At 67.2% G+C, this 55,201-nt stretch carries 59 protein-coding genes (2 of these 59 only partly in view); 46 read left to right on the top strand and 13 right to left on the bottom strand.

Going from position 1 to position 55,201, the window contains the following annotated elements; genetic code table 11:
* The 14 genes from AC3A6P_RS28935 to AC3A6P_RS28870 form a co-directional block, all read left to right on the top strand.
* A protein-coding gene (locus AC3A6P_RS28935) for a sugar ABC transporter substrate-binding protein (protein ID WP_487695761.1) crosses the window boundary here: on the top strand, positions 1-802 show its 3' portion. It extends 194 nt beyond the left edge of the window; 802 of the gene's 996 nt are visible here — the last part of the coding sequence; its start codon lies off the left edge, out of view; the stop codon is at positions 800-802.
* Between the two features lie 48 nt (positions 803-850).
* Positions 851-2,383 (top strand): sugar ABC transporter ATP-binding protein, encoded by a 1,533-nt coding sequence (locus tag AC3A6P_RS28930; protein WP_487695759.1) that lies wholly within the window; start codon positions 851-853, stop codon positions 2,381-2,383.
* Positions 2,376-3,638 (top strand): ABC transporter permease, encoded by a 1,263-nt coding sequence (locus AC3A6P_RS28925; protein WP_487695757.1) that lies wholly within the window; start codon positions 2,376-2,378, stop codon positions 3,636-3,638. The genes AC3A6P_RS28930 and AC3A6P_RS28925 overlap by 8 nt, the downstream gene beginning before the upstream one ends.
* A complete protein-coding gene (locus AC3A6P_RS28920) occupies positions 3,635-3,991 on the top strand; it encodes an L-rhamnose mutarotase (protein WP_487695756.1) in 357 nt (118 codons plus the stop codon). The genes AC3A6P_RS28925 and AC3A6P_RS28920 overlap by 4 nt, the downstream gene beginning before the upstream one ends.
* Complete coding sequence (locus tag AC3A6P_RS28915) at positions 3,984-4,853, top strand: amidohydrolase family protein (RefSeq protein WP_487695755.1); 870 nt, start codon at positions 3,984-3,986, stop codon at positions 4,851-4,853. The genes AC3A6P_RS28920 and AC3A6P_RS28915 overlap by 8 nt, the downstream gene beginning before the upstream one ends.
* Positions 4,850-5,938: a Gfo/Idh/MocA family protein gene (locus AC3A6P_RS28910; protein WP_487695753.1), complete on the top strand. Its 1,089-nt coding sequence runs from the start codon at positions 4,850-4,852 to the stop codon at positions 5,936-5,938. Before AC3A6P_RS28915 ends, AC3A6P_RS28910 begins: the two co-directional genes overlap by 4 nt.
* Positions 5,935-6,723, top strand: a complete 789-nt coding sequence (locus AC3A6P_RS28905) for an SDR family NAD(P)-dependent oxidoreductase (RefSeq protein ID WP_487695751.1) — start codon at positions 5,935-5,937, stop codon at positions 6,721-6,723. Before AC3A6P_RS28910 ends, AC3A6P_RS28905 begins: the two co-directional genes overlap by 4 nt.
* The gene (locus AC3A6P_RS28900) at positions 6,723-8,105 is read left to right on the top strand and encodes a class-II fumarase/aspartase family protein (RefSeq protein WP_487695750.1); all 1,383 of its coding nucleotides are present in this window, start codon (positions 6,723-6,725) and stop codon (positions 8,103-8,105) included. Before AC3A6P_RS28905 ends, AC3A6P_RS28900 begins: the two co-directional genes overlap by 1 nt.
* Positions 8,102-9,058, top strand: a complete 957-nt coding sequence (locus AC3A6P_RS28895; protein ID WP_487695749.1) for a thiamine pyrophosphate-dependent dehydrogenase E1 component subunit alpha — start codon at positions 8,102-8,104, stop codon at positions 9,056-9,058. Before AC3A6P_RS28900 ends, AC3A6P_RS28895 begins: the two co-directional genes overlap by 4 nt.
* A 10-nt stretch (positions 9,059-9,068) precedes the next feature.
* On the top strand, positions 9,069-10,061 hold the full coding sequence (locus tag AC3A6P_RS28890; protein ID WP_487695747.1) for an alpha-ketoacid dehydrogenase subunit beta: 993 nt from the start codon (positions 9,069-9,071) through the stop codon (positions 10,059-10,061).
* 2 nt (positions 10,062-10,063) lie between these two features.
* Positions 10,064-10,540, top strand: a complete 477-nt coding sequence (locus tag AC3A6P_RS28885) for a VOC family protein (protein ID WP_487695746.1) — start codon at positions 10,064-10,066, stop codon at positions 10,538-10,540.
* A 4-nt stretch (positions 10,541-10,544) separates the two neighbouring features.
* Positions 10,545-11,543, top strand: a complete 999-nt coding sequence (locus AC3A6P_RS28880; RefSeq protein WP_487695744.1) for a LacI family DNA-binding transcriptional regulator — start codon at positions 10,545-10,547, stop codon at positions 11,541-11,543.
* Complete coding sequence (locus AC3A6P_RS28875) at positions 11,540-11,824, top strand: muconolactone Delta-isomerase family protein (protein WP_487695743.1); 285 nt, start codon at positions 11,540-11,542, stop codon at positions 11,822-11,824. Before AC3A6P_RS28880 ends, AC3A6P_RS28875 begins: the two co-directional genes overlap by 4 nt.
* A 70-nt stretch (positions 11,825-11,894) precedes the next feature.
* Positions 11,895-12,533: a dTMP kinase gene (locus AC3A6P_RS28870; RefSeq protein WP_487695741.1), complete on the top strand. Its 639-nt coding sequence runs from the start codon at positions 11,895-11,897 to the stop codon at positions 12,531-12,533.
* Here the strand turns inward: AC3A6P_RS28870 and AC3A6P_RS28865 are convergent.
* A complete protein-coding gene (locus AC3A6P_RS28865; protein WP_487695739.1) occupies positions 12,530-13,099 on the bottom strand; it encodes a TetR/AcrR family transcriptional regulator in 570 nt (189 codons plus the stop codon). The two genes, AC3A6P_RS28870 and AC3A6P_RS28865, sit on opposite strands and share 4 nt — an antisense overlap.
* On the bottom strand, positions 13,096-13,902 hold the full coding sequence (locus AC3A6P_RS28860) for an alpha/beta hydrolase (RefSeq protein WP_487695737.1): 807 nt from the start codon (positions 13,900-13,902) through the stop codon (positions 13,096-13,098). Before AC3A6P_RS28860 ends, AC3A6P_RS28865 begins: the two co-directional genes overlap by 4 nt.
* Before the next feature lie 188 nt (positions 13,903-14,090).
* Between AC3A6P_RS28860 and mtrA the strand changes: the two genes are divergently transcribed.
* The 11 genes from mtrA (at position 14,091) to secA (ending at position 27,283) form a co-directional block, all read left to right on the top strand.
* On the top strand, positions 14,091-14,777 hold the full coding sequence (gene mtrA / locus AC3A6P_RS28855) for a two-component system response regulator MtrA (protein ID WP_197380550.1): 687 nt from the start codon (positions 14,091-14,093) through the stop codon (positions 14,775-14,777).
* Between the two features lie 49 nt (positions 14,778-14,826).
* Positions 14,827-16,497, top strand: coding sequence for an MtrAB system histidine kinase MtrB (mtrB, locus tag AC3A6P_RS28850; RefSeq protein WP_487695735.1), 1,671 nt, complete (start codon positions 14,827-14,829; stop codon positions 16,495-16,497).
* Between the two features lie 17 nt (positions 16,498-16,514).
* Positions 16,515-18,257 carry an MtrAB system accessory lipoprotein LpqB gene (lpqB, locus tag AC3A6P_RS28845; protein WP_487695799.1) on the top strand — a complete coding sequence of 581 codons (1,743 nt, stop codon included), beginning with the start codon at positions 16,515-16,517 and terminating at the stop codon, positions 18,255-18,257.
* Between the two features lie 139 nt (positions 18,258-18,396).
* Positions 18,397-18,708, top strand: coding sequence for a WXG100 family type VII secretion target (locus tag AC3A6P_RS28840; protein WP_487695733.1), 312 nt, complete (start codon positions 18,397-18,399; stop codon positions 18,706-18,708).
* Positions 18,701-18,994 carry a WXG100 family type VII secretion target gene (locus AC3A6P_RS28835; RefSeq protein ID WP_487695731.1) on the top strand — a complete coding sequence of 98 codons (294 nt, stop codon included), beginning with the start codon at positions 18,701-18,703 and terminating at the stop codon, positions 18,992-18,994. The genes AC3A6P_RS28840 and AC3A6P_RS28835 overlap by 8 nt, the downstream gene beginning before the upstream one ends.
* A gap of 3 nt (positions 18,995-18,997) precedes the next feature.
* Positions 18,998-21,622, top strand: coding sequence for an ADP-ribosyltransferase (locus AC3A6P_RS28830; RefSeq protein ID WP_487695729.1), 2,625 nt, complete (start codon positions 18,998-19,000; stop codon positions 21,620-21,622).
* Positions 21,619-22,191 (top strand): hypothetical protein, encoded by a 573-nt coding sequence (locus tag AC3A6P_RS28825; RefSeq protein WP_487695728.1) that lies wholly within the window; start codon positions 21,619-21,621, stop codon positions 22,189-22,191. The genes AC3A6P_RS28830 and AC3A6P_RS28825 overlap by 4 nt, the downstream gene beginning before the upstream one ends.
* Positions 22,188-22,643: a hypothetical protein gene (locus AC3A6P_RS28820; protein WP_487695726.1), complete on the top strand. Its 456-nt coding sequence runs from the start codon at positions 22,188-22,190 to the stop codon at positions 22,641-22,643. Before AC3A6P_RS28825 ends, AC3A6P_RS28820 begins: the two co-directional genes overlap by 4 nt.
* A gap of 52 nt (positions 22,644-22,695) precedes the next feature.
* Positions 22,696-23,334 carry a ComF family protein gene (locus tag AC3A6P_RS28815; RefSeq protein ID WP_487695725.1) on the top strand — a complete coding sequence of 213 codons (639 nt, stop codon included), beginning with the start codon at positions 22,696-22,698 and terminating at the stop codon, positions 23,332-23,334.
* Positions 23,335-23,651: 317 nt separating this feature from the next.
* Positions 23,652-24,326: a ribosome hibernation-promoting factor, HPF/YfiA family gene (gene hpf, locus AC3A6P_RS28810; protein WP_487695723.1), complete on the top strand. Its 675-nt coding sequence runs from the start codon at positions 23,652-23,654 to the stop codon at positions 24,324-24,326.
* A gap of 149 nt (positions 24,327-24,475) precedes the next feature.
* The gene (secA, locus tag AC3A6P_RS28805) at positions 24,476-27,283 is read left to right on the top strand and encodes a preprotein translocase subunit SecA (RefSeq protein WP_487695721.1); all 2,808 of its coding nucleotides are present in this window, start codon (positions 24,476-24,478) and stop codon (positions 27,281-27,283) included.
* Between the two features lie 14 nt (positions 27,284-27,297).
* Here secA and AC3A6P_RS28800 read toward each other — a convergent pair whose 3' ends face one another.
* Positions 27,298-27,789 carry an Rv3235 family protein gene (locus AC3A6P_RS28800; protein WP_487695719.1) on the bottom strand — a complete coding sequence of 164 codons (492 nt, stop codon included), beginning with the start codon at positions 27,787-27,789 and terminating at the stop codon, positions 27,298-27,300.
* Between the two features lie 175 nt (positions 27,790-27,964).
* Here AC3A6P_RS28800 and AC3A6P_RS28795 point away from each other — a divergent pair, with 175 nt between their 5' ends.
* The 6 genes from AC3A6P_RS28795 (at position 27,965) to AC3A6P_RS28770 (ending at position 35,273) form a co-directional block, all read left to right on the top strand.
* The gene (locus AC3A6P_RS28795) at positions 27,965-29,377 is read left to right on the top strand and encodes a WS/DGAT/MGAT family O-acyltransferase (RefSeq protein ID WP_487695718.1); all 1,413 of its coding nucleotides are present in this window, start codon (positions 27,965-27,967) and stop codon (positions 29,375-29,377) included.
* A gap of 56 nt (positions 29,378-29,433) precedes the next feature.
* Positions 29,434-31,191, top strand: coding sequence for a BCCT family transporter (locus AC3A6P_RS28790; protein ID WP_487695716.1), 1,758 nt, complete (start codon positions 29,434-29,436; stop codon positions 31,189-31,191).
* Between the two features lie 16 nt (positions 31,192-31,207).
* Positions 31,208-32,026, top strand: coding sequence for a polyphosphate kinase 2 (gene ppk2 / locus AC3A6P_RS28785; protein WP_487695714.1), 819 nt, complete (start codon positions 31,208-31,210; stop codon positions 32,024-32,026).
* A gap of 172 nt (positions 32,027-32,198) precedes the next feature.
* Positions 32,199-32,708, top strand: a complete 510-nt coding sequence (locus tag AC3A6P_RS28780) for a DUF6912 family protein (RefSeq protein WP_487695712.1) — start codon at positions 32,199-32,201, stop codon at positions 32,706-32,708.
* 68 nt (positions 32,709-32,776) lie between these two features.
* The gene (locus AC3A6P_RS28775) at positions 32,777-33,913 is read left to right on the top strand and encodes a ferredoxin reductase (protein WP_487695711.1); all 1,137 of its coding nucleotides are present in this window, start codon (positions 32,777-32,779) and stop codon (positions 33,911-33,913) included.
* A 70-nt stretch (positions 33,914-33,983) separates the two neighbouring features.
* Positions 33,984-35,273, top strand: a complete 1,290-nt coding sequence (locus tag AC3A6P_RS28770) for a fatty acid desaturase family protein (protein WP_487695709.1) — start codon at positions 33,984-33,986, stop codon at positions 35,271-35,273.
* On the opposite strand, the gene rsgA is transcribed toward AC3A6P_RS28770, so the two are convergent.
* Together rsgA and aroA are read right to left on the bottom strand one after the other, a co-directional pair.
* Positions 35,270-36,268 (bottom strand): ribosome small subunit-dependent GTPase A, encoded by a 999-nt coding sequence (rsgA, locus tag AC3A6P_RS28765; protein ID WP_487695708.1) that lies wholly within the window; start codon positions 36,266-36,268, stop codon positions 35,270-35,272. The two genes, AC3A6P_RS28770 and rsgA, sit on opposite strands and share 4 nt — an antisense overlap.
* Positions 36,269-36,284: 16 nt before the next feature.
* On the bottom strand, positions 36,285-37,541 hold the full coding sequence (gene aroA / locus AC3A6P_RS28760) for a 3-phosphoshikimate 1-carboxyvinyltransferase (protein WP_487695797.1): 1,257 nt from the start codon (positions 37,539-37,541) through the stop codon (positions 36,285-36,287).
* Positions 37,542-37,631: 90 nt separating this feature from the next.
* On the opposite strand from aroA, the gene AC3A6P_RS28755 reads away from it, so the two are divergent.
* Genes AC3A6P_RS28755 through AC3A6P_RS28745 form a run of 3 tightly spaced genes read left to right on the top strand, consistent with a single transcriptional unit; the run spans position 37,632 to position 40,445 of the window.
* Positions 37,632-38,417, top strand: coding sequence for an SOS response-associated peptidase (locus AC3A6P_RS28755; protein WP_487695706.1), 786 nt, complete (start codon positions 37,632-37,634; stop codon positions 38,415-38,417).
* A gap of 34 nt (positions 38,418-38,451) precedes the next feature.
* Positions 38,452-39,606, top strand: a complete 1,155-nt coding sequence (locus tag AC3A6P_RS28750; protein WP_487695704.1) for an acyl-CoA dehydrogenase family protein — start codon at positions 38,452-38,454, stop codon at positions 39,604-39,606.
* On the top strand, positions 39,606-40,445 hold the full coding sequence (locus AC3A6P_RS28745) for an HTD2 family dehydratase (RefSeq protein ID WP_487695703.1): 840 nt from the start codon (positions 39,606-39,608) through the stop codon (positions 40,443-40,445). The genes AC3A6P_RS28750 and AC3A6P_RS28745 overlap by 1 nt, the downstream gene beginning before the upstream one ends.
* 1 nt (position 40,446) lies before the next feature.
* Here AC3A6P_RS28745 and AC3A6P_RS28740 read toward each other — a convergent pair whose 3' ends face one another.
* The gene (locus AC3A6P_RS28740; protein WP_487695701.1) at positions 40,447-41,223 is read right to left on the bottom strand and encodes a class I SAM-dependent methyltransferase; all 777 of its coding nucleotides are present in this window, start codon (positions 41,221-41,223) and stop codon (positions 40,447-40,449) included.
* A gap of 18 nt (positions 41,224-41,241) precedes the next feature.
* Complete coding sequence (locus tag AC3A6P_RS28735; RefSeq protein WP_487695699.1) at positions 41,242-41,958, bottom strand: GntR family transcriptional regulator; 717 nt, start codon at positions 41,956-41,958, stop codon at positions 41,242-41,244.
* A gap of 169 nt (positions 41,959-42,127) precedes the next feature.
* Between AC3A6P_RS28735 and AC3A6P_RS28730 the strand changes: the two genes are divergently transcribed.
* From AC3A6P_RS28730 to AC3A6P_RS28705, 6 genes are read left to right on the top strand one after another with little or no spacing between them, the layout of a single operon-like run.
* Positions 42,128-43,123 carry a BMP family protein gene (locus AC3A6P_RS28730; RefSeq protein ID WP_487695698.1) on the top strand — a complete coding sequence of 332 codons (996 nt, stop codon included), beginning with the start codon at positions 42,128-42,130 and terminating at the stop codon, positions 43,121-43,123.
* Positions 43,124-43,135: 12 nt separating this feature from the next.
* The gene (locus AC3A6P_RS28725; RefSeq protein ID WP_487695696.1) at positions 43,136-44,686 is read left to right on the top strand and encodes an ABC transporter ATP-binding protein; all 1,551 of its coding nucleotides are present in this window, start codon (positions 43,136-43,138) and stop codon (positions 44,684-44,686) included.
* The gene (locus AC3A6P_RS28720; protein ID WP_487695694.1) at positions 44,683-45,768 is read left to right on the top strand and encodes an ABC transporter permease; all 1,086 of its coding nucleotides are present in this window, start codon (positions 44,683-44,685) and stop codon (positions 45,766-45,768) included. The genes AC3A6P_RS28725 and AC3A6P_RS28720 overlap by 4 nt, the downstream gene beginning before the upstream one ends.
* On the top strand, positions 45,765-46,691 hold the full coding sequence (locus AC3A6P_RS28715) for an ABC transporter permease (RefSeq protein WP_487695693.1): 927 nt from the start codon (positions 45,765-45,767) through the stop codon (positions 46,689-46,691). The genes AC3A6P_RS28720 and AC3A6P_RS28715 overlap by 4 nt, the downstream gene beginning before the upstream one ends.
* A 22-nt stretch (positions 46,692-46,713) precedes the next feature.
* Positions 46,714-47,697: an ornithine cyclodeaminase family protein gene (locus AC3A6P_RS28710; protein ID WP_487695692.1), complete on the top strand. Its 984-nt coding sequence runs from the start codon at positions 46,714-46,716 to the stop codon at positions 47,695-47,697.
* Entirely contained in the window at positions 47,694-48,158 is a 465-nt protein-coding gene (locus AC3A6P_RS28705; protein WP_487695690.1) for a nucleoside deaminase, read from the top strand. The genes AC3A6P_RS28710 and AC3A6P_RS28705 overlap by 4 nt, the downstream gene beginning before the upstream one ends.
* On the opposite strand, the gene AC3A6P_RS28700 is transcribed toward AC3A6P_RS28705, so the two are convergent.
* Positions 48,133-48,624, bottom strand: a complete 492-nt coding sequence (locus AC3A6P_RS28700; RefSeq protein WP_487695688.1) for an aminoacyl-tRNA deacylase — start codon at positions 48,622-48,624, stop codon at positions 48,133-48,135. The two genes, AC3A6P_RS28705 and AC3A6P_RS28700, sit on opposite strands and share 26 nt — an antisense overlap.
* Before the next feature lie 241 nt (positions 48,625-48,865).
* Here AC3A6P_RS28700 and AC3A6P_RS28695 point away from each other — a divergent pair, with 241 nt between their 5' ends.
* Together AC3A6P_RS28695 and rsrA are read left to right on the top strand one after the other, a co-directional pair.
* Positions 48,866-49,531 (top strand): sigma-70 family RNA polymerase sigma factor, encoded by a 666-nt coding sequence (locus AC3A6P_RS28695; protein WP_487695686.1) that lies wholly within the window; start codon positions 48,866-48,868, stop codon positions 49,529-49,531.
* Positions 49,528-49,824 carry a mycothiol system anti-sigma-R factor gene (rsrA, locus tag AC3A6P_RS28690; RefSeq protein ID WP_487695684.1) on the top strand — a complete coding sequence of 99 codons (297 nt, stop codon included), beginning with the start codon at positions 49,528-49,530 and terminating at the stop codon, positions 49,822-49,824. The genes AC3A6P_RS28695 and rsrA overlap by 4 nt, the downstream gene beginning before the upstream one ends.
* Here rsrA and AC3A6P_RS28685 read toward each other — a convergent pair whose 3' ends face one another.
* Positions 49,825-49,899, bottom strand: coding sequence for a 50S ribosomal protein bL37 (locus AC3A6P_RS28685; protein WP_085976515.1), 75 nt, complete (start codon positions 49,897-49,899; stop codon positions 49,825-49,827). It abuts the gene before it with no gap.
* Between the two features lie 161 nt (positions 49,900-50,060).
* Between AC3A6P_RS28685 and AC3A6P_RS28680 the strand changes: the two genes are divergently transcribed.
* The gene (locus AC3A6P_RS28680) at positions 50,061-50,276 is read left to right on the top strand and encodes a biotin/lipoyl-binding carrier protein (RefSeq protein WP_083740725.1); all 216 of its coding nucleotides are present in this window, start codon (positions 50,061-50,063) and stop codon (positions 50,274-50,276) included.
* 7 nt (positions 50,277-50,283) lie between these two features.
* The gene (locus tag AC3A6P_RS28675) at positions 50,284-51,771 is read left to right on the top strand and encodes a sensor histidine kinase (protein ID WP_487695683.1); all 1,488 of its coding nucleotides are present in this window, start codon (positions 50,284-50,286) and stop codon (positions 51,769-51,771) included.
* Between the two features lie 81 nt (positions 51,772-51,852).
* Here the strand turns inward: AC3A6P_RS28675 and whiB1 are convergent, their stop codons facing one another.
* Both whiB1 and AC3A6P_RS28665 read right to left on the bottom strand, forming a co-directional pair.
* A complete protein-coding gene (gene whiB1, locus AC3A6P_RS28670) occupies positions 51,853-52,107 on the bottom strand; it encodes a transcriptional regulator WhiB1 (RefSeq protein ID WP_068915926.1) in 255 nt (84 codons plus the stop codon).
* Positions 52,108-52,390: 283 nt separating this feature from the next.
* Entirely contained in the window at positions 52,391-53,350 is a 960-nt protein-coding gene (locus AC3A6P_RS28665) for a diacylglycerol/lipid kinase family protein (protein WP_487695681.1), read from the bottom strand.
* 82 nt (positions 53,351-53,432) lie between these two features.
* Here AC3A6P_RS28665 and aroQ point away from each other — a divergent pair, with 82 nt between their 5' ends.
* Together aroQ and AC3A6P_RS28655 are read left to right on the top strand one after the other, a co-directional pair.
* Entirely contained in the window at positions 53,433-53,882 is a 450-nt protein-coding gene (aroQ, locus tag AC3A6P_RS28660) for a type II 3-dehydroquinate dehydratase (protein WP_487695680.1), read from the top strand.
* Entirely contained in the window at positions 53,879-54,262 is a 384-nt protein-coding gene (locus AC3A6P_RS28655; protein WP_487695678.1) for a hypothetical protein, read from the top strand. The genes aroQ and AC3A6P_RS28655 overlap by 4 nt, the downstream gene beginning before the upstream one ends.
* Before the next feature lie 9 nt (positions 54,263-54,271).
* Here AC3A6P_RS28655 and AC3A6P_RS28650 read toward each other — a convergent pair whose 3' ends face one another.
* The gene (locus AC3A6P_RS28650; RefSeq protein ID WP_487695676.1) at positions 54,272-54,763 is read right to left on the bottom strand and encodes an N-acetyltransferase family protein; all 492 of its coding nucleotides are present in this window, start codon (positions 54,761-54,763) and stop codon (positions 54,272-54,274) included.
* A protein-coding gene (locus tag AC3A6P_RS28645) for an isochorismate synthase (protein WP_487695674.1) crosses the window boundary here: on the bottom strand, positions 54,756-55,201 show its 3' portion. 664 nt of this gene lie beyond the right edge of the window; the window shows 446 of its 1,110 coding nt (coding positions 665-1,110); its start codon lies beyond the right edge, outside the window; the stop codon is at positions 54,756-54,758. Before AC3A6P_RS28645 ends, AC3A6P_RS28650 begins: the two co-directional genes overlap by 8 nt.

Raw genomic sequence — 55,201 nt, 5'->3', positions numbered from 1 at the left:
CGACGAGCTCGGCGTGAAGGTCGTACAGCTCGACGCCCAGGGCGAGACCGAGAAGCAGGCCAACGACGTCCAGGACCTCATCGGCCAGAAGCCCGACGGTGTGCTGCTGCTACCCGTCGACTCGGGTGTTGCCACCGGCCTGGTCGATCAACTCGCCGCGGCGAACATCCCGACCATCGCAGTGGCCTCGCAGGTCGGCGACCCCAGCGAGCGCGAGCTCGAAGACGTCTACCCGGCACTGGACGCACTGGTGACACAGCAGGAGCTCAACTCCGGCGCCACCGCGGGTGAGCTTGCGCTGCAGGCTTTCCCACAGGGTGGCAAGCTGGCAGTCGTCGAGGGCGCGGCCGGTTTCGCCGAGGTGGAGCTGCGCTTCGCCAGGTTCCTGGACCCGGCCAAGGCCGCGGGCGTGACGTTCGATGTGGTGGCCAAGCAGCCCGGTGACTGGACCACGGAAGCCTCACAGTCGGCCTGCCAGAACATGCTGGCCGCGCACCCCGATATCGACCTGTTCTACGCCGAAAGTGACGACATGGGCGTCGGCTGCGCCGAGGCGGTCAAGTCGGCCGGCTCGAAAGCCAAGGTCATCGGCATCGGCGGCGCGAAGCTCGGCATCGAGGGTGTCAAGGCGGGCACGTTGTACGGCACGGTCTGCTACAAGCCGTTCGACCTCGGCGAGCTGGCCATGCAGACCATGTACGACCGCCTCACCGGCGAGACCACCGACAAAGCGGAATTCGTCACCTACGAGACACCGGCGATCACGGCCGACAACGTGGCCGACTGCGACCCGCAGTGGTAGCCGCGCCCTGATCGTCGGTACCGAACAAAAAGCGAAGGACGCCCCAGCATGCACAACACCGAGAACCGACCGCCGATCCTGGAACTCGTCGACATCACGAAGACGTTCCCGAACGGCACCACCGCCCTGCGTGGGGTGAGCCTGCGCGTGGCACGGGGGTCGGTGCACGGCCTGGTCGGCGCCAACGGCGCCGGTAAGTCGACGCTCATCAAGTGTGTGTGCGGCGTCCAGCCGCCGTCGACAGGCGAGATGCGTTGGGACGGAAAGGCCCGCACGTGGCGCGACCCGGGTGATGCGCAGCGGTCCGGGCTCGCCACCATCCATCAGCACGTCCCGCTCGTCCCGACCATCTCCGCCCTGGAGAACGTCTTCCTCGGCGAACGTGGGCCGTGGCGCGCCACCGCCGACATGCGCACCCGGTTCGCCGAGCTCGTCGATCGCCTGGGCTACGAGATCGATCCCGATGCGACGGTCAGCACACTGCCGATCGGCACCCGTCAGATGATCGCGATCCTGCAGGCACTGGCGCTGGGTGCCGAGCTCGTGATCATGGACGAGCCGACGGCATCACTGTCGGAGTCCGAACGCCGTATCGTGCTCGACGCGGTGCAGCGCCTCGCCGCCGCGGGCACCACGTTCCTGTTCATCTCCCACTTCCTCGACGAGATCCTCGAGATCACCGACCACGTGACCGTCCTGCGTGACGGCCGCGCGATCCTCGACGAGTTGACCACCGACCTCACCGAGGACAGCCTGATCCAGGCGATCGCCGGCCGCGAGCTGCTCGCGCTGCAGAAAGGTGGGGTGCCCGGCGGCGGTATCGGCGACGTGGTGCTCGAGGTCCGAAACCTGAACGCCGCCAACGGCATCAGCGGTATCTCATTCGACGTGCGCGCCGGAGAGGTGGTCGGCCTCGCCGGATTGCTCGGCTCCGGCCGATCCGAGATCCTCAACGGGATCTTCCGCAGCGACGCCTCCGCGACAGGCGAGGTGCGGGTCGACGGCGCCCTGATAGCCCGCTCACCGCGGGCGTCGGTCAAGGCCGGGATCGCCTACGTCCCCGAGGACCGGATCAACCAGGGTCTGCACATGGATCAGCCGATCTGGAAGAACATCAGCCTCACCGACCTCGGCCGGCTCTCACTGCGCCGCTTCCTCCCGCAGGAGCGCCGGGAACGTGCCCGCGCGCAGCAGGCGATCAACGACCTGGGCATCGTCGCCTCGGGGGTCGATGCGCTGCCGAGTGAGCTGTCCGGCGGTAACGCGCAGAAGGTCGTGTTCGCCAAATGGCTGTACGCGCACACGCGGGTCTGGCTGCTCGACGAGCCCACGGCGGGTGTCGACGTGGGCGCCAAGGCCGACCTGTTGGGCATCGTGGGCAAGCTCGCGACGGAGGGGCGCGGTGTTGTGTTGGCGTGCAGTGACTTCGAGGAGCTGCTGTCGGTCGCGACGCGCATCCTCGTGGTCCGGGGTGGGCGCATCGTCGCCGACATCCCCGCCCACCACACGAACGAAGAGGAACTCATCATGCTGGCTCACGGACTCGAGTCCGATGTCACCCGAAAGGCTGTTCATGTCTGACACCTCATCTCCCGCGCGAATCGCGCTACCAGGCTGGCTGCACCCCAGCAATGCCGGCGTGGTGTACGCATTCGCGGTCCTGATCGTGGTGTTGAGCTTCGCCACCGCCAGCCAGGGTCAGCCTTCGTACCTCTCGCCGAACAACATCTCGAACATCCTGGACCAGGCGGCGCTGCTCGGCATCATCGCGGTGACCACCACCATCGTGCTCATCACCGGCAACTTCGACCTCTCGGTGGGCTCCGTGGCTGCACTGGGGGCGGCGATCTGCCTGTCGATGCTCGACACCATCGGCTTCTGGCCCGCGTTCGCGCTGGCCCTGATCGGTGGCGCGGCTATCGGTCTCTTCAACGGTGTGGTGGTGCAGTACATCGGCATCAACGCGTTCATCGTGACGCTCGGAACGCTTACCGCGGTGCGCGGCCTCGTCCTCATCATCACGGACGGCCGCACCGTCACCGCCGCCGAGGGCGCAGCCCGAGACAGTCTGCGCGCCATGGACTCCGGCCGCTTCATCACTCCCAACCTCTACCTGGTCTTCGGCCTGGTGCTGCTGGTCATCGGTGCGTTCAAGATCTGGTCCGCACGCCGGGCCGGACAGAACTGGCGCCGCCCCGGCGTCGTGGTGTTCGCCGGCCTCGGTGTTGTGCTCACCGCGATGTCGTTGGTTCCGGGCGTCATCTTCACCGTCGAACTCACCCAGCGCGTCATGTACCTCATCGTCATCGTCCTGATCGCGGCGTTGGTGCTGCGCTACACCACGGTCGGTCGCCGCCTCTACGCCACCGGCGGCAACCCCGAAGCCGCACGCCTATCGGGTATCGCCGTCGACCGCTACCGCGTGCTCGCGTTTGTCCTCAACGGCACGGCCGCCGCGTTTGTCGGTGTCGTCTACGCCGCCCGTCTCGGTTCGATCAACCCGACCGGCCTCACCGGCCTCGAACTCACCGCCCTGGCCGCGGCGATCCTGGGCGGGACGTCACTTTTCGGTGGCCTCGGCAACGTGATGAAATCCCTTGTCGGCGCGCTCATCCTGATCACGCTGGCCAACGGCTTCAACATCCTCAACCTGGGCGCCAACTACCAGGGCCTCATCGAGGGTGTCGTGCTGATCGTCGCCGCCGGCATGTACACCGTCGCGCTGCGCCGCCAGCAGCGCACACGGATCCGGACCATCAACGAGGTCCCCTCTGAGCCAGTCGATCCGAAGTCGACCACCGAACTCGCTGCCGCGGGCAGCGCGCCGCGGTCATGAGCGCGGGTCTGCGGGTGACCGCACTGCACAGCACGCTGATCCCGGGCCAGGAACTGGCCTACGTCGAGGCACACCAGCGCGTCCCGTCCGAGCTGTTGGTGAGCCTGACGTCGGCCGGCGTGCGGGACTGGGCGATCTGGCGGAACGGTGGCGATCTGTTCCACCTCATCGACACCGACGACTACGCCGCCGTGGAAGCGGCCTTGGCCGATGACCCCGCCAACACGCGTTGGCAGCAGCAGATGCTCGCGTTCGTCAATGGGTGGGTCGAGCTCGACGAGGTACCGGCTTTCAGTGAGCTCTCACTCGTATGGTCGTTGCATGCGCAAAGGAACGGCGTGCCGAGTGAATGAGACCTTCCGCGTCATCGATGCGCACCAGCACTTCTGGGATCTCGACAGAGTTGACTACCCCTGGCTCACCGCCGAACTCGGGCCGATTCACCGTACGTTTGATGTCGTCGATGTCGAGCCGCAGGTGGCAGCCAGCCCTGTCGACGACGTGATCCTGGTCCAGGCGGCCGGTTCCTACGCCGACACCGACGCGATGATCGCCATCGCCGACCGGTGGGAGCGCGTGGTGGGTATCGTCGCATGGCTGCCTTTGGATGACCCGGCCGAGGCCGCGCAGGCTCTCGAGCGCTACCAACAGGACAGCCGCATCGTCGGTATCCGGCATCAGATCCACGACGAACCCGACCCCGACTGGATCCTGCGGGACGAGGTCTTCGAGGGGCTACGGCTCGTGGAACAGGCCGGCCTGGCCTACGACGTCGTCGCCGTGCTGCCGCGCCATCTCGAGCATGTGCCACGCCTGGCCGCAGCCTTCCCGAACCTACGGATCGTGATCGACCACCTGGCGAAACCTGCCGTTGCCGAAAAAGGCTGGGAGCCGTGGGCATCGCTGCTGAGTGCGGCCGCCGCGGCACCCAACGTGACGGCGAAGATCTCCGGCCTGGACACCGCGGCCGGAACCGGTTACGCCGCAAGTGATCTGGAGCCCTACATTCAGCACGCGCTGGACCAGTTCGGGGCCGACCGCCTGATGTTCGGCAGCGACTGGCCCGTCAGCACGCTCGCGGGCGGCTACGCCCGCTGGTGGGATGTGTCAGCCGAGGTGCTCGACCCGCTCACGGTGGACGACCGCTCGGCGATCTATGCGGGCACCGCCGCCCGCGTGTATGCCCTCGAATCCCAGGAAGGTGGCGCATCGTGAACGGCGTCCAGCAATTGACCGCCCTCGTCGATGCCGTCGACATCCATGTGCCGGAGGAGCATCACCGGGGTATCGCGATCGTGGGTGCCGGCGCCATCGTCGAGAACGCGCACCTGCCGGCCTACCGCGCCGCCGGTCTGGAGGTCATCGGCATCTTCGACCTCGACGGTGTGCGCGCGAAGACGGTGGCGGAGATGTTCGACCTCCCGCGGGTCTACTCGTCGCTCGAAGAGCTGCTGGCCGACCCGCAGGTCGACGTCGTCGACATCGCGGTGATCGCCCACGCGCAACCCGACATCGTGCGGGCGGCGATCGCTGCCGGCAAGGACATGTTGTGCCAGAAGCCTTTTGCTCCTGACCTCGACACCGCCGACGAACTCCTCGCCCGGGCGGCCCGGCACGGCCGCAAGATCGCGGTGAACCAGCAGATGCGCTTCGATGAAGGCATCAGCGTCGCCCGTGCGGCTCTGCAAGCGGGTTGGATCGGCGAGGCCACCACCATGAGCTTCAACGTCGACATCGCCACCGACTGGGCGGCGTGGCCCTGGCTCGTGGTGTCCGAGAGGCTCGAAATCAGTTACCACTCAATCCATTACCTCGACGCTATCCGCTCGATCCTGGGTGATCCGGTGAAGGTGTTCTGTGCCGGCAGTCGTAGGCCGGGACAGATCGCGACGGGGGAGACGCGCACCATGTCCACCCTGATCTACGCCGACGGCCGCACCGCAACCCTGCACGTCAATCACGAGAACCTGGGTGGCGACCACCGCGCGGAGTTTCGCCTCGACGGGTCGCAGGGAGCGGTGCGCGGCACCCTCGGGCTGCTGTACGACTACCCGCGCGGCCGCCCTGATACGGCCGAGATCTTCAGCCGCACACTGCCGACGGATGGCTGGCTGCCTTACCCGGTGACCCGGCGTTGGATCCCCGACGCGTTCATCGGGCCCATGGCCGGACTACTGCGCTGGATCTCCACGGGCGAGCAAGCTCCGACGGCCGCGGTGGACAACGTCAAGACGCTGGCTCTGGTCGAGGCGCTGTACACCTCGATGGAAACCGGTGAGGCCCAGGTGCCGCGCACATGACCACACCTGTTTTCGACTTCGCCGACAAGGTCGTGCTCGTCACCGGTGGCGCCGGTGGTCTCGGGCTGGCCTGCGCGCGGATCTTCGCCGAACACGGTGCGACGGTGGCGCTCGCCGATCTGCCGTCGGCCCGGCTCGACGCCGCCGTGGCCAGTCTGTCCGAGTCGGGCAAGGCGGTCGCCGTGGCCGTGGACCTGTCGGATCTGGCCGTGTGCGGCGCGGTCCCTGCACTGGCCTGCGAAGCCGTCGGTGCCGTGTCACTCGATGTCCTGGTCAACGCGGTCGGCGTCATGCGCACTCAACCGATCGCCGACCTCACGCCCGAACAGTGGGCGCGGACATTGACGATCAATCTCAACGGGGTCTTCGCCACCACGCAGGCTGCGGTCGAGCGGATGCGGCCCGGGTCGAGTGTCATCAACCTGTCGTCCGTCGCGGGCCGCTCGGGTCGGCCCAACGCAGCCGACTACGCCGCCAGCAAGGCCGCCCTGCTGTCCTTCACGAAGTCGGCGGCGCTGGCCTACGGTCCTGCCGTCCGCGTCAACGCCGTCTGCCCCGGGGTGTTCCTCACCGACATGTGGGCGGGCATCATCGCCGACCGCGATGCCGAGTTCGGGGCCGGCGCGGGGCAGCGCTACCTGGACGACATCGCCGACAAGACCGCCCTGGGGCGGGTCGGGCAACCCGCCGAACTCGCGGGGGTCGTGGCCTTCCTGGCCAGTGATCTCGCCGCCTTCATCACCGGACAGGCGATCAACGTCGACGGTGGATTGGAAATGAACTGATGACGCAGAACGCGACACCCTTCGACCTCCTGCAACACCTCTACGGTGACGCCGAGATGGCCGAATTGTTCTCCGCCGACCGCACGGTCCAGTCGTGGAAGGCCGTCGAGGGCGCCCTGGCCCACGCGCAGGGCACGCTCGGGATCATCCCCGAGCACAAGACGTCCGCGATCCAAGCGGTGTGCGCCGATCCCGACAGCATCGACCACGAATCGCTGTGGCAGAGCGCTCGCACGGTCGGCTACCCCATCCTGGGCCTGGTGCGCCAGATCGACGCGGCCCTGGCGGAAGAAGACCGCGGCAGCGTCCACCTCGGCGCCACCACGCAGGACATCATGGACAGCGGATTGGCATTGCAGCTCGACGAGGCACTGGCGCTGCTCGAGCAGCGGCTCGCCGACTTCGGTTCCGGTCTGGCAGCTCTGGTCACCGAGCACACCATGACGGTGATGCCCGGACGCACCCACGGCCAGCAGGCCGTCCCGACGACGTTGGGCGCCAAGTTGGCGGTGTTCCTCGCAGAGGTCACGCGGCACCGGCTCCGGCTGCTGGCGGCGCGCGACGACGTCCGCTGCGTCTCCCTGTTCGGTGCCGGCGGCACGTCGGCCGCCCTGGGCGACGACGCCGCCCAGATCCGCACCCTGGTGGCCGAGCGGCTGGGACTGGTCGACACCGTGATCCCGTGGCACGTGGCGCGGGACTCGATCCTGCACGCCGCCGACATCGCCGCGGGTGCTGCGGCGACCACGACGCGCCTGGCCCGCGAGATCGCCGACCTGTCCCGCACCGAGATCGGCGAACTGGGTGAGGCCAAGGGCCACCACCGCGGGGCCTCCTCGACCATGCCGCAGAAGGCCAACCCGATCTACTGCGAGTCGATCATCGGTCTGTCCGTCGCCGCCCGCTCGGCCGCGGCGGGCGTCTCCCGGGCCGCCGAGGCCGGCCACGAACGGTCGACGGGTGAGTGGCAGGTCGAGTGGACGCTGCTGCCGGCGTTGTTCGTCAACGTCAGTTCGGCGCTGAAGCTGAGCGTCGAGCTCACCCGCGAACTAGCCGTCTACCCGGAGCGGATGCGCGAAAACCTCGCTGTGGACGGCGGATTGATCATGAGCGAAGCCGTGATGATCTCGCTGGCCCCCCACCTGGGTCGCGAGGATGCCCATGATGTGGTCTACGAGCTGGCACTGAAATCCCGGGCGACGAAGACGTCGTTCACCGAGGTCCTGAGCGGTTGGCTGGCCGAGCATCCGGAGATCCCGCTCATCGAGATCGAGGCCGGCGAGCAGTCTGTCGGTCAGGCCACCCAGATCTGCAGCGCCGCAGTCGAGGCCTGGACCGCCTCGCTCACCAGCAACCCTCGTCCGTGGAAGGAAACCCGATGAACACCCGCATCACCGAGGGACTCGACGACCTGCACGCCATGTGGCGCATCAGGGCGCTCGAGGAGAAGATCCGCGACCTGCGCTACAGCGAGGACATTGTGGGCTCGGTCCATCTGGCGATCGGTCAGGAGAGCATCGCCGTCGCCGCGTGCAGTCAGCTGCGGGAGCGGGACGCGTTGTACGCCACCTACCGCGGCCACGGCTGGGCCGTCGCCCGAGGTGTACCGCCCCGCGAGATCTTCGGTGAACTCATGGGCCGCACGTCCGGGGTCAACGGTGGCCGCGGCGGGTCAGCTCATTTCTCCGCACCGCAGTACGGCTTTCACGGGGAGAACTCGATCGTCGGCGCCGGCGCACCCATCGCCACCGGTGCCGCACTGGCCGGCAAGTTCGACGGGTCCGGTCGCGTCGCCGTGACGGTCTTCGGCGACGGCGCCATGAACCAGGGTGCAGTGGCCGAAGCGATGAACTTCGCCGCCGCACTCAAGATCGGCGTCCTGTTCATCTGCGAGAACAACCGGTATTCCGAGCTGACTCCGATCAACGACATGGTGGCCAATCCCGATCTATCGCAGCGGGCGACGGCGCTCGGCATCCCGGCCGTGCGGATCGACGGCAATGACCTGGCTCAGGTCCGCACCGCGGTGAAACTGTCGCTGGAGGCGGCCATTTCGGGTCGCGGCCCGTCGTTCATCGAGGCGCACACCCAGCGCATCGTCGGCCACTACATCGGCGACGCCGAGCAGTACCGGCCCGCCGGTGAACTCGAGGCCGACGCCCAGGTGGAACCCATCGCCCGGCTGCGCCGCGAACTGGCCTCCGCCGGTGCGACCGAAGCCCAGCTGGACCGCTGTGAGCAACGCGCGCGCGAAGAGATGGACACCGCCGCCGCCGCGGCCCTGGCCGATCCGCTGGTCGCACCCGAAACCGCAGGGGAGCACCTCTATGCCTAAGGAGGCGAAAATGCCCGACACCGTGAAACTCAACTTCGGCGGCGCCGTCAACGCCGCGCTGGCCCGCGCACTCGAAGAGATGCCCGAAACATTGCTCTACGGTGAGGATCTCGCCAAACCCGGCGGCGTCTTCGGTGTCACCCGGGGACTGCAGAAGCGCTTTGGTGACCGGGTGTTCGACACCCCCATCAGCGAGACCGCGATGCTCGGTGCGGCCGTGGGTGCGGCGTCGTTCGGTCGCCGTCCCATCGTCGAGATCATGTGGATCGACTTCTCGCTGGTGGCGTTCGACCAGATCGCCAACCAGGCCGCCAATGTCCGGTATGTCTCGGCGGGCCGCACCTCGGCGCCGCTGACCATCCGCACCCAGCAGGGCAACAGTCCCGGCGCCTGCGCCCAGCATTCGCAGAACCTGGAGGCGCTGCTGCTGCACATTCCGGGTATCCGGGTTTGCATGCCGACCACGCCGCAGGACGCCTATGACCTGGTCTTGTCGGCGGTCGCGTGCGACGACCCGACGATCGTGATCGAGAACCGCACGCTGTACGCGGGCGCCAAGGAGGAGGTGGCCGTCAACGGCCCCATTCAGTCCATCGGCGGTCACCGTAAGCGGCGCGACGGATCCGACGTCACGATAGTGACGTGGGGGACCATGACCACCAAGGTCCTCAAGGCGGTCGACCTCGTCGGCATCGACGGGATCAGCGCCGACGTCATCGAGGCGGTGTGGCTCAACCCGTTGGACGACACCGCGATCTTCGAGAGCGTCGCCAAGACGGGGCGGCTGATCGTGGTGCACGAAGCGGCCCGCACCGGCGGCTTCGGCGCCGAGGTCATCACCCGAGTAGTCGAGTCGGGCGCGCAGCTGACGGGTGCGCCGATCCGTCTGGGCCTCAAGGACTCTCGACTGCCGTCCGCGCCGCACCTGGCCGCTCGGCTCCTCCCGCAGGTCGACGACATCGTCGCGGCACTGCGCCAGTCGGTGGGCGCTGCGCCATGCTAGGAGTGTGGCATTTCAGTTTCACCGTCGCCGATATGGACAAGTCGGTGCAGTTCTACCAGGGGGTCCTCGGGCTCGACCTGATTCACCGTCAGGACCAGGACAACGCCTACACCCGCCGGCTCGTCGGTTACGACGACGCGAGCCTGCGGGTGGCGCAGTTCGCGGTCCCGGGTCAGCCGCGGGGCCTGTCCAGCCATGACCTCGAGCTCGTCGAGTACGTCGTTCCGCGCGGTGAGCCGTTCGGCCCCGAACGGCACCGCCCCGGTGCGTCGCACATGGCGTTCGTGGTCGAGGATGCGATTGCCGAGCACGCGCGCCTGACCGCGCTGGGCGTCGAATTCATCTCCCCGCCACAGGAAATCACCGCAGGGGCGAACAAAGGCGGATACACCTGCTACTTTTTGGATCCCGACCAGATCACCCTCGAGCTGGTCCAACCTCCTCGCCGGGAGAACGAACCTGACGCCACGGAGAACTGACGACATGGGCTCGCGAGCCCGCGTGACCCTGGCCGACGTGGCCAAGGCCGCCGGCGTGGACGTCTCGCTGGTTTCCCGGGTGCTGCGCGGCGAGTCGGTGCGGCTGCGTGAGGAGACGCGTGACCGGATCCGGCACCACGCCGACACCCTGGGTTATCGTCCCAACGCGATCGCGCGCAGCCTGCGCAGCTCGCACGCCGGCGCCTACGGCCTGATCATCCCGGATTTCACCAACCCCGTGTTCGCGCAGATCATCGCGGGAGCCGAGACGGCCGCCGCGCGCCGCAACAGCGTCATGATGACGGCCAGTGGCGCCGGCTGGGAGCGCGCGCACTGGTATGAGGCGCTTGATGGTGGCCGCGTTGACGGGCTTCTCATCGCGGGTGGTTCGGCGATCGACCTGGCCAATCTGCGGGTGCCCTACATCCTGGTCAACCGGACGTTCAGCGGTGTCGAGCGTTATGTGGTGCTCGATGACCGCAAAGCGGGGCAGATGGCCGTCGAGCACCTGGTCGCGCTCGGCCATCACGACGTCGTGTTCCTCGATGGCCCCACGACCGCTGACACCGCGACCCGGCGCCGCGAGGGTTATCGCGCCGCCCTCACTTCGGCCGGGTTGCCCCTGCGCCGCGAACTCGAAGTCCAGGGCGATTACACCGCTTCCGGTGGTCGTGACGCGTTGCGCGCGGGCATCGAGGCCGGTCTGGAGTTCACCGCCGTCGTCGCCGCCAACCTCCCGAGCGCACTCGGTGCGCTCGAGGCCCTGCGCGATGCGGGGCGCAGTGTCCCGCACGACGCGTCCGTCGTTGCAATCCACGACGCGGAGATCGCCGACTTCGTGAACCCGCGGCTGACCACCGTGCGCATGCCGCTCACCGAACTGGGTGCGCGTGCGATCGAGTTGATCGCCACCGCGTCGGCCACCGACACCATCACCGAGGTGGTGGCCGAGCCGATGGATCTCGTGGTCCGCGAGTCCACCGGACCGGCACCGGCCCGATGAGCGAGTTCCTGGTCGAGATCGCCGTCGACGTGCCGGACGACCATCCCGCGGACGACCTGGCGACCCGTCGCGCGGCCGAGGATGTCCGCGCCGCCGAGCTCGCCTCCGCCGGGCACCTCGTGCGGTTGTGGCGCCCGGACGGTCCGGGGTGGCGCAATCTCGGGCTGTGGCGCGCCGACGACGAGGACCACCTGCGCGCGGTCATCGCAACGCTCCCGATGCACGTGTTCATGACGCTGACTGTGCGCCCGCTCGGGACTCACCCCAGCGACCCGGGGTGAGTCTCAGCTGAAACCGTTGTCTGAGTTCTGCATCAACGCGGTGCACCGCTCCAGCGGCTAGGCTCGCGCCGTGCTCCTCACAATCGAAGGCGTCGACGGCGCCGGGAAACGCACGCTGTCCGTTGCGTTGCAAGACGCGTTCGGCGCAGCCGGTAAAACCGTGGCGACGCTGGCCTTCCCGCGGTACGGCCAGTCAGTGACGGCCGATGTCGCCGCCGAAGCGCTGCACGGCGATCACGGTGACCTGGCGGAGTCGGTGTATGCGATGGCGATGCTGTTCGCCCTCGACCGCGCCGGCGCCGTCGAGGAGCTGACTGCGCTGCGGGCCGCGCACGACGTGGTGATCCTGGACCGCTACGTGGCCTCCAACGCCGCCTACAGCGCGGCGAGGCTGCATCAGGACGCCACCGGAGAGGTGGTCGACTGGGTGTACCGGCTCGAGTATCAGCGGCTGCAGCTGCCGAACCCGGATTTTCAACTGCTGCTTGATGTTCCGATCGAACTGGCGGGGGAGCGGGCCCGCTCGCGCGCCGAGTTGGACCCGAGTCGTGCCCGCGACGCCTACGAGCGCGACGACGGGCTCCAGCGGCGGACCGGCGCGGTGTACGGCCAGTTGGCCGAAGCCGGCTGGGGTGGGAGCTGGTTGGTGGTCGGCCCTGACGACGACCCGCGCGCCGTGGCCGCCGGGATCGTCCGCAACCTCGGTTAGTGGTCCACAATGCCGCGGACCAACAAGTCGAGCAGGTGCTCGAAAGATGCTCCTGCATCGGGTGTTTGGCCGATCCCAGCGTGTTCGATGGCGACGGCTCCGTGGATGGCGCTCCAGACCGACTCCGCGGTTTCGACCGGGTCCGCGGGGTTGAGCGCGGTGACGAGCTCGACCAGAACACCGAACACGGCGCGCCCGTGCCCGGCCACCGCCGACGACTGGTCACTGAGCGGGCTGCCGGTGGCGAAGATCAGCGTGTAACGAGCGGGATGTTCGAGTGCAAACGCGCGATAGCCGCGGCACGCGAGCCGGAACCGCTCGACCGGCTCCACCTCGGCGTTGATGTCGATCGCGGCCGCGAGTTCGTCCAACGCCCGGGTGGCCAGGGCGGCCAGCAGACCCTCCTTGTTGTCGAACCGGTTGTAGACACCCATCGGCGCGACGCCGGCTTCCTTGGCGACGGCACGGACGGTCACCCCGTCCGTGCCGTCGCGGTCAAGGACGGTCTCGGCCGCCTGGAGAAGCGCGGCCGAGACCTGCTCGCTGGCGGTTCGTCGACGGGTCATCGTCGAGCCGGTGCGTCGACCCCGCGCCGGGCCATCCAGGCCAGGGCGGTGTCGGCGACGTCGCGCCACCCGTGATCGATGGTCAACGAGTGGCCACGGTCGGCGAACTCATGGAAATCGGTAACGGCCGCGGAATTCCGGTAGAGCCGGTGGGCAGCCTTGGCGCTGACGGCGGGGACGGTGTGATCAGCACCGCCCGCGGTGATCAACAGGGGACCGCGGGTGGCATTGGCGGTGTCGACCTTGGCGGGTGAGTTGGGGGTGAAGTTCGCCGTCGCAGCCTCGAACAACGGCTTACCGGGGGACGGGATGGACCACTGTTCCCACAGGGCGTCGGACTCGGCGGCCTCCAGTGCGTTGCCGAAGCCGAAGCGCCACTGGTCCCGTGTCAGCCCCTTCGCGCGTCCGCGGTTGAGCGGGTTGCCGAGAACCGGGAATGCCGAGCGTAATTGGGCCAGCGGCAACGGTCTGACGCCCTTGATCGGCGCCGGGTCGATCGCGACGGCGGCGGCCGCCTTGTCCTGCGCGAGCAGCTTCTGTGCGATCAGGCCGCCGAACGAGTGCCCGATCACCACCGGCGGGGTGTCGAACTGCTGGAGCGCCGAGGCGAAGTGGTCGGTCAGTTCGTTGATGCCGAACCCCGCCTGGGCGTCGGGGTTGGCCCGAGTGGCCTCGACGGAATCGGCTTCGCCGGGCCAGGGCAGGGCGACGGCCTGGTGGCCGGCGTTGGCGAAGTACTCGATCCAGGGCTGCCACGCGCTCTGTGCGATCCACAGTCCATGGATGAAGACGACGTTGGTCATGGTGCATTCCTGACTTCAGTGCCGTTCGAGTGTGTCGGTGCCTTGTAGAACGACGTTACATAAGCATCGTGACCGGTGTAACCGCGGCGGTGTCCGCGTTGTTCCCGGGGCCGTCGACTTGGCGTTCGTGGAGATCGGCAGGATTTTGCGCGTGTGGTACCGGAGTTTTGTCGCGTATCGGTGACACCATGGACACCATGAGGCAAAGGATCCTGGTCGTCGATGACGATGCATCGCTGGCCGAAATGCTCACCATCGTTCTGCGGGGGGAGGGATTCGACACCGCCGTGATCGGTGACGGCACCCAGGCCCTGACGGCGGTGCGTGAGCTGCGGCCCGATCTCGTGCTGCTGGACCTGATGCTGCCCGGCATGAACGGCATCGACGTGTGCCGGGTGCTGCGCGCCGATTCCGGTGTGCCCATCGTGATGCTCACCGCCAAGACCGACACCGTCGATGTCGTCCTGGGTCTGGAATCAGGCGCCGACGACTACGTGATGAAGCCGTTCAAGCCCAAGGAACTGGTGGCACGCGTGCGCGCCCGGCTGCGCCGCAACGAGGACGAGCCCGCGGAGATGTTGTCGATCGCCGATGTCGACATCGACGTCCCCGCACACAAGGTCACCCGCAACGGTGAGCAGATCTCGTTGACCCCGTTGGAGTTCGACCTGTTGGTGGCGTTGGCGCGTAAACCGAGGCAGGTGTTTACTCGGGATGTGCTGCTCGAACAGGTGTGGGGCTACCGCCATCCCGCCGACACCCGCTTGGTGAACGTGCACGTCCAGCGGTTGCGGGCCAAGGTCGAGAAGGATCCGGAGAACCCGCAGGTGGTGTTGACCGTTCGAGGGGTGGGATACAAGGCCGGACCCCCGTGATTCTGCGCTCAGCTAGTGACGGGAACGCGGCGAACAAGATCGGACCGCCGTGATTCTGCGCTCGAAGCGGCGCACTCGCGGTCGCTGGGGCCGCACCGGCCCTCTGCTGAGCGGTCTGAGCGCGCTGAGTCGAGCGGTGGGCGTTGCCTGGCGCCGGTCATTGCAGCTGCGGGTCGTGGTCTTGACCTTGGGACTGTCGCTGACGGTGATCCTGGTGCTCGGCTTCGTGCTGACCAGCCAGATCACCGACCGGGTGTTGGACGTCAAGGTCCGCGCGGCCACCGAGGAGATCGAGCGGGCGCGCACCACTGTCAGCGGCATCGTCGGCGGTGAAGAGACCCGGTCGCTGGACAGCAGCCTGCAGCTGGCCCGCAACACGTTGACCTCGAAGGCTGATCCCGCCGCGGGATCGGCACTGGCCGGTGCGTTCGATGCGGTGCTGGTGGTGCCCGGCGACGGGCCGCGGGCTGCGACGGCCGCCGGCCCGGTAGACCAGATCCCCGAGGCGCTACGGGAATTCGTCAAAGCCGGGCAGGTCAGTTATCAGTACGCCACGGTGCGTACCGACGGCTTCTCCGGTCCGGCGTTGATCATCGGCAGCCCCACGTCCTCACGGGTCACCAATCTGGAGCTGTACCTGATCTTCCCGCTGTCCAGCGAGGAGAGCACCATCACGCTGGTGCGCGGCACCATGGCCACCGGCGGTGTGGTGCTGCTGGTACTGCTGGCCGGCATCGCGGTGCTGGTGTCGCGGCAGGTGGTACTCCCGGTGCGGTCGGCGTCGAGGATCGCCGAACGCTTCGCCGAGGGGCATCTGACCGAGCGCATGCCGGTGCGCGGCGAGGATGACATGGCGCGGCTGGCGGTGTCGTTCAACGACATGGCCGAGAGCCTGAGCCGCCAGATCACCCAGTTGGAGGAGTTCGGCAATCTGCAGCGCCGATTCACCTCCGACGTCAGCCATGAGCTGCGCACCCCGCTGACCACGGTGCGGATGGCCGCTGACCTGATTCACGACCACAGCGAGGAACTGGACCCGGCCCTGCGGCGGTCGACCGAACTGATGGTCAACGAGCTGGACCGGTTCGAGACCCTACTCAACGACCTTCTCGAGATCTCACGACATGACGCCGGGGTGGCCGAGTTGTCGGTCGAGGCAGTCGATTTGCGCTCGACGGTCAACAGCGCGCTCGGCAATGTCGGGCACCTGGCCGACGACGCCGGCATCGAGCTGCTGGTCGACATGCCCGCTGACGAGGTGATCGCCGAAGTCGACTCGCGGCGGGTGGAGCGCATTCTGCGCAACCTGATCGCCAATGCGATCGACCATGCCGAGCGCAAACCGGTGCGGATCCGGATGGCCTCGGATGAGGACACGGTGGCCGTCACCGTGCGTGACTACGGTGTCGGCCTGCGCCCGGGGGAGGAGAAGCTGGTGTTCAGCCGATTCTGGCGCTCCGACCCTTCGCGGGTGCGCCGCTCCGGCGGCACCGGCCTGGGTCTGGCGATCAGTATCGAGGACGCCAGGCTGCACCAGGGCCGGCTCGAGGCCTGGGGTGAGCCCGGCATGGGGGCGTGCTTCCGTCTCACCCTGCCGCTGGTCCGTGGCCACAAGGTGACCACCAGCCCGCTGCCGTTGAAACCCATTGCGCCGGAACGCAACGGCCGAGGCGCAACGCCGCAGTCGCGTAGCCGCGAACACGCCGGGAAAAGCGTGTGAAGCGCGCCGCGGTCGCATTGCTGACCTGCCTTGCCCTGCTGGTATCGGGATGTGCGGGTGTTCCGAATTCTTCTGCGCCACAAGCCATCGGCACCGTCGAGCGGTCGGCGCCGCAGAGCTTGCCCAAGCCGACCCCGGGAATGGAACCGGACCTGCTGCTGCGAGAGTTCCTCAAGGCGACGGCCGACCCCGCCAACCGCCATCTGGCGGCGCGGCAGTTTCTCACCGAGTCCGCCTCCAACGACTGGGACGACGCGGGCAGCGCACTGCTGATCGACCGGGTGGTATTCGTCGAGACCCGCAGTGCGGACCGGGTTTCGGTGACCATGCGCGCCGACATCCTGGGCTCGCTGTCTGATCTCGGAGTGTTCGAGACCGCCGAGGGTGCGCTGCCCGACCCCGGCCCGATCGAGCTCGTCAAGACCGAGGACGGTTGGCGGATCGACCGGCTGCCCAACGGGGTTTTCCTGGACTGGCAGCAGTTCCAGGCGACCTACAAGCGGCACACCCTGTATTTCGTGGACCCGACCGGCGCCACCATGGTGCCCGATCCGCGCTATGTGGCGGTGTCGGACTCCGATCAGCTGGCCACCGAGTTGGTCACCAAGATGATTTCGGGGCCACGACCCGAGATGACCAACACCGTGCGCAACATGTTGGGCCCGCCGCTTCGGCTGCGGGGGCCGGTGACGCGCGCCGACGGCGGCAAGACCGGGATCGGGCGGGGGTACGGCGGTGCCCGCATCGAGCTGGAGAGCCTGTCGACCACTGACCCGCACAGCAGGCAATTGCTTGCCGCGCAGATCATCTGGACGCTGGCGCGCGCCGATATCAAGGGTCCGTACGTTATCGACATCGATGGAGCGGCGCTCGACGAGCGCTTCGCCGACGGCTGGAACACCTCTGACGTGGCGGCCACCGATCCCGGCGCGGCCGACGGTGCGGCCGCCGGCTTGCACGCTCTGGTGGGCGGTTCGCTGCACTTCCTGGACGGGCAGAGGTCGGCCCGGGTACCCGGCTCTTTCGGGCAGATGCCCGAGCAGCGGTCGGCGTCGTTGTCCCGCGACGGCATCCAGGTTGCCTCCGTCACGGTGGTGCGTGTGGGTGCACCCGATCAGGAGTCGTCGGTGTGGATCGGCCCGCTCGGGCGTGACGGGGAAAGGGCCACTGTGGCGCGCAGTTTGACGCGTCCGACGTGGGCTCTTGATGAGGCGGTGTGGATCGTCGTCGACGGCAACATCGTGCTGCGCGTGATCCGGGAGGCGGCCTCCGGCGAGCCCGCCCAGATCCCGGTCGACGCCTCCGCGATAGCGGCCAAGTTCCCGGGGCCCATCACCGAGCTGCAGCTCTCGCGGGACGGCACCCGGGCCGCCATGGTGATCGACGGCCAGGTGATCCTGGCGGGCGTCGAGCAACTACCCGGCGGTGAGTTCGCGTTGACGCATCCGCGCCGGCTGGGGTTCGGTCTCGGCAAGTCGGTGGTGTCACTGTCGTGGCGCACCGGCGATGACATCGTGGTGAGCCGCAACGACGGTGCCCATCCCGTCTCGTTCGTCAATCTCGACGGGGTCAATTCCGACGGCCCCAGTCAGAACCTCACCAACCCGGTGACGACGGTCGCAGCCAGCCCCTCGACGGTGTACGTCGCCGACCGCCGCGGCGTGATCCAGCTGTCGGCGTCCGGGCCGGAGAACCAGCTCACGTGGGTGGGCGTGCAACCGCTGTTGGTGGGCGGCGCGGTGCCTGTGCTGCCGGGCTGAGCCCTAGGGGCCCAGCAGGGCGCGCGATAGACGAGCAGCAACGGGCATCAACCGGCGCTGACATCCCGTCGTTGTCGTGCAGCGGTGGCGGGGCAAAGGTGAATTGAACGGCTTCCGTCAAGTCGATACGTTTGCTCCTGTGAGTGAATCGGGTGGGGAATTGCGGGTCGATCCTCCGGTGCTGGCGGCCACCTGTTCGTCGTTGTCGGCGGCAGCCGATCACCTGCTCAAACAGCTGCAAACGCTGGACTCGCAGGTGGAGGGGATGCTGGCGTCTTGGCGGGGGCATTCCGGCGGAACCTACAAAGAGGCCTACGTGATGTGGTCCGCGGGGGCCGACGAGGTGGAGAAAGGGCTGGCCATCATGGCCGACCTATTGGGGCACGCGGGAAGGGAGTTCGCCAGCCAGGACGCCACCGCCCGTGTCCAGTTGGATGGCTTGCATGGCTGAGGCGTTCTCGGTGGACCCCGAGGGGCTGGCCGACGCCGTCGAGCGGATGGCGACGTTTCAAACCATCCTGGACGGGCTGCTCTCCGAGATCGATTCGGTGGTCAAAAACCTGCACCTGGGCTGGAACGGTGAGGCCGCCGCAGCGCACCAGGCTGCGCACCAGTTGTGGACCGAAGGTGCCGCGACCATGCGCGAGGCGCTGGGGAAGCTGCACACCGCCGGTGGGGGAGCGCACGACAACTACTCTGGCGCCAGTTCTCTCAACGCGAAGATGTGGTCGGCCTAGCCGATGGCTCCGCTGGCCGTCAACCCTGCCGCACTCGATGGTGCCGGTGTCACGCTGACCGATGTCGGTAGGGACATCGGGTCGACGCTATCCACCCTGTCGGGTGCGCTGTCCGGCTGTGGGGCAATGTGCGGTGACGATCCCGTCGGCGAGGCCATCGGCGAGTCCTACGACTCAGCGGCGGCCAGCTTGGTGAAAGCATTCGCGGCATCACGCAACGGTGTGGTCAATCTTGGTGACGGCGTGCGGATGTCGGCGCATAACTATTCCATGGCCGAGGCGCTGTCCGACGGCAGGGGGCGCGCCGAGCCCCTCCCGCTGCCAGCCGCCAGCGGGGCGATCGCGGCCGTGGAACCGCCGACTTCGGTGGGTGGCAGCATTCCAGCACCACGGGGCTTCGGGTGGGTGAGCAAGTACATCGGAATGATTTGGCCCACGGCCGATTCGGCCCAGCTGCGGGCCGCCGCTGGCGCGTGGATGGCGGCTGGCACCGAGTTGTTGGTGACTCAGACGACGGCGGCACCCGCCCTGGGTGTCATCGGCGCCCAGCAGATCCCAGAAGCAGAGGCGATGGGACAGGCGTTCGCCGACTCGCTCAAAGCGGCCTCTGAACTGATGGTGCAGTCCAACTCTGTTGCCGCCAAGCTGATCTCGTACGCCGACAAGGTGGACGAGGTGCACGTCGCGATCATGGACCTGTTGGCTCGGATCTGCGATCCCTTGACCGGGGCGAAGATCGTCTGGGATTTCCTGACCGACCAGGACGAGTCCGAGATCAAGCAGATAGCCGACGACATCAAGACCGTGGTGGACAACTTCGCCGCCCAGGTGTCAGCGCTGATGGCAGGGCTCGCACCCATGGTGGATGCGGCCGCCACCATCGCGGAGGGCATGCTGAAGTTCGCTGACAAAGAGTGGGAACAGTTTCTCCAAGGCAACCCTGTCGGTCAGATTATCGACGACATGTCCCAGGTCACCAAGGGTTTCGGGTTGCAGGCATGGGAGCTTGTGGAGGGCGCGTGGACCTATAGTCCGCAACGGGCTGTCGTCGACCCGCAAGGAAGTTTCAACGATTATCGCGAACTGATCAGCGGCATGGCGCCGCTGGTGGGGGCCGACGAAGACGGCTGGACCGGAACAGGTGACGCGTGGTTGCAGGTGGGCAAGGAGACTCTGCACTGGGAACTGTGGAAGACCAATCCTGCAGAAGCCCTGGGGCGCAGCGTGTTCGACGTCGCCACGTTTTTCGTGCCCGGAGGTGGCCTGACCAAGATCGGCACGGTGGGTCATGGTGTCGCAGAGACTGCCGAGGCGGTAACCCGCGCGGCGCCTCATCTCGCCGTTCCGAGACCGTCAGAGCTGCCGAAACCTCTCGATCTTCCCAAGGTTGCGGAACCGCCGAAAGTTCCCGCCGGCGGCACACCGGCACCGCTACCTGAACCGCCGAAGGCACCCGAGCCCAAGCCGGGTGCCCCGGTCTCGGCGCCACTTCCGCCGCAGACGCCGCTCGGTCCTACCGAACACAAGCCTGCTCCAGCCGGGTCGGCCTCTGCCTCCGACAGTGCTGCCGCGTCCGCGCCGGCGCCTGCAAGCTCAGGCGCCGCTCCGCCGTCGCCACCTTCGAGTCCGGCAGGTGGGCTCGGATCGGGAGGGGGCGGTGCAGGCCCGTCCGTCGGAGGAGGTTCGCCTTCGGGAGGCGGCTCACCGGCGCCAGGAGGAGCCCCGTTCGAACCCGGTCACAACGGAACCCGTGCCGACGGCCCCTTCGGTGGCGGGAACAGTTCTGGCCCGGCTGATCCAACCGGCGGGCAGACGCCCTCCGGCGCATCCGGTGGCGGACCCGACGGGCAGTCGCCCGACGGCACGTCCCATGGGGCTAACGGTTCTCCAGGGGACGGTACCAACAATCCACCGCACACCGGCTTGAGCGATCCGCCGGCCAACAACGCGCCGCCCGGCGTCGAGTTTCCTGACCTCATCGAGATCAACAACGAGTATCGGTTGCCGAACGGGCCTGTCGATCCGAATCGATTCGATGAGTGGGCGACGAAAGTTTCGGAGGCCTACCCAACTATCTCGAAGGAGGGAGTTGAGGGAATCTATCGATACACAACTCAGGACTACAACGCGTTCAACGCGTACTTGCGTGATGTTGACGAATTGTCCGAGTCGCAGAAGTACAGCCTCGGAGCACGGTCTGTCGCTGACTTAACCTCTGAGCAGCGCTCGGTGCTTGAGGCACAGATTCAGAAGGCGGACGAGGGCTTGGCGTCCCTACCCCCATATCGCGCTGATGCAGCTGATGCTACGTCCACCACATGGCGCGGATTGCGCGCTTCTGATGAGCTCCTCGAAAAGTTCGACGTTGGGAAAACCTTCTCTGAAGAGGCCTTCTTTAGCACTAGTAAAGATCAGTTCGTCGCTGAGTCATTTGCAAGGGGCGCAGCGGCCGACGAGACGCCCTTGCTCTTGAGGGTGGAGGGACACACTGGGGTTGACGTCACGCAGTTGTCAAAGTATGCCGATGAGTCGGAGATCCTGTTTCCAAGGTCGTCGAGGTTCGAGGTGATTTCGGCTCAACTCGATGAAAATGGTGTTATGAGAGTTGTTTTGAGGCAGAAGGAATGACCCCGCAGCTATTGGAATCCGGAGAAGAGATCGCTGGCTGGCTGCGCCAACACATCCGCTCCGACTTCTCTCTGAGTGCTCCTTACCGTCGACGGTGGTCCTTGGGGGGATGTGAGCCGACCCATTTTCTGGCCACCTGGCCGACGGATCGCCTGGGAAAGCTCGGGTCTGATCTGCACGCCTCCGGCTTCGAAGTGAGAGCTTCGCCCCGTGGAGTGCATGTCGCGGTGGGAGATCAGGGTGTCATCGTTGCCGCCGGCAGAACGGACTTGGGGGACGGACCCCCTACGGAGTACGCGCTTTTTGTGGGAACAGAAGATCTGCCGGCCTACGTCACGAACTCGTCGGAGGTGTTGGCTCAGATCATTCAAAAGCTGGGGCAGCCGCCAGCGTCCCTTCCGGAGTGTGACGTGGTGCAGATCGGATTTCCCGGCCAGCCAACCGGGGACATCACCTACATAGGTAGCTGGCAGTGGGACATCCACAGCGAGGCGCGCACACCAGAATTCGTTCGGCTTGCCGCACATGCCATCGTCGATGCCATCGATGCAAGGAAGAGGAATCTATGACCGCGGGCCTCGAGCAAGCCCTCCTGCAGCTGCCGGCCACTCCGGCCATCACCTACCGCGGGTTGACCGGGGAGCCATCACTGCATGCGATCACGCTGTCGAACGTCCTACCCACTTCTCTGAGTCCGCGGGTTGCCAGTGAGAATTTCACCGCTGAGCGGTTGACGGCGATCGTCACGATCACGGGCCGCTACATTGCGCCGCTGTCCCAGCACCCCGACGAGCAGGAGATCGCGCTGCTTCCCGGGACGGTGCTATTGCCGGTCGGGTCGGTGACTGTCGACGGTCTGGACAACGCGGTGGCGCTCTTCGCCGAACCCGGCGAAGCGCCTCAGCTCCCAGCCGGCCCCGCTGAACTCCGCGAGGTGGTCACGCAGCAAGTCGGTGCCGCATTGCGGGCCCCGGCCGTGCCGATCCATTCGCCGGGCCGGTTCTCGCCGCGCGGCGGCTGAACCGGTGCCAGGCTGACCCCAACCTGTCACCCCCTCCCGCCACACTGCAGCCATGCTCGATCTCGTCCTGCCGCTCGAGTGCGGCGGCTGCGGCGCCCCGGCCACCCGCTGGTGCGCCACGTGCGCGGGCGTGCTCAGCGTGGCCACCGACGAGCCGCACGTCATCTCCCCGCGGCTGGACCCCGGCGTCCCCGTCTTCACGCTCGGCCGCCACGCCGGCATCCGCCGACACGCCATCGTCGCGCTCAAGGAGGACGGCCGCACCGATCTGATCCCGCCGCTGGCGCACGCCATGGCGGTGGGCATCCACCGCCTGCTGGCGTGGGGAGTGCTGGAGCTGCCCCTGGCCGTCGTCCCCGCACCTACCCGACGGCTCGCCGCCCGACGCCGCGGCGGTGACCCGGTGACCCGGCTTCTCACCGCTGCGGTGGCCGCCCATCCCGAGATCACCGTCGCGCCCGTGCTCCGGCTCAAGGGCGCGGCCAGAGACTCCGTTGGACTCAGCAGCAGTGCCCGGCAGCGGAACCTGGCCGGGCGCATCCGAGTCACTTCCAGCAAACTCGGCGAAGGTGCCGACGTACTCCTTATGGACGACATCGTGACCACCGGTGCCACTGCCTGCGAATCAGTGCGCATGTTGCAGTCGGTCGGAGCCCGGGTGGCGGGTGTTCTCGCCCTGGCCCACGCCTGATCGGCTCTCGGCCCGCAACCGACGAAGGTCCTTGTAACGGGGGTCGAAAGAACTGGCAACAGGTGCGAGAAAAAGGTGGCACGTTTGGGTGAACTCGGACTACCTTCGGGAACAACACGCTGTGAAGCACTCGCAGCCGGACTCGAAGGCCAGAGCCATTCTCGACAGCCTCGAGCCACGTCGCCCGAGGCGGTAGGGAGGTGATATCCGACCCCTAGCGCCGGCGGGTGTGCGAATTCGTTTATCCCCTCGGCGCATGTATCTACTCGCCAGACACGCGCTTGCGTTCGACGCAGAGGAGTAACGAGTTGTCAAGCATGACAAGCCAATCCGCCCAAATGCTGGCCGATACCGAGGAACAACCCGCACCGGAGCCGCGCTCTGAAGTGGTTGTGAAGGGTCGCAATGTGGAGATTCCGGATCACTTCCGGATACACGTTGCGGAGAAGCTGGCTCGGCTGGAGCGCTTCGACCGAACCATCTACATGTTCGACGTCGAACTCGACCACGAGAAGAACCGTCGACAACGCAAGAACTGTCAGCACGTCGAGATCACGGCACGGGGCCGTGGCCCGGTTGTCCGCGGCGAGGCGTGTGCGGACAGCTTCTACGCCGCACTCGAAGCGGCCGTGCAGAAGCTCGAGGCTCGTCTGCGCCGCGGCAAGGACCGCCGCAAGATCCACTACGGCGACAAGACACCGGTCTCCGTCGCCGAGGCCACCGCGGCCATCCCGCCCGACTTCGATCCGCCGACGACGTCGGCCGGCGAAACCGACCCGGCCGTCGCCGCGGCGGCCGCCGACGAACACGTCCCCGGGCGGGTGGTCCGCACCAAGGAGCATCCGGATCGGCCGATGACCGTCGATGACGCGCTCTACGAGATGGAGCTCGTCGGCCACGATTTCTTCCTCTTCCACGACAAGGAAACCGACAAGCCGACGGTGGTCTACCGCCGTCACGCCTATGACTACGGCTTGATCCGGCTGGCCTGACAACACGACGCCGTGGGCGGGATTCCAACCGGGATCCCGCCCACGTTGCGCCTCCGCAGGGCCCGACTCACCGCAGCGCGCTCAGGGCTTACAGCAGAGTCACCTACGATGGACCGCACTAAGACTCCAATCCTGTAGGGGATATATCAGTGCTGCAGAAGCTGCTGCGACTCGGTGAAGGTCGCATGGTCAAACGCCTCAAGGGCGTGGCTGCCTACGTCAACACCTTGTCCGACGACGTCGAGAAACTCTCCGACGCGGAGCTGCGCGCCAAGACCGACGAGTTCAAGAAGCGGATCGCCGACGGCGAGACCCTCGACGACCTGCTGCCCGAGGCGTTCGCCGTCGCCCGGGAAGCGGCCTGGCGGGTGCTCTCGCAACGACACTTCGACGTCCAGGTGATGGGCGGCGCCGCGCTGCACTTCGGCAACGTCGCCGAGATGAAGACCGGTGAGGGCAAGACCCTGACCGCGGTGCTGCCGTCCTACCTCAACGCGCTTTCCGGCAAGGGTGTGCACGTCGTCACGGTCAACGACTACCTGGCCAAACGTGACGCCGAGTGGATGGGCCGCGTACACCGGTTCCTCGGCCTGTCCGTCGGTGTCATCCTCTCGGGGCTGACACCCGCCGAGCGTCGCGCCGCCTACGCCGCCGACATCACCTACGGCACCAACAACGAATTCGGGTTCGACTACCTGCGCGACAACATGGCGCACAGTCTCGAAGACCTGGTGCAGCGCGGCCACAACTTCGCGATCGTCGACGAGGTGGACTCCATCCTGATCGACGAAGCCCGGACCCCGCTGATCATCTCCGGCCCCGCCGACAGCGCCTCGAGCTGGTACACCGAGTTCGCGCGGCTGGCGCCCCTGATGGAGAAGGACGTCCACTACGAGGTGGACATCCGCAAGCGCACCATCGGCGTGCACGAGCTCGGCGTGGAATTCGTCGAAGACCAGCTCGGCATCGACAACCTGTACGAAGCCGCCAACTCGCCGCTGGTCAGCTACCTGAACAACTGCCTCAAGGCCAAGGAGCTGTTCACCCGCGACAAGGACTACATCGTCCGCAACGGTGAGGTCATCATCGTCGACGAGTTCACCGGCCGCGTGCTGGTGGGCCGCCGCTACAACGAAGGCATGCACCAGGCCATCGAGGCCAAGGAACGCGTCGAGATCAAAAACGAGAACCAGACGCTGGCCACGATCACGCTGCAGAACTACTTCCGCCTCTACGAGACGCTGTCCGGGATGACCGGTACCGCGCAGACGGAGGCCGCCGAGCTGCACGAGATCTACAAGCTGGGTGTCGTCAGCATCCCGACCAACCGGGACATGATCCGCCAGGACCAGTCGGACCTGATCTACAAGACCGAGGAAGCCAAGTACATCGCCGTCGTCGACGATGTGGCCGAGCGGTGGGAGAAGGGGCAGCCGGTCCTGATCGGTACCACCAGCGTGGAACGCTCCGAGTACCTGTCGCGCCAGTTCACCAAGCGCAAGATCCCGCACAACGTCCTCAACGCCAAGTACCACGAGCAGGAAGCCAACATCATCGCCGAGGCGGGTCGCCTGGGCGCGGTCACCGTGGCCACCAACATGGCCGGCCGCGGTACCGACATCGTGCTCGGTGGCAACGTCGACTTCCTGGCCGACAAGCGACTGCGGGAACAGGGCCTCGACCCGGTGGAGACGCCCGAGGAATACGAAGCCGCCTGGGACGACACGCTCAACAAGATCAAGGACGAGGCCAGCGCGGAAGCCAAGGACGTCCGCGACGTCGGCGGTCTGTACGTGCTGGGTACCGAGCGCCACGAATCCCGACGTATCGACAACCAGCTGCGTGGTCGCGCCGGCCGCCAGGGTGACCCGGGGGAGTCCCGGTTCTACCTGTCGTTGGGCGACGAACTGATGCGGCGCTTCAACGGCGCCACGCTGGAGTCCCTGCTGACCCGGCTGAATCTGCCCGACGACGTGCCGATCGAAGCCAAGATGGTCACCCGCGCCATCAAGAGTGCTCAGACGCAGGTGGAGCAGCAGAACTTCGAGGTCCGTAAAAACGTCCTCAAGTACGACGAGGTGATGAACCAGCAGCGCAAGGTGATCTACGCCGAGCGCAAGATGGTCCTCGAAGGGCAGAACCTGGCCGACCAGGCGCACCAGATGCTGGTCGACGTGATCACCGCCTACGTCGACGGCGCCACCGCCGAAGGGTATTCGGAGGACTGGGATCTCGAGAAGCTCTGGGAAGCGCTCCGGACGCTGTACCCGGTGTCCATCGACCATCACGACCTGATCGACTCCGATGCGGTGGGCGAGGCCGGTGAGCTGACCAGGGAAGAGTTGCTGGCCGCTCTGCTCGAGGACGCCGAAAAGGCTTACGCGGCAAGGGAAGCGCAGCTGGAGGAGATCGCCGGCGAGGGTGCGATGCGCCAGCTCGAACGCAATGTGCTGCTCAACGTGCTCGACCGCAAGTGGCGCGAACACCTCTACGAGATGGACTACCTGCGCGAAGGTATCGGCCTGCGCGCCATGGCGCAGCGTGACCCGGTGGTGGAGTACCAGCGCGAGGGTTACGACATGTTCCGCGGCATGCTCGACGCCCTCAAAGAGGAGTCGGTCGGCTTCCTGTTCAACGTGCAGGTCGAGGCGGCTCCGACGGCGCCGGCCGTGGCGACACAGGCCGCCCCGGAAGGGTTGGCAGAGTTCGCCGCCGCAGCCGCGGCCCGCAAGCAGGACGCGCCGGCCGGGGCCCGCGCGTCGGCGGGAACCGCGGTGCGCGCCAAGGGGATCGAGGACAAGGCGCCGCCGCTGACCTACGTCGGTCCGTCCGAGGACGGCAGCGCCGAGGTGCAGCGTCGCGACAACGGCGACGGCGCCGCAGCCGGCGCGGGCGGCACCACCCGGCGTGAACGTCGCGAGGCCGCTCGCCGCGCGGCGAAGTCCCGGAAGGGCTGACTCCACCACACCGCTCACCCCAGGTGAAGCGCGACCAGTTGCCAGCGTGAGCCCCGCGGCGTCGTCGTCAGCTCCACCCGGCATGCCAGCGCGTGCACGCGTGTGCCACGGGAGTACACCGCAGCCACCTCGAACGACGTGTCGCCCGGCTCGGCGGACTGAAGCCGGACCCGGCGTAGTACCGCGGCGGCCCGGCTGTGGCCCTTGGCGTCGGTATGGGCTCGGCTCAAGGCCACCACGGTGTCGGCCAGTCCACCGGCCAGCAGCGGACGCAGTTGTGTCGCCGGGCGGCGCTGGTCGATCACTTCCAGGATGCTGCGCAGCGCGGCGTCGGTGAACGCGGCAGCGGCCTGCCGTTGCGGTGAGACGGCGGGCACCGCGTGCAGATGTCGTTCGCGGGCGGGGGCACTCTTCACTCGTGCAGCGGCCGGGTCGGTCGGTTGACTTCGGGCCGGCGGTTCGTAGTCGACGACCGGGATGACGACAGGGCTCGGTGGTGCGGTCATGCTCGACCTCCAGGGGACGCGACGCTACGGACTCGCCTGCTGGAGAGTGACAGACGCGGTGATCATGGCACAGCGGCCAGGTTTGCGTGTGCACCCGCGCTGCGCGCTCACAGGGCGGCCGGTTACGGTGACCTCGGCCCTCAGGGGCAAGGGAGGGGCTCGAGGGGGGGTCGACATGGTGGCTAGGTTGTCGGCGTCCGACGCGTCGTTCTATCAGCTGGAGAACACGTCGACGCCGATGTACGTGGGCACCTTGTCCATCCTGCGCAAGCCGCGGGCTGGGTTGAGTTACGAGACCCTGCTGGCCACTGTCGAGCAGCGGTTACCGCAGATTCCGCGGTACCGCCAGAAGGTCCGCGAGGTCACCTGGGGGCTGGGGCGCCCGGTCTGGATCGACGACCGCGACTTCGACATCACCTATCACATCCGGCGGTCGGCGCTGCCCTCGCCGGGAAGCGACGCCCAGTTACACGACCTGGTGGCCCGGCTGGGGTCGCGGCCGCTGGACAAGTCGCGACCGCTGTGGGAGATGTACCTGGTCGAGGGGCTGACCAAGAACCGCGTCGCCATCTACACCAAATCGCATCAAGCGCTGGTCAACGGCATGACGGCGCTGGAGATCGGGCATGTGATCGCCGACCGGACGCAGAAGCCGCCGGTGTTCGGGGAGGACATCTGGATTCCCGCGCGCGAACCGGGCACCGCCGGCCTGCTGTTGGGCGCTGTCGGTGACTGGGTGTCGCGACCGCGCCAGCAGGCGCGAGTGGTGCAGTCCGCGATCACCGGTGTGGTGACCAATTCCGGTGAGCTGGCCGAGGCGGGCCGGCGCGCATTGGAGTTTGCCCGCACTGTCGCGCGGGGCACCGCGCCCAACAGCCCCCTGAACACCACCGTGTCCCGCAACCGGCGTTTCACCGTGGCCAGCGGCAAGCTCGAGGACTACCGGCATCTGCGGGCCCGCTACGACTGCGATGTCAATGACGTGGTGTTGGCCGTCATCGCGGGCGCGCTGCGCAACTGGCTGCTCTCACGCGGCGAACCCGTCACGCCCAGCTCGACGGTCCGGGCCATGGCGCCCATGTCGGTGTACACCGACCCCGACCTCGACTCCAGTGCCGGGCCGGGGCAGGCGATCAGCGAGGTGGCGCCGTTCCTGGTGGATCTGCCGGTGGGCGAGGGCAACGCGGTGGTGCGGCTGTCGCAGATCGCCCATGCCACCGAAACGCATCCGACCGCCGCGAGCCTGGTCGATGCCCGCACCATCGTGACACTGTCGGGTTTCGCGCCACCGACGCTGCACGCGATGGGCATCCGGGTGGCGTCCAGCTTTTCGGCGCGACTGTTCAATTTGCTGATCACCAACGTTCCCGGTGCGCAGTCCCAGATGTACGTGGCGGGCACGAAGTTACTCGAGACCTATGCGGTGCCCCCGCTGCTGACCAACCAGGTGCTCGCCATCGGCATCACGTCCTACCACGGCAACCTCTACTTCGGCATCAACGCCGACCGCGACGCCATGAGCGATGTGGACGTGCTGCCCGCGCTACTGCAAGAGTCGCTCGACGAACTGCTGGACGCTGCCCAGTGAACCCCTGACCGGCGGAGTTGACTCGATAAGTCGACAACGGTTCGAATTGGTGCACCATGAGTGTGCGCTCCGATGATGAAGCAACAGCAGAAAACCAACCCCAGCGGCCGGTGCGACGAGCAGTCAAGGCCGCCGACGCGATCGCCGAGGCGCAGACCGTCGTGCACCCCGTATTGGACCAACCCGTCGATGACCAGGCAGCTCTGCAGCGCCGCAGCATGGACTGGGTGGTGTTCGGTGTCACCGCGGCCATCGCGGTCGGATTCCTGCTCTGGGGCTTCCTCAGTACCGACTCCCTCGCCGGCGCCTCTGGCACGGCGCTGACCTGGGTGATGGACAACGTCGGCTGGTTCTTTGTCCTGACCGCCAGCGGCTTCGTGGTGTTCGTGCTGTGGCTGGCGCTGAGTCGGTACGGCAACATTCCGCTGGGCCGCGACGACGAGGAGCCGGAGTTCCGCGGCGTGTCGTGGATCGCCATGATGTTCAGCGCCGGGATGGGCATCGGACTGATGTTCTTCGGTGTGGCCGAACCGTTGACGCACTTCGTCACGCCTCCGCCCGGAACGGGACCGGAAGGCAACCCGGCCGCGGTTCAGAATGCCTTGGCCACCACGCTGTTTCACTGGACGCTGCATCCGTGGGCCATCTACGCGGTGGTGGGTCTGGCCATCGCCTACGGCGTCTACCGCAAGGGCCGGCTGCAGCTGGTGAGCGCCACGTTCGAGCCGCTATTGGGGTCCAGGGCCGGCGGCCCTTGGGGCAAGGTCATCGACATGCTGGCGATCTTCGCCACCCTCTTCGGCTCAGCGGCGTCCCTGGGGCTGGGCGCCCTGCAGATCCGCAGCGGGCTGCAGATCGTCGGCGGTATCGGACAGACCGGCAACACCATCCTGGTGGTGATCATCACCGTGTTGACCATCGCCTTCGTGTTGTCGGCGGTATCCGGAGTGGCCAAGGGCATCCAGTGGTTGTCCAACATCAACATGGTGCTGGCGGTCCTGTTGGCGCTGTTTGTATTCGTGCTGGGCCCAACGGTTTTCATTCTCAACCTGGTGCCGACCACGCTGGGCAGCTTCGCGGGCGAGCTGGGCGCCATGGCAGCACGCACCGGAGCCGAAGGCGATGTGGTCAACACCTGGCTGCAGTCGTGGACCATCTTCTACTGGGCGTGGTGGATTTCCTGGACCCCGTTCGTCGGGATGTTCATCGCCCGGATCTCGCGCGGCCGCACCATCCGCCAGTTCGTCGCGGGCGTGTTGCTGGTGCCCAGCCTGGTGTCGCTGGTGTGGTTCGCGATCTTCGGCGGCGCGGCGATCAGGGCGCAACAGGAGGGCGTGGACCTGGCCGACCAGGGCAGCCAGGAGGAACAGCTGTTCGGCCTGCTCGGCAACTACCCCCTGGCCACGGTCGCCAGTGTGCTGGTGATGGTGCTGGTCGCCATCTTCTTCGTCTCGGGCGCCGACGCCGCTTCCGTGGTGATGGGGTCGCTGTCGGAGCGAGGCACCCTCAAGCCGTCGCGGGGCACGGTCATCTTCTGGGGTGTGGCGATGGGTGCGGTGGCGTTGGTGATGCTGCTGGTCGGGGGAGAGGACGCCCTGACGGGTCTGCAGACCATCACCATCATCGCCGCGGTGCCTTTTGCCGCCGTGATGGTGGCGATGGCGGTGGCGCTGGTCAAGGACCTGCGCCTGGATCCGCTGGTGGTGCGCCGCAAGTACGCGGTGGAAGCCGTGGAGGCGGCGGTGGTCACGGGTGTCAAGCAGCACGGTGACGACTTCGTGATCTCGGTCGAAAAGGATCCCGACGCGCGCTGAGCGTTACGATTCCTGGATGGGCAAAGCACGACCGAAGCTGTCGAAGGATGTCTACGAAGCTGAGTTGTTCCGTCTCCAAACGGAATTCGTGAAGCTGCAGGAGTGGACCAAACACACCGGCGCTCGCATCGTGGTGATCTTCGAAGGTCGTGACGCGGCGGGCAAGGGCGGCACGATCAAACGGATCACCGAGTACCTCAGCCCACGGGTGTCGCGGATCGCCGCGCTGCCCGCGCCCACCGACCGCGAACGGGGCCAGTGGTATTACCAGCGCTACATCGAACATCTGCCCACCAAAGGGGAGATCGTCCTGTTCGACAGGTCCTGGTACAACCGGGCCGGCGTCGAGAAGGTGATGGGGTTCTGCACCCCGCAGGAACACTCGCTGTTCCTGCGGCAGACCCCGATCTTCGAGCAGATGCTGATCGACGACGGCATCCAGCTGCGCAAGTACTGGTTCTCGGTGTCCGACGACGAGCAGCTGCGCCGGTTCCGGTCGCGACTCAACGATCCGGTGCGGCAGTGGAAGCTCTCGCCGATGGACCTCGAATCGGTGTACCGCTGGGAGGACTACTCGCGGGCCAAGGACGAGATGATGGTGCACACCGACACGACATTCAGCCCGTGGTTCGTGGTGGAGTCCGACAGCAAGAAGCACGCCAGGCTCAACATGATGAGCCATCTGCTGTCGAGCATCGATTACCACGATGTGGGCCACCCCAAGGTTGAACTGCCCGAGCGGCCCGTGTTCTCGGGGAACTATGAACGACCGCCCCGCGAACTGTCCACCTACGTCCCCGACCACGTCGCCACCTTGATCGGCGACCGCGAATAGCGGGGCCCGCCCTCGTGCCTCGGGCTCCGCGACCGACCGCTGTCTCCGGGGGTCGGCCCGCTGTCGCCCTCGTGCCTCGGGCTCCGCGACCGACCGCTGTCTTCGGGGGTCGGCCCGCTGTCGCCCTCGTGCCTCGGGCTCCGCGACCGACCCGCTGTTAGCCTCGTCCACTATGCGGGTCTACATCCCGGCGACGCTGGCGATGCTCCAGCGACTCGTCGCCGACGGTTCACTGTTCCCGGTCAGCGGAACCGCATTCGCCGTCACGCCGACTCTGCGTGAGGCGTACGCCGAGGGCGACGACGACGAACTCGCCGAAGTGGCCCTGCGTGACGCCGCGCTGGGGTCGCTGCGCCTGCTCGCCGCCGACGACCCCACCGACTCGGACGACGACCTGCCGCTGCGCCGGTCCGTCCTGGTGGCTGACGTTGAAAATGCAAAGGCCCGACCGGATCTCGATGACGCGGTGGTCCGCGTCGGTGACCCGGTGACACTCGACAACGTGGTGGCGGTGTACGTGGACACCGCAGCCGCGGAGGCCGCGGTACGCGCCGCGGTCGAGGTCATCGACGCCGCGGATCTGGGAGACGAGGACGCCGAACTGGCGGTCGGCGACGCCCAAGACCATGACCTTGCGTGGTACGCCACCCAAGAACTGCCGTTCCTACTCGAATTGCTCTGAAGACTGGATACGCGACCGTAAGTTACGGTACCGTAGGTTAGGGATGCCGCGACTCGGGTAGGAGAGCCATGGCCAAGAATCAGATCAAGACCGGTGCCAAGGTCGTCGACACCATACGTCCGACCGTGGCCGGTGCCGAGAAACATCCGGGCTGGCACGCGCTGCGCACCCTCGCCAGCAAGATCACCCATCCGCTGTTGCCCGACGATTACCTGCACCTGGCGAATCCGCTGTGGTCAGCGCGCGAGCTCCGCGGGCGGATCGTCGACGTCCGTCGCGAGACCGAGGACTCCGCCACCCTGGTGATCAAGCCGGGCTGGGGTTTCTCCTTCGACTACCAACCCGGCCAGTACATCGGCATCGGGGTCATGGTGGAAGGCCGGTGGCGCTGGCGGTCGTACTCGCTGACCTCGCCGGCGCTCACGGGAGCGCGCACCATCACCATCACGGTCAAGGCGATGCCGGAAGGCTTTTTGTCCAGCCACCTCGTCGGAGGGGTGACGCCCGGCACGATCGTCCGATTGGCCGCCCCGCAGGGCAATTTCGTGATGCCGGACCCGGCGCCCGCTTCGGTGCTGTTCCTCACAGCGGGATCGGGGATCACCCCCATCATGTCGATGCTGCGGACGCTGGAGCGCCGAGATCAGATCACCGACATCGCCCATCTGCACTCGGTGCCGACGGCCGGTGACCTGATGTTCGCCGAAGAACTCGCCGCGCTGGGACACAGGCATCCTGATTACCGGCTCAGCGTTCGGGCTACCCGGACCGAAGGACGGCTCGATCTCAACAGCCTCGACGCCGTGGTGCCCGACTGGCGGTCACGGCAGGTCTGGGCGTGCGGTCCGGAGGGACTGCTCGCCGAGGCCGAGAAGGTGTGGGCCGCCGCGGGCATCCCGGAGCGGCTGCACCTGGAGCGCTTCGCCGTCACCCGTGCCGCACCGCATGGCAGCGGGGGCACGGTGACGTTCGAGCGCACCGGCAAGACATTGGCAGTCGACGGCGCCACCCCGCTGATGGATGCAGGTGAGCAGGTCGGGGTGCAGATGCCGTTCGGCTGCCGGATGGGCATCTGCCAGTCCTGTGTGGTCAGCCTGGTCGACGGCCACGTGCGGGACCTGCGCACGGGTGTCGAGCACGAGCCCGGCACCAGGATCCAGACGTGTGTCTCGGCCGCTTCGGGTGATTGCACACTCGACGTGTGAGATTTACTGACTAGTAACCTACGGCATCGTAGGTTACGCTAGCGTAGGAACCCCCGGAAGGAGGGAAACAATGGCAATCACAGACGTCCCAGAGTTCGCCCATTTGACAGACGCGGATATCGAGAGCCTGGCCGTTGAGCTCGACGCCATCCGGCAGGACATCGAAGACTCCCGCGGGGAGCGCGATTCGCGCTACATCCGGCGCACCATCGCTGCACAGCGCGCGTTGGAGTTGGCCGGCCGCCTGATGCTGACCGCCAGTTCGAAGCGATCGGCGTGGTGGGCAGGCACCGTCACCCTCGGCGTGGCCAAGATCATCGAGAACATGGAGATCGGCCACAACGTCATGCACGGCCAGTGGGATTGGATGAACGATCCCGAGATCCACTCCTCCAGCTGGGAGTGGGACATGAGTGGCGCCTCCAAGCACTGGCGCTTCACTCACAACTTCATGCATCACAAGTACACCAACATCCTGGGCATGGACGACGATGTGGGCTACGGCCTGATCCGCGTCACCCGGGACCAGAAGTGGAAGCCGTTCAACCTCGGCAACCTCTTCTACAACACCGTGCTCGCCGCCGGATTCGAGTGGGGCGTCGGCCTGCAGCACCTGGAGCTCGGCAAGATCTCCAAGGGCCGTGACGACCGGGCCGCCACCCTGGTGCGGGTGCGCGAGTTTGGTGCCAAGGCCGGCGGCCAGCTGGTCAAGGACTATGTCGCTTATCCGGCGCTGACGTCGCTGTCCCCGGGTGCGACGTTCACGAAGACCATGAAGGCCAATGCGGTGGCCAACGTCATCCGCAACGTCTGGGCCAACGCCGTGATCTTCTGTGGCCACTTCCCGGACGGCGCTGAGAAATTCACCAAGACCGACATGGTGGGTGAATCGAAGGGCCACTGGTACCTGCGCCAGATGCTGGGCAGTGCCAACTTCGAGAACGGTCCGGTGCTGCGCTTCATGAGCGGCAACCTGTGCTATCAGATCGAGCATCACCTGTACCCGGACCTGCCCAGCAACCGGCTCCACGAGATCTCGTTCCGGGTCAAGGAGATCTGCGACAAGTACGACCTGCCGTACACCACCGGGTCGTTCCTGCTGCAGTACGGCAAGGCTTGGCGCACCATCGCCAAGCTGTCGCTGCCGAACAAGTACCTCCGCGACACCGCCGACAACGCACCGGAGACCCGGAGCGAGCGGATGTTCAGCGACCTGGGGCCCGATTTCGCCGGCGTCGACAACACGTCGGGTCGCCGCCGCGGCCTCAAGACGGCCATCGCGACGGTGCGCAAGTGGCGCCGGTCGGGCTCGCGCCCGTCGGCTCCGGTTGCCGCCGTGCAGGAGCGTCGTACCGCCTAGGAATTACCGGGCCCAGCGCCCTCACGCAACACTGACAGGAGCCGTCGCGCCGCGTTCACCCGCGCCGCGGCGGCTCCCGTCTTTTCGTCGAGGGCGCACTCGGGATCAGCGGGCGGACCCATGTGCCCGCACCCGCGAGGACAGTCCGCGATGGCCTCGGACAGGTCGGAGAACGCCAGCAGCACGTCGTCGGGTGCGATGTGCGCCAGCCCGAATGACCTGATGCCCGGGGTGTCGATCACCCAGCCGCCGTCGCGCAGCGCCAACGCGATGGACTGAGTGGACGTGTGCCGTCCCTTGCCTACCCCCGACACGTCGCCGATGGCTCGATCTGCCTCGGGGACAATACGATTCACCAGAGTCGACTTACCCACCCCGGAGTGGCCCAACAGCACCGTGAGTTTGTCGACCAGCAGGGGCTCCACCGTGTCGAGAGGGTCGTCGCGCCCGGCGATCGCCACCCGCAGATCCAGATCAGCGAACTGGGCGGCGAACGGCTCGGGCGGCGCCAAGTCACTCTTCGTCAAGCACAGAATCGGTTGCAGCCCACCGGCGTACGCGGCGATCAGTGCCCGTTCCACGAAACCGGTCCGTGGCGGTGGGTCGGCGAGCGCGACCACGATGAGGAGCTGATCGGCGTTGGCCACCACCACCCGCTCGGTGGGGTCGGTGTCATCGGCGGTGCGGCGCAACACCGTTCGTCGTTCGCCACGCCGGACGATCCGGGCCAGGGTGTCGGGGCGTCCCGAGAGGTCGCCCACCACGTCGACGTCATCACCGACGACGATGGGCGTGCGGCCCAGTTCCCGGGCGCGCATGGCGGTGACGGGCCGGGTGGGGTCGCCGTCGAGCACACACCCCCAGCGGCCGCGGTCCACGGTCACCACCATGGCCGCCCGGGCGTCGGCGTGTTCGGGGCGGGTCTTGGTGCGCGGCCGCGAGCCCTTGCCCGGTCGGATCCGGACGTCGGACTCGTCGTACTGGCGACCGCTCAACGCGCGCTCATGACCGCTAGAAGTCCTGCCCGGCGAGCATGTCCGCCCACAGCTCGGGGAATTCGGGCAGCGTCTTGGCGGTGGTCTCGATGTCGTCGACCTCGACGCCCGGCACCCGCAGTCCGATCAGCGCACCTGCGGTCGCCATCCGGTGGTCGGCGTAGGAGCGCCACGTTCCGCCGTGCATCTCGGTGGCGGTGATCCGCAACCCGTCCTCGGTCTCCTGGCAGTCGCCGCCCAGGCCGTTGATCTCGGTGCTCAGCGCCGCCAGACGGTCGGTCTCGTGGCCGCGCAGGTGCGCGACACCGCGCAACTGCGACACCGAGCCCGGGGTGGCCAAGGCGGCCAGCACCGCCACCGCCGGTGTCAGCTCGCCGACCGCGCGCAGGTCGACGTCGAACCCGTCGTAGTTCGCCGAACCGTGGATCTCCAGGTGTGTATCAGCATGCGTGGCAGTCGAATTGAGCATCTCGAGTAGCTCGAGGATGGTATCGGCGGGCTGCAGGCTGGGGGTGGGCCAGCCGGTGATCCGGACACTGCCGCCGGACACCACCGCGGCAGCCAGGAAGGGCACCGCGTTGGACAGATCGGGCTCGACATCCCAGTGCCGCGCCGCGACCTTCCCCGGAGCCACCCGCCAGCGGTTGGGTGTGGTCGCGTCGACCTCGACGCCGGCCAGCTCGAGCATCTGCGTCGTCATCGAGATGTGCGGCGCCGACGGCAGTGAGTCCCCGGTGTGCACCACCGTCAGGCCGTCATCGAAGGCCGCACCCGAGAGCAGCAGCCCGGACACGAACTGAGAGGACGCGGAGGCGTCGATCTCGACGGTGCCGCCCTTGACGGCGCCGGCTCCGCTCACCCGGAACGGCATGGCGTCGGCGTCGATGTCGACGCCCAGGGAGCGCAGTGCACCCAGCAGGGGTGCGATGGGGCGCGAGCGGGCCTGCTCGTCGCCGTCGAACACCACCGCCGCGGTACTCAACGCCGCCACCGGAGGCACGAAGCGCAGCACCGTACCGGCCAGGCCACAGTCGATGGTGGCGCCGTCGGTGGGGGACAGGCTGCCGCCGACGGTGAGTTCGGCGGCGTCCCCGTCGATGGACAGGCCCAGGGTCCGTAACGCACCGATCATCAGGTCGGTGTCACGGCTGCGCAGTGCCCCGCTGATGGTCGAGCTGCCCTGGCCCTGAGCGGCGGCCAGCGCCGCCAGGATGAGGGTGCGGTTGGTCAGTGATTTCGAGCCCGGGATCGCGACGGTCGCGTGCACGGGCATCGGGGTACAGGGGGCCGTCCATGTCGTCACGGCTCCATCCTGCCCTGTCCTCGAATTCGGGTGTCAGCCACTTCTGGAACCATGGGAGATATGTGCGGACGTTTCGCAGTCACCACCGACCCGGCCCTGCTGGCCGAGAAGATCAAGGCCATCGACGAGGCCACGGGTGAATCCGGTGCGGAGAAAGGTGCCAAGTCCGGCTCGAACTACAACACCGCGCCGACGCAGACCATCACCACCGTGGTGAAACGGCATTCCGAACCCGATGACCAGTCGACCAGGCGGGTCCGGGCCATGCGCTGGGGGCTGATCCCGCCCTGGGTGAAGACCGCCGAGGACGGCAGCCCCGACAACAAAGGCCCGCTGCTGATCAACGCCCGCGCCGAGAAGGTCAGCGAGTCGCCGGCGTTCCGGAATTCGGCCAAGAGCAAGCGCTGCCTGGTTCCGATGGACGGGTGGTACGAGTGGCGGCCCAACCCCGAGCTCGCCTCCGGCAAGAAAGCGCCGAAGACGCCGTTCTACATGTACGGCGAGGACGGCGAGATGCTGTTCATGGCGGGGCTGTGGTCCACCTGGCGGCCCAAGGGCGCGCCGAAGGACGCCAAACCGCTGGTGAGCTGCACCATCATCACCACCGACTCCGCCGGCCCGCTGGCCGAGATCCACGACCGGATGCCGCTGACCATCAGCGCAGCGGACTGGGACCGGTGGCTCGACCCCGACGCCCCCATCGACGAGGGACTGCTGCGCGGCCACGGCGATCTGGACCGCATCGCCATCCGTGAGGTCTCCACACTGGTCAACAGCATCCGCAACAACGGCCCCGAGCTCATCGAGCCGGCCGAACCGCAACCGGAACAGGGAGTGCTGTTGTAGTCGGCTCCGTCGCTGTGAATGTACGTTGCTTCGAATGGGGCTCACAGCTGAGGAAGACGCGATCGTCGCGACAGTGCGCGACTTCGTCGACAAGCAGGTGCGGCCGGTGGTCCGGGAGTTGGAGCACGCCAACACCTACCCCGAGGCCTTGATCGAGCAGATGAAACAGATCGGGATCTTCGGACTGGCGATCCCTGAGCCCTACGGTTTCGGCGCGGTGTCCATGCCCTGCTACGTGCAGGTGACCGAGGAGTTGGCGCGGGGCTGGATGAGCCTGGCCGGTGCCATGGGTGGGCACACCGTGGTGTCGAAGTTGATCCTGCTGTTCGGTACCGACGAGCAGAAACAGAAGTACCTGCCGGCCCTGGCCACCGGGGAGTTGCGCGCCACCATGGCGCTCACCGAACCCGGCGGCGGATCCGACCTGCAAGCCATGCGCACCGAGGCACGCCCCGACCAGGGCGGCTATCTGATCAACGGCAGCAAGACCTGGATCTCCAACGCCCGCCGCGCCGGTCTGATCGCCCTGCTGTGCAAAACCGATCCGCGCGCACAGCCGCCGCACAGAGGTGTGTCGATCCTGCTGGTGGAGAAGGGCCCCGGATTCACCATCTCCAAGGATCTGCCCAAGCTGGGCTACAAGGGTGTCGAGAGCTGCGAGCTGAACTTCGACAACTGCCGGGTGCCCGCCGACGCGCTGCTCGGCACGGAGGAAGGTGTCGGCTTCGCACAGATGATGAAGGGCCTGGAGGTGGGGCGGCTGCAGGTCGCGGCCCGCGCCACCGGGGTGGCGCGCGCAGCCTTCGACGACGCCCTGCGCTACGCCCAGGAGCGCGAGAGTTTCGGTAAGCCGATCTGGCAGCACCAGTCCGTGGGCAACATGCTGGCCGAGATGGGCACCAAGCTGGCCGCCGCCCGGGCCCTGTTGCTCAGCGCCGCGGAGAAGTTCGATTCCGGTGCTCGTGTCGACATGGAGGCCGGCATGGCCAAGTTGTTCGCGTCCGAGGTGGGGATGGAAATCGCGTTGGACGCGGTACGCATCCACGGCGGGTACGGCTACTCCACCGAGTACGACGTCGAGCGGTATTTCCGTGACGCGCCGCTGATGATCGTCGGTGAGGGCACCAACGAGATCCAGAAGGGTGTGATCGCCAAACAACTGGTGAAGCGCGGAGGGCTGGATCTCTGATGAACCTCGAGCAGTACGTCGCAGACTGGCGCCCGCAACCGCTGCACACCGATGACCCGCTGGTGCCGGAGACCGCGCGGCGGTTGGCCGCCACCCTCGACATCAACGAAAACTTCAGCGCCGGAACGGAATTGCCGGCGTTGTGGCATTGGGTGTACTTCACCGAGTGGCCGGTCACCGCCGCGCTGGGGCCCGACGGTCACCCGCTGGCCGGGCATTTCCTGCCGCCCGTCCCGAATCGCCGGCGCATGTTCGCCGGCGGCCGGCTGACCGTCACCGCGCCGCTGCGGCTCGGGCTGACCGCGCAACGGCACGCGGCGGTGACCGACATCCGGGTCAAGTCCGGTCGCACCGGTGAGCTGTTGTTCGTGACCGTACGCCAGGAATTTCGCCAGGACGGTGAACTGCGGTTGATCGAGGAACAGGACATCGTCTACCGCAGCGATGACGGGTCCGCCACCGCGTTCAGTCGCGCGACCGACCCGTTGCCGGTCTCGTCGGCGCCCTGGTCGACGCACCCTCACACCCATCCGGCGTTGTTGTTCCGGTTCAGCGCCCTGACCGCCAATGCGCACCGGATCCACTACGACCAGGAGTACGCCGGTGGCGTCGAGGGCTTCCCCGGGCTGGTGGTGCACGGGCCGCTGCTGGCGATGTACATGGCAGAGCTGGCAAGGTGCCGCGGGCACATGCTTCGGTCCTTCGAATTCCGGCTCAGTCAGCCGGTTTTCGTGGGCGACCCCATCGAGGTGCAGGGCACACCGGACGGGCCTGCCGCGAAGCTGGCGGTGATCTCCGGCAACGGTGTCCACGCCTCGGCTACCGCGGCGTGGGGATGACTCAGCGCCGGACGGCCGTCACCACCACGTAGGACGCGTCGAAGGCCACGTGGCCTTCCTGGTCGGCCTGGGCGGTGAGCGCCTTGTCGAAGGCGGACAGCAACGCATCGCGCTGCGGACCTTCGACGCGGGCCAGGACGTCGACATGCATCGGTGATTCCTTGGTGATGAAGGTCAACGCGGCGGCAGGGGAGTCGAACCGCCAGGTCAACGACCCAGGGGTGAATTCGAGGTCGACGAAGTCAGCGCCGAGGCGCTGTGCTGCGGTGCTCTGATCGCCCCATTGATCCGGCGAGAAACCACGCGCCGGCGGCGGGCCGAGAACGCTCAGGATGGGATCGTAGAACGGGTTCACCGCATCCCGCACCCACGATGAAAAGCCGCACACCGCACCGGATTTCAATATTCGTGCCAGTTCGGCGACCTGGCTGACCGGTTCGACGAAGATGATGCCCATGTTCGACACAGCGGCGTCGAACGCCGCGTCCGGCAGGCCCGTCGCCGCGGCGTCGCCGGTGCGCCAGTCGACGTCCAGGCCCTCGTCACGGGCGCGGCGCTCACCGATGGCCACCAGCTCCGGTGTGATGTCGATGCCGGTGACGTCCGCACCCCGGCGGGCGGCGGCCAGGGCGGCGCTGCCGGTACCGCAGGCAAGGTCCACCACCGCCTGGTCGCGTAGAGGCAGGCGCCGGTCCACGGCGGTGACCACGACGTCGGCGATCCCGGCGATGCGTTCGGCTACCGCCTCATAGCGGCCCGCGGCCCAGATCGTCGACATGGCCCCAACGTAACAGCCTCACGCCGTCCCGCGGCGTCGGCTCTTGGTGAGCTGGATCGGATCGATGTCGCCGCCGGACCATTCCGCGGCCATGGCCAGGCTGGCGTCTCGCCCTGAATGCACATGGTGGAACGCCGATTCGGCGGCCCGGTCCGGATCGTGCGCCGCGATGGCGGCCAACAGGTCCTCGTGCTCGAGGCACTGCACACCGGGATCGCGATCACCGGTCAGATGGAACAACCACTGGGTACGGGCTTCCAGGGGGCGGAGGATCGACTCGAGCAGGGGATTGGCCGCCAGGTCGACGATGATGGTGTGGAAACCGGCGTTCGCGGCGGCGATGGCCGGTTTGTCCTGGCGCTCAGTGGCTGTGCGCGCGGTGTCGAGCTGCGCTTCGAGCGCGGCCAGGCCCGCCTGATCGGCACGCTCAGCGGCCAGGCGGGCGGCCAGCACCTCCAGACTCTCGCGGACGTCGAACAGGTCACGCACATCGTCCACCGTGAACGGGGAGACGATCGCGCCCTGCCGCGGGACCATCACCACCAGCCCGTCCTGCTGTAGGCGTTGCATGGCCTCGCGCAGCGGAATCCGCGACACCGCAAGCTCTTCGGCGAGATCGCGTTCGATGAGCCGGGTGCCCGGCGCCAGCTCCAATCCGACGATGCGGGCCCGCAGTTCGTCGTACGCGCGTTCGCGCAGAGATTTCGGGGCGTCCTCAGTCGCGGCGGTGGTCACGTCGACCTTTCTTGTTGTGCGGCTTCGCCCAGCATAGCGACAGGCGAGTTAACGGTATACCAGTAACTCGATCCTTACGGTCGGTTAATGCGTTGGTAATAGTTCGAGCCGATGCTCCTTCTAACGGTATACCGCTAAGTGGTAGCCACTGACCCCAGGAGGAAGCTCGATGAGACTCCCACGTTTTCAAACTTCAACAGCGCTGCTCGGGGCGACCGCGATCGCCTTGGGACTGACCGCATGCGGCTCAGCGGACGACGACCCCGGCGCGGGTGACGCACTGTCGGTAGGTGTGTTTCTGCCCGGCTCCATCAACGACACCGGTTTCATGCAGTCCGGTTTTCTCGGCTACCAGCGGGTCGTGGAGAAGTACGGCGATCAGGTCGACGCCAGTTACGTCGAGCAGGTGGCCGCTGCCGACTATCAGCAGGCCCTGCAGCGCTTCGCCTCGGAGAACGACCTGGTGATCTCGGTCGGGGGGCAGACCGACGCCGACGTGCGCAAGGTGGCCCCGCAGTTCCCCGAGGTCAAGTTCGTCGAGATCGGTGGACCCTCGGATGCGGAACCGCTGCCGAACCTGGCGTACTACGACCCCCAGCAGGCCGAAGCGGAATTCCTGTCCGGCGCCGCCGCGGCCACGGTGTCGAAAAGCGGCACCGTCGGATTCGTCGGCGGAGTCGAACTGCCCGCTATCGTCAACGCGGCCAAGGCCTTCGCCAACGGAGCCCGCTTTACCCGCCCGGACGTGACCGTGCTCGCGCCGCAGTACGTCGGCGACTTCAATGACCCGGCCAAGGCCAAGCAGGCCGCCGGCACCGCCTACGCCAGCGGTGCCGACGTACTCGGCCAGATCGTCAACCTGGGCAAGCAGGGAATGGAGCAGGCGGCCGCCGAGTCGGGCAACCGGATGATCGGCGGCCCGATCCCGGGTGACTGCTCCAACGGCGTCTACGCCGGCTACGTCCGCACCGACATCGGCACCGAGATCGAATACGCGGTGTCCTCCGTGCTCGACGGGACCTGGACGGCCGAGCAGGTGCCCTTCGGGGTCACCACCGACAAGGGCGGCAGCGACTTCACCGTCTGCGGCGACGACCCCGCCGTGGCCGCCGCAGTGGACAAGGCCGAGGCGGCCATCATCGCCGGTTCCATCACACCGTACTGAGGACCCGGACCGATGACGATCGCTGCTGACCCAATGACCACCGCTGAAAAGCCCAGTCACACAGCGCTGCTCACACTCGACGGGATCGGGAAGTCTTTCGGATCCGTGCGCGCCCTGGATGCGGTGACGCTGAACGTCAAACCTCGTTCGGTGCACTGCATCCTCGGTGAGAACGGAGCCGGCAAGTCGACACTGTGCAACAGCATCTACGGGACGGTCTCCCCGGACACCGGGAGCATGACGCTGGCGGGCAGGACCTACCAGCCGCGCAATCCGGCGGACGCGTTGCGGGCCGGGGTGGCGATGGTGCACCAGCACTTCTCCTTGGTGCCCACCATGACAGTGGCCGACAACCTGCTGCTGGGCCGCGACGGATTCCGTCCTCCGCGAAAGCAACTCACGTCCGATCTGGAGCGGATCGCCGACAGCTACGGTTTGACGGTCGACGCCGCCGCCACGGTTCGCGAACTGACGGTGGGTGCCCGGCAGCGCGTCGAGATCGTCAAGGCGCTGTTACGCGACCCGCAGCTGATCCTGCTCGACGAGCCCACCGCCGTGCTCGACCCCCAAGAGATCGACGCACTGATCACCACCTGCGCGGCCCTCACCGAGAGCGGCAAGTCCGTGGTGCTCATCACCCACAAGCTCGGTGAGGTGGCCCGCGCCGCCGACGAGGCGACGGTGTTGCGCGCCGGCACTGTGGTCGGCGGCGGCCGCCTCGCCGAGGTGTCGCTGCCGTCGCTGCTCGAGCTGATGCTCGGCGACACCAAGCCACTGAGCGCCGCACCCCGACGACGTACCGCGCCACCGACCTCGAAGGGTCTGAACGTCAACGGCCTCACCGTGACCCGGGCCGACGGCAGCACCGCACTCGCACAGGTGGAACTCGTGGTCGGTCGGGGTGAGATCGTGGGTGTCGCCGGCGTGGAGGGCAACGGGCAATCCGAGTTGACCTCCGTCCTGTCCGGGGCGCTGGCACCGGACCGCGGCACCGTCGTCCTGGAAGGCACCGACCTCACCACCGCGACGCCGGCTGCACGCACCGCGGCCGGCCTGGCGGTGATCCCCGAGGACCGCCATGCCGAGGGAATGGTCGGCGAGTTGTCGATCGCCGAGAACATCGCGATGCCCCGGCTGCGGCAGTACCGCCGCTGGGGCCTGCTCGACCGCGGCCGTATGCGGGCCGACGCCGAGACCGCCATCTCCGAGTACTCCATCCGGGCACCGGGACCCGACGCGCCGATCGGATCGCTGTCCGGCGGCAACCAGCAGAAGGTGGTGCTCGTCCGAGAACTGTCGACGCCGGGCCTGCGGGCCGTGGTGGCGGCCCAGCCCACTCGCGGCCTCGACGCCGGGGCCGTCGCCTTCGTGCTCGACCGGCTGCGTGCCGCTGCTGATGCCGGCGCGGCAGTACTGATCACCTCGAGTGAAATCGACGAGTTGATCGCCGTCTGCGACCGCATCGTGGTCGCCTACCGCGGAACCCTGCTGGGCTCCGTCCGAACCGATTCACCGAGTGCCGCAACAGAAATCGGCGCCCTGATGACAGGAGTGCCCCAATGATCACCCGCTTGCATTCCCGTCATCCACTGGTGGTGGCGCTGGCTGCCCTGGTGGTCGCGGCGAGCGTGGGCCTGGCGCTGGCGGCAATAGCCGGCGCCGGCCCGGTCGAGGTCATCGACGCCCTGATCGAGGGAACCCTGGGCTCGCCGTTTGCCATCGGCACCTCGCTGAACAACGCCGCCCTGCTGATGCTGGTGGCCGCCGGCTTCACCATCGCCTACCGGGCAGGTCTGGTCAACGTCGGTGGTGAGGGTCAGATGTGCCTGGGCGGAATCGCCGCCACCGCAGTGGGTGTCGCGATGCCCGAGACGATGCCGCTGCCGATCGGTCTGGTGGTGACCCTGGGCGCCGCGGTGCTCGCCGGGACTTTCTGGGCCGCAATCGCCGCCTGGCTGCGCGTGCACCGCGGTACCAGCGAAATCATCACCACCCTGCTCCTCAACTTCGTCGGACTCGCCCTCGTGGTGCTGATGGTGCAGGAGCCGTCGTTGCTACGGCAGCCGATGACCTCCTCGGAGACGCTGCCGCAGTCCGAAGCGCTCGCAGCGTCGGCGCACCTGCCGCTGCTGGGTCTCTCCAAGAACCCGGCCACCATCGCCATCGTGGTCGCCGTGCTGGCTGTGGCGCTGGTGGGAATCATGTTGCGCAGCAGTGCAACCGGTCTACGGCTGCGTGCCGTCGGGCTTTCGGGCACCGCCTCGGCACGCCTCGGGGTCTCCGTCGACCGCACCGGGTTCCTGGCTCTGACCACCGCCGGTGGCTTCTCCGGCCTCGCCGGCGGACTGTTGGTCACCTCGGCGCCGTTCATCCTCGTCGACGGCTTCTCGTCCGGCTTCGGGTTCGCCGGTCTGGTCGTCGGACTGCTCGCCCGTGGGTCCATGACCGCCGTCGCCGCGGTGTCCCTACTGTTCGGCTTCCTGGTCTCCGGAGGCATCAACCTGCAACTGGCTGCCGGCGTGCCGGCCTCCACCGTCACCGTCGTGCAGAGTGTCCTGATCATCGTGATCGCCGGCGCGGCCTGGTGGACCACCACCGCACGACCCGTCTCCACCAAGCCCGCCCGTGAGGAAGTGCCGGCATGAACCTCTCCATGATCACCGAAATAGTCTCCAGTGGAATCGCTTTCGCCATCCCGCTGCTGGTTGCCGCCAGTGGTGAATCGATCAGTGAACGTGCCGGCGTGCTGAATCTGAGCATGGAGGGCATGATGCTCACCGGGGCGTTCGCCAGCGTCCTGGCCTCGGTGAGCACCGGTTCCGCCGTCCTGGGTGCGGTGGCCGGCGTGCTGGCCGGACTGATCTTCGGTATCGCTCAGGCGCTGCTGTCGGTCCGGTTTCGCGCCGATCAGATCGTCGTCGGCATCGCCGCCAACGCGCTTGCGCTGGGGCTCACGACCTTCGGGGCCCGGATCCTTCTCGACGGTGGTCGCGGGCAGAACGTCCCGGCCTTCGCCGACGTGCACATTCCGGTGCTCGGTGAACTGCCGATCATCGGCCCGGCTGTCTTCGGCCAGACATTCCTGGGGTATCTGTGTCTGGCGGTCGTGGTGGCGCTGGCGGTCGTGTTCTCGCCGCGCACCATGGCCGGTATCCGGGTCGATGCGGTGGGGGAGGACGCCACCTCCGCGGGCTGGACCGGCTTGGCCGTCAACAAGACCCGCGCGATCGGGGTTCTGATCGCTTCCGGTGCCGGCGGGCTGGCCGGTGCTCAACTCGCCCTGTCGGAGGTCCGCTCGTTCAGTGAGAACATGACCGCGGGGATGGGCTATCTGGCCGTCGTCGCGGTTATCGCCGGGCGCTGGAAGGTGGTCGGAATCCTCTGGGCGGCGGTCTTTTTCGGTGTCGCCAGGGCCATGCAGTTCGCACTGCCCGCGGTGGGTGTCGAAATTCCCTATGCCGTGTTGGTGATGCTGCCGTACGTGATCGCGATCGTCGCCATCAGCGGTTTCGTCGGCGGCCGCAGCGCGCCGACCTGCTTGACCGTCCCGTACGTCGGCCGCGTCTGACGAAACCTGAAAGGCAACAACCATGACACTCGTGCTGACCCATTCCGATATCGCCGCCCTCATCGACCGGCCCACCGTCTACACCGTCGTCGAACAGGCCCACGCCGACCTCAGTGCCGGCGCCGCGGTGAACCCGGCGCCCCCGGTCATGCCCCTGGAACGCGGAGCCGCCGCGCTGCCGATGGTGGCCGCGGCCACCCGTCAGCGCTCCAGTGTGGTCAAGATGCTCTCCGATATGCCCGCAAACGGCGAGACCGGCCTGCCCACACAACGTTCCACGATCATGCTGATGTCGGCCGACACCGGCGAATGTGAAGCTCTGCTCGACGGCAGGCTCGTCACCGCGATCCGCACCGCGGCGGCCAGTGCCGTCGCCACCGCGCACTTGTCACGCGTGGGCAGTTCCACACTCGGACTGATCGGCGCGGGCACGCTGGCAGTGGAACACGCCCGGGCGATCGCCCGGATCCGGCCGATCGAGAAGGTGTTCGTGTGGTCGCGCAGTGATGCCACGGTGGACCAGTTCCGCCGCCGCATCGAGGATCTGGATCTCGGGGTCGAACGCGCCGAGTCGCCCCGGCACGTGGTGGGGGCCGCCGACGTCGTGTGCACCCTCACCCCATCCAGGGATCCTATCGTCGAGGGAGCCTGGTTCCGGCCCGGCCTGCACGTCAACGCCGTCGGCGCGCCGCCCCGTCCAGACCACCGCGAAATCGACGGCGCGGGTATGGCATCGGCGCGTCTGGTGGTCGACAGCAGGCTCACCGCGCTCACCAAGTCCGGGGATGTGGTGCTGGCGATCGAAGAAGGGCGGCTGCGCGAGTCGGCGGTGGCGGTCGAACTCGGTGATGTGGTCGCCGATGCGTCGCGCGGCCGCCGCAGCGATGACGACGTCACACTGTTCAACTCCGTCGGCATCGGGCTCCAGGACCTCGTCACCGCCGCCGCCCTGGTGGACGCCGCCCGGGCCCGGGGCATCGGCACCGTCGTGGAGATGAGCGCATGAGAGCGCAGGAACTCGGATTCCTCGAACGCAGCATCGTCCTGGCCGGTGAGGCCGCCGAACTCGGCAACCGGCCGTTCGGATCGGTTCTGGTGAGTGTCACGGGCCAGGTTCTGGCGGAGGGCCGCAACGAGGTGGCCTCCAGCGGCGACCCGACGGCCCACGCCGAACTGGTCGCTCTCCGGCACGCCGACCCGGACCGGCTGGCCGGGGCGGTCGTGTACGCCAGCGGCGAACCCTGCCCGATGTGTGCGGCGGCCTGCGGGTGGGCCGGTGTCACGCGGATCGTGTTCGCTGCCTCCACCGCGGCGTTCTCGGCTGTTCTCCCGGACGGGCCGCATTTCCGGCTGACGTGCGCGCAGGTGCTCGCAGCCAGCGATGCCGGCGTGGAGGTGTGCGGCCCCGTGCTCGAAGCCGAGGCGCTGGCCGTGATGGGTCTCAGTCGGCCTGGATGTCAGCGGTGACCGCGCTGGTCAAGGCAATCAAGTCGGCCGGGGCCACCCCGATCTCGAGGCCGCGCTTACCGGCGCTGCACCACACCCGATCCCACAGCAGCGCCGTCTCGTCGATCACCGTGGGCAGCGGCTTGCGCTGCCCGAGCGGCGAGATGCCGCCCAGGACGTAGCCCGAGGATCGCTGGGCGGCGGTCGGGTCCGCCATCCCGGCCTTGGGCACCCCCAGCGCCGCCGCCACGGCTTTCAACGACAGCTTGGCCGGTACCGGTACCACGGCCACGGCCAAACCCGTCGGTGTGGCGACCACCAGCGTCTTGAAGATCTGCTCTGCTTCGGCCTCTTTGGCGGCGGCCAGTTCGGCGACGGCTTCGTCGCCATAGGCCTGGCTGCGGGGGTCGTGGTGGTACTGGAACACCTCATGGGGAACCGCCGCGGCGACCAACGCCGCGATTGCCGGGGTTGCCGCTCGCGCCACCGGGTCAGCCTAGCCTCGGGGGAACCTCGGGAAATAGCGCGGTCATCACCGCTGTTGAGTTCACTGTCAGCCCATGGACATGGGTTTGTCGGTCACAGCCTTAGGATTGCGAGAGGGGAACTTGGTGTCGACGGTATGCCTGGAGCGTCCGGTGTCAGGACCAGTGTCGGTGGCATTGCAGCCACTGCACCTACCGTTGATCATCTGGACCTCCGCGACGGAAGGGACTGTGTCAACCAAGATGACCGACATAGAAGACAGCACAGGTGTGGAGCGCGGCGAGGAAACGTCGCCGGCCCCGTCTGCGGAGACCGACGCCGAACTGACGGCGCGCTTCGAACGCGATGCGATTCCACTGTTGGACCAGCTCTACGGCGGTGCTCTGCGGATGACCCGCAACCCCGCCGATGCCGAAGACCTGCTGCAGGAAACCATGGTCAAGGCATATGCGGGCTTCCGGTCGTTCCGTGAGGGCACCAACCTCAAGGCGTGGCTGTACCGGATCCTGACCAACACCTACATCAACAGCTATCGCAAGAAGCAACGTCAGCCGGCGGAGTATCCGACAGACGAGATCACCGACTGGCAGCTGGCGTCCAACGCCGAGCATTCCTCGACGGGCTTGCGTTCCGCCGAGGTCGAGGCTCTGGAGGCCCTGCCGGACACCGAGATCAAACAAGCCCTGCAGGCGCTTCCGGAAGAATTCCGGATGGCGGTCTACTACGCCGACGTCGAGGGCTTCCCCTACAAGGAGATCGCCGAGATCATGGATACGCCGATCGGGACCGTGATGTCCCGGCTGCACCGAGGTAGACGTCAGCTGCGGGAGTTGCTGGCCGACGTGGCCAGAGACCGCGGGTTCATCCGTGGTCAGCAGCTCGATGAGCCCGAGGAGGTGTCGTCATGAGCGAGGACGAACGCACCTGGCGTCCGCCGGTAGGACCGGTGGATCCGGAGCACCCGGAATGCGCGGCGGTGATCGCGGAGGTCTGGACCCTGCTCGACGGGGAATGCACCGTCGACACGCGGGAGAAGTTGCAGCAGCACCTGGACGAATGCCCGGCCTGCCTGCGCCACTACGGAGTCGAAGAACGCATAAAGGCGCTCATCGCCACCAAATGCAGTGGCGAACGAGCGCCTGAGAGCCTGCGACAGCGGTTACGGCTGGAGATCAGCCGCACCACCATCATCAGGGGCTAGTCAGCTGTTGGGCCGCTTGCCGTGATTGGCCTTGCTGTGCTTGCGATCGCGCTTCTTACGGCCACGCTTGGCCATGGTGTACCTCCGTAGTCGTGAACTGATGGGTTGCCCGCTCGGCGAATCGCCGGCAGACGGTCGCATACCAGTGTCTCACGGTGAAGATGGTGCTCTGTCCACCCACCTTTGTGGTTCGATAGAGCCTCAGAGAGCGGCAGTACCAGAAGAGGTGGGTGAAGATGGCCGAGGATGTTCGCGCGGAAATCGTGGCCAGCGTGCTTGAAGTCGTGGTCCACGAGGGCGATCAGATCGGTGAAGGCGACACCGTGGTGCTCTTGGAGTCGATGAAGATGGAGATCCCGGTGCTGGCCGAAGTCGCCGGCACCGTCAGCAAGGTCAGTGTCTCCGTCGGTGATGTCATCCAGGCCGGCGACCTCATTGCCGTGATCAGCTAGGCGGTTCATGTCCACGCTCGGTGATCTGCTTGCCGAGCACACCGTTCTGCCGGGTGAGGCCGTCGATCACCTGCACGCCGTGGTCGGGGAGTGGCAGCTGATCGCGGATCTGTCCTTCGCCGACTACTTGATGTGGGTCCGGCGTGATGACGGTGTGCTGGTCTGTGTCGCGCAATGCCGTCCCAACACCGCCCCCACCGGGCTGCTCAGCGACGCGGTGGCCACCATGTCGGACGCCGACGACCTGCCCCTGGTCACCGCAGCCTTCCGGTCTGGTGCCATTGCCCGCGAAGGCGACCAGGCCGACCAGCGGACCGGCCTCAATGTCGAAGCCGTGCCGGTACGCCACGCAGGCCAGGTGGTCGCGGTGTTGACCCACCAGACGGCGCTGGCGGCGCTACGGAAATCCTCGCCCCTGGAAACGGCCTATCTGGCGTGTGCCGGGGACCTTGTGAACATGCTGTCGGAGGGCACCTTCCCGAACGTCGGGGACATCGCGATGTCGCGGTCGAGCCCGCGGGTCGGTGACGGGTTCATCCGGCTCGACGTCACCGGGGCGGTGTCATATGCCAGCCCCAACGCGCTGTCGGCGTATCACCGGATGGGGTTGAATTCCGAGCTCGAGGGCCACAACCTCGTCGCCATCACCCGTCCGCTGATCTCCGACCCTTTCGAGGCCCAGGAGCTCGCCGAGCACGTCAAGGAGTCGCTGTCGGGCGGTTCCAGCATGCGCATGGAAGTCGATGCCGGTGGCGCCGCGGTGCTGCTGCGCACGCTCCCGCTGGTGGTACATGGCGCCCCCGTCGGCGCCGCCGTGCTGATTCGCGACGTGACCGAGATCAAACGACGCGACCGCGCGCTGTTGAGCAAGGACGCCACCATCCGGGAGATCCACCACCGGGTGAAGAACAACCTCCAGACGGTGGCTGCCTTGCTGCGCCTGCAGGCGCGGCGTACCACCAACGCCGAGGGTCGGGAGGCGTTGATCGAGTCGGTGCGGCGGGTGTCGTCCATCGCTCTGGTGCACGACGCGCTGTCGATGTCCGTCGACGAGCAGGTGAACCTCGACGAGGTGATAGACCGGATCCTGCCGATCATGAACGACGTCGCCGCCGTGGACAGTCCCATGAAGATCAGCCGGATCGGTGCGCTCGGTGTGCTCGACGCCGACCGCGCCACCGCCCTGATCATGGTTGTCACCGAGCTGGTGCAGAACGCGATCGAGCACGCCTTCGGCCCGGGCGCGAAGCAGGGCTGTGTCAGCATCCGTGCCGAACGCTCGGCGCGCTGGTTGGATGTCACCGTTCACGATGACGGTCGCGGGCTGCCCGACGGGTTCAGCCTGGAGAAGTCCGACCGTCTCGGACTGCAGATCGTGCGGACACTGGTTTCGGCGGAATTGGACGGTTCGCTGGGTATGCACGAAGCGCCCGGGGGTGGCACCGATGTGGTGTTACGGGTGCCAATTGGGCGGCGCTCCAGATTGGCACAATAACGAAATCGATGACCGAATTGCGCACAAAAAAGTCGGCCCCGGCAATTTCTGCCGGGGCCGCCACGTCCTCTTGCGAGTCGATCAGACTCCGCTGCGGGCCTTTGTCCGAGCGTTACGACGCTTGAGCGCGCGGCGCTCGTCCTCGCTCATACCGCCCCATACGCCCGCGTCTTGACCGGACTCCAAAGCCCAGGCCAGGCACTCGGTGGTAACCGGACAACGGTTACACACGAGCTTCGCGTCGGCGATCTGCGCGAGGGCCGGGCCGCTGTTTCCCACGGGGAAAAACAGTTCCGGATCCTCGTCGCGACAGACCGCCTTGTGGCGCCAATCCATAAGTCAGACTCCTTACTAATGCGCGCAGCGATGCGCGCCGGGTTTTGTTTTTCGGCTGTTAACGGGTGCACACGAAATGTTTCTGCACTGTTGCATCTGATCGTTCCAGAGCCACAACAGAAGTCAATAGCGTGAGTTAACACGTGTGCAATGTCACTCACGAGGGCCGTTTCCTAACCCCTTACTCGTTTGTACTACGATCAACTCACCTGCGCCCTAAATTCTGGCCCGTGAGTTCGTCACACCGGGGGAAGCTGCAGGTAGTCGCGATTTTTTTCTGACATCAAGGATGTGGCGCAACCACGCCGAGGGCGTCGGGAACCGACCGGAACGTCATCTCGTCCCTCAGACCGATGTAATCGCCGTCGATCTGGCTGGCCACCGGCGTGGTGCTCGTCACCCGCACCGAGGCGACGTCGTCGTCACGGATCAGGTGGGACGCCGACAACTTGGGGCGCTTGGCGAGCATCTGTCGCACCAGGCCCAGGTTCCGCCACACACTCATGCTCGTGGTGGCGAACACACCCAGGCCGGTGTCGAAGCCGGTGTCGGGGTTGGTCCAGACCGGCCGCGTGTTGGCGTAGGTCCACGGGCTGGAGTTCGAGACGAAGACGAAATGCACCCCGGATATCGCGTCCTGGCCGTCGAGCTGCAGGGTCAGGCGCGGTTCCTTGCGGGCGCTGCGCAGCACGGTCGGCACCGCGGCGCTGATGTAACGCATGGCGGTCACCCCGGTGTGCTTGCGGCTTCGGTTCCTCTTGTCCTCCACGCTTGCGACCACTTCGCCGTCGACGCCCATCCCTGCGGTGAACACGCCCCACCGCTCGCCGCAGTCCATCAGGCCGATCCGGCGCCAGGTCCGGGTGCGCTGGTAGTCGCTGAGCAAGTCCACGAGCAGATTGGTGGCGTCGATCGGGTCCTGGGGAATTCCCAGCGACCGGGCGAAGACGTTGGCCGAGCCGCCGGGCACCACACTCACCGCGGGCAAGTTCCCCAGGGGGAGTGGGCCCGGTTTACCGAGCAGGCCGTTGACCACCTCGTTCACCGTGCCGTCGCCGCCGTGCACGATCACGACGTCCACGCCGTCGAGTGCGGCTTGCTCGGCGATCTCGATCGCGTGGCCGCGGTGATTGGTGTGTTCGACCGTCAGCCGGGTCCGGCTCTCGAGCGCATGGGCCAGCAGGTCGCGGCCCGCCGGCGTGGTCGAAGTCGCATTGGGGTTCACGATCAGCACGGCACGCACGAGCCCCAACCCTATAAGGGATTGCGCAGTGCCCGCTCCAGCCTTCTGGGCCGGGCGCGGTGGGCATCGGTACGGTACGAGCGTGACCGAACGCCGTCTGCTTCTCGTCAACGGGCCGAATCTGAACCTGCTCGGCACCCGCGAGCCGGAGATCTACGGGTCCACCACGCTCCCGCAGATCGAAGAAGCGGTCACCGCCGCCGCCGCGGCGCTCGGGTTCGCCGTCCGGGCAGTGCAGAGCAACCACGAAGGTGTCCTGGTCGACGCGATTCACCAGTCGGCCGCGGACTGCGTCGGCATCGTCATCAACCCCGCCGCCTTCACCCACACCTCCGTGGCCATCGCCGACGCACTGTCGGCCGTCGGGCTGCCGGTGGCCGAAGTGCACCTGAGCAACATCCACAAGCGTGAGGCGTTCCGGCACCACTCCTACGTCTCACCGGTCGCCGAGATGGTGATCGCCGGCGCCGGCCCGCTGGGCTATGAGCTGGCGGTGCGCTTCCTTGCCGACAGGCTGAGCACCAACGGATGAGCACGACACAGCCCGCCGCGGTGCGCTATGCCGGCTTTCTGGTGGCAGCAGAGGGCCTCGCGGCCCTGATCATGGCCGCGGTGTTGTTGATCCGCGGACTCGGCGGCGCCGACCAGCACATCGTCAGCGGATTCGGCACCGCGTTGTGGTTCCTGCTGATCGGCGCCGGAGTGGTCACCGGCGGGTGGGCGCTCATCTCGGGCCGCCGGTGGGGCCGGGGTATCGGCGTCCCCACCAACCTGCTCCTGCTGCCCGTGGCGTGGTACGTCTTCACGTCTCACCACGAGGTCTACGGCGTCCTCGTCGCGCTGTTCGCACTGCTGGTCCTCGGCTTGCTGTTCAGCCCGCCCGCCGTGCACTGGTACGCCACGCGCGGATGAGGTGTGCCGCTAGCTCTTCGGCGAACCGGCGGCCAGCGCCGTGAGCTCCGGTCCCGAGACCCGATAGGTGGTCCACTGGGTCTGCGGTTTGCCGCCCACCCCGTCGTAGAGCGCGATCGCGTCGACATTCCAGTTCAGTACCGCCCAGCTCAATCGGCTGTAACCGTGGTCGACGCATTCGCGGGCCAATGCGGACAGCAATGCGGCGGCCAGGCCGCGACGGCGAAAAGCCGGGCGTACGAACAGATCCTCGAGGTAGATCCCCGCCACCCCGTCCCAGGTGGAGAAGTTGAGGAACCACAGCGCGGTCGCGGCGGCCTGCCCGTCGACCTCGACGATGTGGCCGTGCACGGTGGGCTGTTCGCCGAACAGCGCTGTCCGCAACTGCTCTTCGGTGACCGTGCACTCGTCGGCGGCTTTCTCGAACTCGGCGAGCTCATGGATCATCGCGACGATCTCGGCCTCGTCACCGGGGCGGGCCCGGCGGATCCCTTCACTCATACGGCGCTCCCAACCCGGTCATGATCGTGTGGAATTTCGTTGTGGTCTCGTCGAGTTCGTCGTTCGGGTCGGACTCGGCGACAATCCCGCCGCCGGAATGGGCGATCGCCGTGCGACGGTCGGCGGACAACTGCGCGCAGCGGATCGACACCACCCACCGCCCGTCACCGTCGGCGTTACACCAACCGGCGGCGCCGGCGTAGAAACCCCGGTCGCCTTCCAGTTCGGTGATCGCCGCCATGGCGGCCGCGGTGGGGTAGCCGCCCACTGCCGGGGTGGGATGCAACGCCAACGCCAGATCCAGTGCGGTGGTGGATTCCTCGCGGAGCGTGCCGGTGAGCCGAGTGCTCAGGTGCCACAGCGCGTCGGTGCGGTGCAGTTGGGGCTCGTCGTCGACGTCCAGCGACGTGCACAGCGGTGTCAGCGCGTCACGGATGG

Source organism: Mycobacterium sp. Soil_C_30, assembly GCF_057656995.1.
This window is presented reverse-complemented; position numbering and strand designations above follow the sequence as displayed.

What these genes read in the sequence shown, in the direction of transcription:
- AC3A6P_RS28675 (WP_487695683.1), top strand. Translation starts at nt 50,284, where the DNA reads ATGTCCACGCTCGGTGATCTGCTTGCCGAGCACACCGTTCTGCCGGGT.
- ppk2 (WP_487695714.1), top strand. Translation starts at nt 31,208, where the DNA reads ATGGGCAAAGCACGACCGAAGCTGTCGAAGGATGTCTACGAAGCTGAG.
- AC3A6P_RS28655 (WP_487695678.1), top strand. Translation starts at nt 53,879, where the DNA reads ATGAGCACGACACAGCCCGCCGCGGTGCGCTATGCCGGCTTTCTGGTG.
- AC3A6P_RS28715 (WP_487695693.1), top strand. Translation starts at nt 45,765, where the DNA reads ATGAACCTCTCCATGATCACCGAAATAGTCTCCAGTGGAATCGCTTTC.
- mtrA (WP_197380550.1), top strand. Translation starts at nt 14,091, where the DNA reads ATGGACACCATGAGGCAAAGGATCCTGGTCGTCGATGACGATGCATCG.
- AC3A6P_RS28710 (WP_487695692.1), top strand. Translation starts at nt 46,714, where the DNA reads ATGACACTCGTGCTGACCCATTCCGATATCGCCGCCCTCATCGACCGG.
- AC3A6P_RS28815 (WP_487695725.1), top strand. Translation starts at nt 22,696, where the DNA reads ATGCTCGATCTCGTCCTGCCGCTCGAGTGCGGCGGCTGCGGCGCCCCG.
- AC3A6P_RS28650 (WP_487695676.1), bottom strand. Translation starts at nt 54,763, where the DNA reads ATGAGTGAAGGGATCCGCCGGGCCCGCCCCGGTGACGAGGCCGAGATC.
- AC3A6P_RS28925 (WP_487695757.1), top strand. Translation starts at nt 2,376, where the DNA reads ATGTCTGACACCTCATCTCCCGCGCGAATCGCGCTACCAGGCTGGCTG.
- AC3A6P_RS28835 (WP_487695731.1), top strand. Translation starts at nt 18,701, where the DNA reads ATGGCTGAGGCGTTCTCGGTGGACCCCGAGGGGCTGGCCGACGCCGTC.
- AC3A6P_RS28825 (WP_487695728.1), top strand. Translation starts at nt 21,619, where the DNA reads ATGACCCCGCAGCTATTGGAATCCGGAGAAGAGATCGCTGGCTGGCTG.
- AC3A6P_RS28705 (WP_487695690.1), top strand. Translation starts at nt 47,694, where the DNA reads ATGAGAGCGCAGGAACTCGGATTCCTCGAACGCAGCATCGTCCTGGCC.
- aroA (WP_487695797.1), bottom strand. Translation starts at nt 37,541, where the DNA reads ATGCCCGTGCACGCGACCGTCGCGATCCCGGGCTCGAAATCACTGACC.
- AC3A6P_RS28780 (WP_487695712.1), top strand. Translation starts at nt 32,199, where the DNA reads ATGCGGGTCTACATCCCGGCGACGCTGGCGATGCTCCAGCGACTCGTC.
- AC3A6P_RS28695 (WP_487695686.1), top strand. Translation starts at nt 48,866, where the DNA reads ATGACCGACATAGAAGACAGCACAGGTGTGGAGCGCGGCGAGGAAACG.
- AC3A6P_RS28875 (WP_487695743.1), top strand. Translation starts at nt 11,540, where the DNA reads ATGAGCGAGTTCCTGGTCGAGATCGCCGTCGACGTGCCGGACGACCAT.
- AC3A6P_RS28860 (WP_487695737.1), bottom strand. Translation starts at nt 13,902, where the DNA reads ATGACCAACGTCGTCTTCATCCATGGACTGTGGATCGCACAGAGCGCG.
- hpf (WP_487695723.1), top strand. Translation starts at nt 23,652, where the DNA reads ATGACAAGCCAATCCGCCCAAATGCTGGCCGATACCGAGGAACAACCC.
- AC3A6P_RS28730 (WP_487695698.1), top strand. Translation starts at nt 42,128, where the DNA reads ATGAGACTCCCACGTTTTCAAACTTCAACAGCGCTGCTCGGGGCGACC.
- AC3A6P_RS28750 (WP_487695704.1), top strand. Translation starts at nt 38,452, where the DNA reads ATGGGGCTCACAGCTGAGGAAGACGCGATCGTCGCGACAGTGCGCGAC.
- AC3A6P_RS28890 (WP_487695747.1), top strand. Translation starts at nt 9,069, where the DNA reads ATGCCCGACACCGTGAAACTCAACTTCGGCGGCGCCGTCAACGCCGCG.
- AC3A6P_RS28895 (WP_487695749.1), top strand. Translation starts at nt 8,102, where the DNA reads ATGAACACCCGCATCACCGAGGGACTCGACGACCTGCACGCCATGTGG.
- whiB1 (WP_068915926.1), bottom strand. Translation starts at nt 52,107, where the DNA reads ATGGATTGGCGCCACAAGGCGGTCTGTCGCGACGAGGATCCGGAACTG.
- rsrA (WP_487695684.1), top strand. Translation starts at nt 49,528, where the DNA reads ATGAGCGAGGACGAACGCACCTGGCGTCCGCCGGTAGGACCGGTGGAT.
- AC3A6P_RS28830 (WP_487695729.1), top strand. Translation starts at nt 18,998, where the DNA reads ATGGCTCCGCTGGCCGTCAACCCTGCCGCACTCGATGGTGCCGGTGTC.
- AC3A6P_RS28720 (WP_487695694.1), top strand. Translation starts at nt 44,683, where the DNA reads ATGATCACCCGCTTGCATTCCCGTCATCCACTGGTGGTGGCGCTGGCT.
- AC3A6P_RS28880 (WP_487695744.1), top strand. Translation starts at nt 10,545, where the DNA reads ATGGGCTCGCGAGCCCGCGTGACCCTGGCCGACGTGGCCAAGGCCGCC.
- AC3A6P_RS28725 (WP_487695696.1), top strand. Translation starts at nt 43,136, where the DNA reads ATGACGATCGCTGCTGACCCAATGACCACCGCTGAAAAGCCCAGTCAC.
- AC3A6P_RS28920 (WP_487695756.1), top strand. Translation starts at nt 3,635, where the DNA reads ATGAGCGCGGGTCTGCGGGTGACCGCACTGCACAGCACGCTGATCCCG.
- AC3A6P_RS28930 (WP_487695759.1), top strand. Translation starts at nt 851, where the DNA reads ATGCACAACACCGAGAACCGACCGCCGATCCTGGAACTCGTCGACATC.
- AC3A6P_RS28680 (WP_083740725.1), top strand. Translation starts at nt 50,061, where the DNA reads ATGGCCGAGGATGTTCGCGCGGAAATCGTGGCCAGCGTGCTTGAAGTC.
- AC3A6P_RS28790 (WP_487695716.1), top strand. Translation starts at nt 29,434, where the DNA reads ATGAGTGTGCGCTCCGATGATGAAGCAACAGCAGAAAACCAACCCCAG.
- AC3A6P_RS28740 (WP_487695701.1), bottom strand. Translation starts at nt 41,223, where the DNA reads ATGTCGACGATCTGGGCCGCGGGCCGCTATGAGGCGGTAGCCGAACGC.
- AC3A6P_RS28745 (WP_487695703.1), top strand. Translation starts at nt 39,606, where the DNA reads ATGAACCTCGAGCAGTACGTCGCAGACTGGCGCCCGCAACCGCTGCAC.
- AC3A6P_RS28865 (WP_487695739.1), bottom strand. Translation starts at nt 13,099, where the DNA reads ATGACCCGTCGACGAACCGCCAGCGAGCAGGTCTCGGCCGCGCTTCTC.
- AC3A6P_RS28755 (WP_487695706.1), top strand. Translation starts at nt 37,632, where the DNA reads ATGTGCGGACGTTTCGCAGTCACCACCGACCCGGCCCTGCTGGCCGAG.
- AC3A6P_RS28905 (WP_487695751.1), top strand. Translation starts at nt 5,935, where the DNA reads ATGACCACACCTGTTTTCGACTTCGCCGACAAGGTCGTGCTCGTCACC.
- AC3A6P_RS28795 (WP_487695718.1), top strand. Translation starts at nt 27,965, where the DNA reads ATGGTGGCTAGGTTGTCGGCGTCCGACGCGTCGTTCTATCAGCTGGAG.
- AC3A6P_RS28820 (WP_487695726.1), top strand. Translation starts at nt 22,188, where the DNA reads ATGACCGCGGGCCTCGAGCAAGCCCTCCTGCAGCTGCCGGCCACTCCG.
- AC3A6P_RS28800 (WP_487695719.1), bottom strand. Translation starts at nt 27,789, where the DNA reads ATGACCGCACCACCGAGCCCTGTCGTCATCCCGGTCGTCGACTACGAA.
- AC3A6P_RS28900 (WP_487695750.1), top strand. Translation starts at nt 6,723, where the DNA reads ATGACGCAGAACGCGACACCCTTCGACCTCCTGCAACACCTCTACGGT.
- AC3A6P_RS28775 (WP_487695711.1), top strand. Translation starts at nt 32,777, where the DNA reads ATGGCCAAGAATCAGATCAAGACCGGTGCCAAGGTCGTCGACACCATA.
- AC3A6P_RS28770 (WP_487695709.1), top strand. Translation starts at nt 33,984, where the DNA reads ATGGCAATCACAGACGTCCCAGAGTTCGCCCATTTGACAGACGCGGAT.